The sequence below is a fragment of the Aestuariibaculum suncheonense genome, from assembly GCF_014596935.1.
GTDB classification, from domain to species: domain Bacteria; phylum Bacteroidota; class Bacteroidia; order Flavobacteriales; family Flavobacteriaceae; genus Aestuariibaculum; species Aestuariibaculum suncheonense.
The window spans coordinates 1-57671 of sequence record NZ_JACVXC010000003.1 but is presented as its reverse complement, the minus strand read 5'-3'; the positions used below and the strand labels follow the sequence as shown (position 1 = coordinate 57671).

Here is a 57671-nt window from a genome sequence, read left to right as displayed (position 1 = left end):
ATTGTATACATTTGTAAACAGGGTTATGTAGTTATTTAAGACTTATTACGCCTAAAAACTCAAGTTGTTTAACTGAGAAATAAAAATACATATTAAAAGTTTACTTTTCAGCAATATAAGATATTTTTATTAAAGTAATACTTTATATTATTTTACAATTTCTCAGCTTTTTTTGTACACAAATGTATACTATAAATAAATTTTTATTACATTTGTAACACAGTATACATTTGTGAAATTTACAATGATAAACACAGAAGAATTCACCCTACGGTTAGAGAGAGTCATCAATTTTTATGGCGAATCAGCCTCTTCCTTTGCAGAAAAGATTGGAGTGCAACGCTCTAGCATCTCCCATATTTTATCTGGTCGAAATAAACCCAGTTTAGAATTTGTCCTTAAAATACTTTCTGCTTATCCTGAAGTTGAGTTGTATTGGTTGTTAAATGGCAAAGGCAGTTTTCCTGCGAAAAAGGAAACTAAACCATCTCCTTTGGAAAAAACACCTGTAGAAAGTCAACCGGAGGTAAATGCACCTCCAATTCCTAAAGCGCCCGTAAATCTCACAGAGGAAAAAATATTTTCTGAAAATACAAATAACAAAACTATAGAGCGTATTGTTGTTTTTTATTCAGACGGTACTTTTAAGAACTATCATAATTAAAATTAAGATTGTTTAGTACCTTTGCTTCAAATTTTAAAAACCTTATAATTCGTTCAGATGAAATTTTTGTACGCTCTAACCTTTTTAAGCTTGTTTAGCTGTTTTGAAACCACACGTAATTGCAGCGATTATAAAACCGGAGCATATTATAGTGAAGTCTCTATTAATGGAGAATTATTTAAATCGACATTTAGGCGTACCGAAAATCTTCAGGTGGAAACTTATAATAATAAGGTGGATTCTTCGTCTTTACGATGGATTAATGATTGTGAAGTTATTTTTAAAACCATCAATCCGAAAAACATGGCTGAACGAAAAGATATTCATTTAAAAATCTTAACGACCACCGACACTTCATATACTTACGAATACTCGTATGTTGGCGAAACCAAAAAACAAAAAGGAATCGCCTACCGTGTAAACTAAATAGACTCAGTCTAGGAATATGAGTATTAAAGGAAAATGAAGTTTAATTTCGAAATGTTAAAACTTCATTATCGAACAACATTAATTAATCGAATGGATACAAAAACGACTCGACAACATTAAATTCTATTTGTTGATCTTCATTTATATAGTAGGTCAAAAACATTTCACCCCAATACTTGCCATCGGTAAAATCGGCAATAATCCATTTATGATTTAATAACTTTATAGTGTTAATCATCATGCGTTTTCCTTCGCTTGCAGCATAAGGTACAATTGGGTGTTCATCTCTAGTTTCATTCAGTTTATATAATTCATCTTTTATAACCGGAATCAATTCACTAACGTTATATCCTTGATTTTCAAAATAACTAATAGCATCTTCATTTCTTTTTAAATTGAAATGTGATAAATCTGTTATTTCATGCTGCATATTCACTAAGGAATCTTTGTATTGCTGCAACTGTTCCTTATAATCGCCTATGTTTTTATTCATATCTTCAAACACACGTTTCGAGTTAACAAACTGAAATAGCACCAATAACATGGTAAACACAAACAAATACATGAAAATTCTTTGCTTCATCTTTTATTTTTTAAATGGTAATTTGTAATTCATCATACGCCAAAAATACGTTTTCTGGCAATGCTTTTTCTACTTCTTCGTGAAAACCTAACAAATGACTAATATGAGTTAAATATGCTTTTTCCGGATTTACCTTTTTAATAAAGTCTAGAGCTTCATCTAAATTAAAATGCGAATAGTGTGGCTCGTGACGTAACGCATTCACCACTAAAACTTTTACGTTTTTAATTTTTTCTACCTCCTTGTCTTTAATCGTTTTCATGTCGGTTAAGTATGCAAAATCCCCAAACCTAAATCCGAATACCTGTAAATCACCATGTTTCCCGTTTATAGGGATAACTTCTAAATTCTTTAACTGAAACGGTTTGTTTTTAATTCGGTTTGCGATAACCCCAGGTGCTCCTGGGTATTTGTTTTTGGTAGCGAAAATATAATCATACTTCTTCACTAAAGACTTTAAAACACGCTTATGGGCATAAATGGGAATGTCGCCTTGCCTGAAATAAAACGGACGAATATCATCAAGCCCGGCCACATGATCGGCATGTTCGTGTGTGAATACAATACCATCTATTCTTTTACAACCAGATCGAAGCATTTGGTATCTAAAATCTGGCCCGCAATCTACAGCATAAGTATAATTATCCCATTCTACTAAAACAGAAACTCTTAATCGTTTGTCTTTGGGGTTTTTACTTAAACAAACAGGGTGGTCACTTCCTATAATAGGAACTCCCTGAGATGTGCCGGTACCGAGAAAAGTTACTTCCAATAGATTCTTAAGTTTATCACAAAAATAAGAATGTTTTTTTGTTTCACTCACTTATTTAATATCTTTACTCCTTTATAGAAATTAACCTAAAAACCTATGGAAATAAGCATAAAAGGTGATAGAGAATTTGATGATATTCCTTCGTTAAAAACTAAAGCGCTTCGAATTAACTTAAACGAAAATATTTACGGGACGTTCGCCGAAATTGGTGCCGGACAAGAAACATGTAGACATTTTTTTAGAGCTGGGGGTGCTTCTGGAACAATAGCAAAGGCAATGTCGGCTTACGATAAAGATTTTAGTGACGCTATATATGGTGCAGAAGATGATGGACGTTATGTAACCGAAGCACGTTTAAGAAAAATGTTGACCCATGAGATGAATCTTATGGAGAATCGTTTAACGCGTGAAAAAAATCCGAATAAAATATTCTTTACCTATGCTAATACAGTAGCAACTATCGATTTTGCGAAACAATTTAAAGGCCACGGTTGGGTGGGCATTAAATACCAGGTTGAGGCTGGAGGCGATTATAACGAAATTATTTTACATCTTCGTTTTAAAGAAAACGACGCCAGACTGCAGCAAGAGACGCTTGGTGTTTTAGGAACTAACTTAATTTACGGTGCTTTTTATAAATATAACGAGCCTAAAAAATTACTTCGTTATTTATATGATCATTTAGATAAAGACCGTTTAGAAATTGACACCATAAACTTTTCTGGTCCAGTTTTTAAGAATGTAGACAACCGTTTAATGAGTTTACAACTGGTTAAAAACGGGATGACCGATGCCGTAATGTTTGGGCCTGACGGAACTAACGTTTTACCTGCAAAAGTATTCTACAAGAAAAATATATTAGCACTTCGTGGAAGTTTCAGACCGGTAACTAAGGTAAACATGGAGATGTATGAGAAATCATATGAGATGTTTATCAAAGAAAATAAAGTTGATAAAGAAAAAACCGAAGTTGTTTTCGAAATTACCTTATCTAACTTACGAGCTGAAGGAGAAATTGATGAACAGGATTTTATCGATAGAGCAGATTTACTTTGTGCCCTAGGACATTCGGTAATGATTTCAAATTTCCAGGAGTACTACAAAGTTGTTGAATATTTCTCTAACTATACCAAATCCAGAATGGGATTAGCAATGGGCGTTAGCAACCTAGTCGATATTTTTGACGAGAAATATTACAGACATTTAAGTGGTGGTATACTTGAGGCTTTTGGTAAATTATTCTTCAAGGATTTAAAAGTATATTTATATCCTATGCACGATCAAGAAACCGGAGAATTAATTACCAGTGAAAACTTAAAAGTGTATCCTCGTATGAAAGAATTATATAAGTTCTTTAAATACAACGGTAAAGTAATAGATATTGAGGAATACGACCCAACCATCATGAATATTTTCTCCAGAGAAATTTTAAATATGATTGCAAGCGGAGAAAGCGGTTGGGAAGATATGGTACCTGATGGAACTGCAGAATTAATCAAAGATTACAGATTATTTGGCTACTCTAGAAAACCACTAACCTTAATCAGAAAAAGAAAGTAATTTTTCATATATAGAAATAAAAAAAAGCAGCTTAAATAGCTGCTTTTTTTATGGAATATTTTAATCTAAGCCTCTAAAATTTGAGCAGCGTGGTCTTTCGTTTTTACTTTATCTATCACACGTTCTACCACTCCGTTTTCATCAATAATAAAGGTCATGCGATGAATACCGTCATACTCGCGCCCCATAAATTTCTTTGGGCCCCATACACCAAAAGTATTAATTACTGTTTTATCTTCATCTGCTAATAACGGAAAAGGAAATTCATATTTATCTTTAAAATTACTTTGGCGCTTAGCACTATCGGCACTTACTCCTAATAGTTCGTATCCTTTATCTTTTAAGACTTCATAGTTATCTCTAAGATTACAGGCTTCAGCCGTACAACCCGGTGTACTTGCTTTTGGGTAAAAAAATACGATTAGTTTTTTTCCTTTATAATCATTTAATGTAATAGTGTTTCCTTGTTCGTCTGTTGAAGAAAAATTAGGAACAACATCACCTACTTTTAATGTATTCATCTATATAATTTTTACAATTTAAATCCATTTACAAAGCGTAATACAATAGATATATTAACTTTGCTTTTCTACAAAATTATGCAATTTATGACCAAGGAACAAAAGATTGAATTTGTAATAACAACCCTAAAAGAATTATATCCAACCATTCCAGTGCCTTTAGATCACAAAGATCCTTACACCTTATTAATAGCCGTACTGATGTCTGCACAAAGTACCGATGTTCGCGTGAATCAAATTACTCCTCTGCTATTTGAAAAAGCTGATAATCCTTATGATATGGTGAAATTAACGGTTGATGAAATTCGTGAAATCATTAAACCTGTTGGTCTGTCTCCTATGAAAAGTAAAGGGATTCATGGTTTATCTAAAATCCTGATTGAAAAGCATAATGGTGAAGTGCCTCAGAATTTTGAAGATTTAGAAGAATTACCAGCTGTTGGGCATAAAACCGCCGGTGTTGTATTGTCACAGGCTTTTGGAATTCCTGCATTTCCGGTGGATACACATATTCACAGATTAATGTATCGTTGGAATTTAAGCAACGGTAAAAGTGTTGTTCAAACCGAGAAAGATGCTAAACGTTTATTTCCTATGGAATTGTGGAATGACTTACATCTTCAAATTATATGGTACGGACGCGAATATTCACCTGCCCGAGGCTGGGATTTAGATAAAGACATTATTACCAAAACTATAGGAAGAAAGTCTGTGATAGACGATTATTATAAATCAAAAAAGTCCTAATTTTCATTAGGACTTTCCAACTTAATTCAGAAGCGCTTCAAACTTCTTTTTATTACAATTTATAACACTTAAAGCCTTTGAATAATCAAGAAGAAATCTTATCGTTTCTTCTCTTGGTTCCATTACATTCGATTTTTTAATAGAATTTTCAGAGTAAAGTTTTGCCATTATATTAATTTAAGGATGAATACAAATTATTAACGTGGCAAAAATCAGTTTATTGCATTAATTCGTTAAAATAATATTATGCTTGTCAATTATTTTTCTTAGGTTAATTAAAGCATAACGCATACGCCCTAAAGCTGTATTAATACTTACACCTGTTTTATCTGAAATTTCTTTAAAGCTTAAATCATCGTAAATACGCATTAACAATACTTGTTTCTGATCATCTGGAAGTTCTTCAACCAAACGTCTTACATCATTTTCAACTTGTTCTTTAATAATGCTTTTTTCAGCATTTAGGCTATTATCACCTAATACAGAAAAAATATTAAATTCATCTGTATTGTCGAATTTTGGCATACGATTGTTTTTTCTGAAGTAGTCAATTACTAGATTATGTGAAATACGCATTACCCAAGGCAGAAATTTACCTTCTTCGTTGTAAGCGCCACGTTTTAAAGTACGTATCACTTTAATAAACGTATCCTGAAAAATATCTTCAGCTACATCTCTGTCGTAAACTTTGGAGAAAATAAAACTGTAAATTTTTTGTTTGTGCCTGTTTATAAGAATTTCCAGAGCACTTTCGTCACCTTTAATGTAATTACTTACTAAGATAGAATCCTGTATATTATCGTATTGCATAATCATTACTTTTTAAGCCAGAAGAGAACTTCCAAGCTTTTGGGGTTATAAATTTTAAAGTAATGTTATACTATAGGCGCGATTGTGTTAGTTTGTATAATTGATTAATAGACTCAAATATAACAACAATCATTCCTAAAACAAAAATATTGCGACTTTTTTTATTCTTAAGTCGATAATTTGCATCACTTTTATCTTAAAAAATTGATATTCAACTAAATTTGAAGTGAAAATGTTGAGATAATTTCATTTAAAGAATAATATAATTAACAGAATAAATACTTTAGTATCTTTGCGATATCATTCCTTTTAAGACTTATGAATACCACTATTTCTGAAGTAAATCCGAAAGAAAATATCATCATAAAAGGTGCAAAATTGCACAATTTAAAAAACATAGATGTTGTTATACCGCGAAACAAACTGGTGGTTATCACAGGTTTATCAGGTTCAGGAAAGTCTAGCTTAGCTTTCGATACGCTATACGCTGAAGGGCAACGTCGCTATGTTGAAAGTTTATCGAGTTATGCACGTCAATTTTTAGGGCGTTTGAACAAACCTAAAGTCGATTATATCAAAGGAATTGCCCCGGCTATTGCCATCGAACAAAAGGTAAATTCAACCAATCCTCGATCGACCGTAGGAACCAGTACCGAAATTTATGACTATTTAAAGTTGTTATTTGCCCGTATTGGTAAGACCTACTCGCCTATTTCAGGTTTGGAAGTTAAAAAAGACACGGTAACTGATGTTCTGGAGTATTTAAAAACGTTTCCTGAACGTGAAAAACTATTGCTGCTTTCGCCAATTCATTTAGAAGAAGGTCGAGCAATGAATGACAAGATTAACACGCTTGCCCAACAAGGTTATGCAAGAATAAAAGTTAACAGCAATATTATTCGCATTGATGAAGCTGAATACTTGACTGAAAAAGATGATGTTCTATTGGTTGTCGATCGTATTGTTATAAAAAATGAAGAAGACTTCTATAATCGTTTAGCAGACTCTATTCAAACGGCGTTTTTTGAAGGTAAAGGCGAATGTTTTATTGAGACCTTATCAGATAATGACTTGCGACATTTCTCCAATAAATTTGAATTGGACGGCATGAGCTTTTTAGAGCCAAATGTGCATCTGTTTAGTTTCAATAACCCTTACGGCGCTTGTCCTAAATGTGAAGGTTACGGTGATATTATTGGTATTGACGAAGATTTAGTAATACCTAATACTGCTTTATCCATTTATGAAAATGCTATTTTTCCTTGGCGTGGCGAAAGTATGAGTTGGTACAGAGACCAATTGGTAAATAACTCTCATAAATTCGATTTCCCTATCCATAAACCTTATTTTCAATTAAATGATGAGCAAAAACAGCTCATCTGGGATGGCAATAAATATTTCGAGGGCTTAAATTCCTTTTTTGCTGAATTAGAAGCTAAAGCTTATAAAATACAAAATCGTGTGATGCTGTCACGCTACCGCGGAAAAACCAAATGTAAAGCCTGTAATGGTAAGCGTTTACGTGTTGAAGCGAATTATATAAAAATTGCTGAAGCCACCATTACCGACTTGGTAGAGATGCCTTTGGATCGATTGACTGTGTTTTTCAAAAATCTTGAATTAAACGAACATGACACTAAAATTGCTGATCGCCTTTTAAAAGAAATCAATAATCGCTTAACATTTTTATCGAATGTAGGTTTAGATTATTTAACACTTAATCGTAAATCTAATACCTTATCTGGAGGAGAAAGTCAACGTATTAATCTAGCCACTTCATTAGGTAGCAGCCTTGTAGGCTCGATGTATATTTTAGATGAACCAAGTATTGGTTTGCATCCTAAAGATACCGAAAGATTAATATTAGTCTTAAAGCAATTACGTGATTTAGGCAACACTGTAATTGTTGTAGAACACGACGAAGATATTATGAAAGCAGCAGACACCATTATTGATATCGGTCCCGAAGCCGGAACGTTTGGTGGTGAGGTTGTGGCTTGCGGAACTTATTCTGAATTACTTGATTCAAAATCGTTAACAGCTCAGTATTTAAATGAATCATTGAAAATTGAAATTCCAGAAAAACGTCGTGCTTCTAAATATTACGTAGACATTTTAGGAGCTCGCGAAAACAATTTAAAGAACATTGATGTGCGTTTTCCTTTAGGTATGCTGACTGTAGTAACCGGAGTTTCGGGAAGTGGAAAAAGCACACTAGTGAAAAAGATTTTATTCCCTGCTCTACAGAAAAAACTAACCGATTTCAGTGATAAAGCAGGTCAGTTTACCGATTTAGACGGGAATTTTAGCAACATAAAGCATATTGAATTTGTAGATCAAAACCCTATTGGGCGTTCATCCAGATCCAATCCGGTTACCTATATCAAAGCTTATGATGACATTAGAGCTTTGTACTCTAAACAAAAATTAAGCAAACTTAGAAATTATCAGGCAAAACATTTTTCATTTAATGTAGATGGCGGACGTTGTGAGACTTGTAAAGGCGAAGGTGAAGTAACCATTGAAATGCAATTCATGGCCGATGTGCACTTGGAATGTGAAACCTGTAAAGGAAAACGATTTAAAAAAGAAGTTTTAGAAGTACAATTCGCTAATAAAAATATCGACGACATTTTAAATCTGACCATCGATGATGCAATCACCTTTTTTGAAGCTAACGATGAAACTAAGATCAAAAACAAACTACAACCACTTCAGGATGTAGGTCTTGGCTATGTTACTTTAGGACAAAGTTCCTCGACGCTTTCCGGCGGTGAAGCGCAACGCATTAAGTTAGCTTCTTTTTTAGGCAAAGGCAATAGTAAGGAAAAAGCTCTTTTTATTTTCGATGAGCCAACTACAGGATTACATTTTCATGACATTAAAAAGCTTCTTAAATCATTTAATGCTTTGATTGAAATAGGACACTCTATTATTGTTGTAGAACATAATATTGAACTTATAAAATGTGCCGATCACATTATCGATTTAGGGCCGAATGGCGGTGAACATGGGGGCAATTTAGTAGCAACGGGAACACCTGAAGATATTGTAAAAACGGATTCTTTAATAGGAAAATACTTAAAAGACAAACTCTAGCAAAAATCTCAAATTAAGCAATAAAAGACTTAAGTTTTCTTAGGTCTTTTTTATTCTAATAAAATAAAAAGGCAACTATAAACATCACCGCACTTGCAGCTGGAATAACCATAATAAGAAAAGAAAATACCGTAATAATACTTTTAAACAAACTTTTCAATTTACTCTGCTTATAAAACTGTAAAACAGCTATATAGAAATAAATAAAAACCAAAATAGTAACTAACGAATTTAGCCAGGATTGAGGTTTCCAAATCAAATCTACCAAAACCAAAAAGCTAAACGTCATAAATACAAAAGCAAAGAAATACAAGCTAAATACTAAATGGAATGAAAATGGCGTGCGTTTGTAATAAAGTAATTTTAAAATCAAAGCAAAAATAGGCAACAGAAAAAACATAGCTATAGGAATACTATCGTAAAATGCTTGTAAAATGGAGCCGCCATTACGTTGCTCGTAAAACTTCAAAATTTGCGTGTAAAACCTACGTTTAAAAAATCCTGCATCACTATCCATCCCCATCACTTTGTAAATCGCTTCTTTGGGAGCGTCTATTGCTATTAACGAATCTACTGCTCTTTCATTAAAAGAGAAATCATCTTTAATAATATAATCAGCAGTAGTTACATTTTTTAAAGAATCTATTTTCTGGGTTTTCAAACTATCATGATCAACAACAGGAATCTCTGCTTTTTTTAAAACATTATTTACCGTTTTAACCTGATCGCGACTTATAAAGGAAAATAAAAAGAAAAACACCACCGAAATAAACAAATACATTTGAGCAGGATGCAGGTAAAGTAATCGTCTGCCTTCCACAAATCGATTAGCCAGGTATCCCGGCTTAAACATTAATGGAATGAAGCTTTTAAAAAAGCGGGCATCAACCGAAAAATAGTTACTTATTGTATTTTGGAACAACACTGAAACAGTAAGTTCATCATTTGATTTCTGTCCGCAATACGGACAAAAATTAAAACCTTGCTCAAATTTATTTTCACAATTTTTACAAGTTTCCAGAGATTTTTTCATCTGATAAAGGTTGGTTATCATAAAAATAATAAAAATCTAGATACCCTAAAAAACCAAATACTACTGATAAACAATTACTTACATTTTTGGCACGCAAATTGTAAAATAGATAATCGAAGCGGAAACCGAAAAGCTAATGAGTAGGTACAATCTGAAAAATGAATGATTATGAAAACACTAGTACTTTTATTTGCAGGCATACTGCTTAACATGAATAGTGTAATGGCTTTAGATTTAAATTTAACAACAAATACCCCTAAACACTATCGTTATGTACAACCTATTACTTTTGTAGAACACGGTATCGAATTCTCGGTATTTCCTGATGGAAATTTTGATTATGAATTCCTTTATACTGAAGACTATTATAATTTTAATACCCGAAGAAGTTCTATTAATGCATCTTATAGCGGACCAAGAGTGAATATTAACTATACTTCAACTTCGCCAAACAGAAATTATATCTCAAGAGATAGAAATGGCATGATTCGTGTTGTAGGAAATGTACCAATTAATTACGACCGTACAGGAAATGTAACTCAAATAGGCTCTGTTTTTATTGGTTACGGCCGAGGAAGAAACAACACACTAAACCAAGTTGGCGGATTAATAGTTAATTACAACAACTGGGGACAAATTGTTTCTACAAGAGGATATATAAATATAGATAATCGTCATGCAGATTATTGTGATGTTCAAAACGATTCATGGAATAACAACATGCATTTCGATAACGATGATAAATATTACTATTACAAGAAAAATGGTAAAGTAAAGAAAATGAAAAAGAGAAATTAGATTTTTATTAGTTAGTTAAAGATTCCCGGACTCGGTTTTCCACGAGCTCGGGATTTTTTTATCTGTTTCCATAAAAATCTGAATTTAATTATTTTAGCATATCCGGAGTCAGAACGGTTCTAAAACCAATGTGATCTGAACTTGAATTAGGCTCCATTCCCATTTTTGCTGAAATCCTGAAGCTCGCACAATACGAAGCGTTACACAAAAATGAACCGCCTTTTATAACATGTTCTTCAATATAAGGTTTACCTATGCTATAACCTTTATCTGCTCCTATGGGGTTAGTTAACACCTCATTAGGATCGATTTGAGTATAATAGTTTTCGTTAAATAAATCGCTAGTCAATTCCCAAACATTCCCCAACATATCATAAATCCCAACGGTATTTGCTGGATAGGATTTAACTGGTGCAATCAATTCAAAACCATCTTTCGATTCATTTTTAACAGGAAAAACACCTTGCCAGGTATTCGCTTTTTCGTTTAACACCTCCTGATTATTACCCCAAGTGTAAATATTTTCTCTATGCGTTCCTTGTGCTGCCGATTCCCATTCTGCTTCGGTTGGTAACCTGCGTCCAGCCCATTTACAATACGCCAAGGCATCTTCTAATGCGATATGTACCACCGGAAAATTATCCTTGCCTTCAATTGAACTATTCGGTCCTTCAGGATGTTTCCAATCAGCCCCCACTTGCCAGCGCCACCATTGTTCGTAGTTTCGCATATTAGCGACCTGTTTTACATCCTTATTAAAGATTAAACTTCCAGGTTTCAATACCGAATCATGTGGTTTTGGTGTACCCTCTGGAAGTTCTTTTTTTAAATCTTCCCAGTCAATCGGTCGTTCAGCTACAGTAACATAATTGGTAGCTTCTACAAAAGCCTTAAATTGCTTATTAGTAACTTCGGTAGCATCTATAAAAAAACCATCGACAGACACTGTATGTCCTGGCTTTTCTCTAGGTAACGCTAATTTATCATTTTGTTTTGCGCCTTGCGTAAACGTTTTTGCTTCTACCCACACCATACCCGCTGGTGTTTTTAAGCCTTCTGGAACACCTGTGGAATTTAATTGAGATGTACCTTTTGAAATAGATGTGATTTGTTTATTTTCATTTTTGCAATTAAACAGTGCAGCTGCAGAAAAGATAAAAATGTACTTATATGTATTAAAATTTATTTTCATTAATAGAAACTTTTAACGTTTTGAAAATGAATCCAGGTGAAACATCTCTTAATTACAGAGACAAATATAACAATTGCCGTTAATCAATCTTTAAGTTTTCAAATATACAATTCTCAATTAATTGAGGCATGTTTTGTTGTCTATGCTTTTCACATCATTTCATCAGTAAATTTCTGAGATGGTCTCTTTTTAGTTTATTTTGAAACATAATATAAATACTATGTATGAAATCGCGTCAGATATTAGGATATAATAATTTTGTTTTAAATCGATTAACCACACAAAAAATCATAAATTAGTAGTACTATAGTTTAGATTAAACACTTGCCAAACAATTAAAATGGCCTAATTATGTCTAAAAAGCAACTTAACGAATTAGCTGCAACGGCTATTTGTGGTAACGATATTAGTTCTTCTTGTTTGTATGTTTCAGCCCTATCTATCGTGTATGCAGGGCAATATGCATGGATTTCACTACTTCTGGTTTCGGCTGTTTTATTTTTATATCGAAAAATTTATGGTGAAGTTGTTGGAGCTTTACCTTTAAATGGGGGTGCTTACAATGCTTTATTAAACACCACTAAAAAATCGACAGCCTCTTTTGCAGCAACCTTAACGGTGTTATCCTATATGGCTACAGCTGTGATTTCATCGACCGAAGCTATTAAATATGCTCATAGTTTATGGAGTGACATTCCTATTGTATACGCTACTATCATTTTACTATTTGTGTTTATGGGACTGGTAATTTTAGGTATTGGAGAATCGTCTAAAGTGGCTGTTTTTATCTTCATCTTTCATTTAAGCTCCCTAGTAGTCCTATGTTTATTCAGTTTGTATTTCTTATTTACTAATGGATTTGACGTGCTTATTGAAAATTTTAAGGCTCCGGTAAAAGGCAGTATAGCAACCGCATTATTCTTTGGATTTTCTGCAGCCATGTTGGGAATTAGTGGTTTTGAAAGTTCAGCGAACTATGTTGAAGAACAAAAAAAAGGTGTTTTTAGAAAGACCTTAAAAAATATGTGGATTATCGTTACGGTATTCAATCCCTTATTGGCATTTTTAGCTTTATCAATCATTCCATTAGCAACTATTAGCCATAAGGAAGACACTTTACTGTCTTTTATGGGGCATTTAACCGGAGGCAACTGGTTATTATATCTGGTATCTATCGATGCGGCTTTAGTATTAAGTGGGGCTGTACTTACGTCTTATGTTGGTGTTGGCGGACTGGTTGAACGCATGGCACTTGATAGAATTCTTCCTAAAGTGCTTCTTACAAAGAATAAACGCGGAAGTTCATATCTTATTTTTATAGCTTTCTTTTTATTATCTACCTCGATCCTAATGATTACTCAGGGTGATTTAGAATCTCTGGCAGGCATTTATACCATAGCTTTTTTGTGTGTGATGATTTTATTCAGTTTTGGCAATATGCTTTTAAAAATAAACCGGAGAAATTTACCTCGACCAGAAGTTGCTGGCTGGGTACAATTGCTCATTGCTATTGCAGGTGTAGGTATTGCATTAATAGGAAATATTATTTTGAACCCTGAAGATTTAAATGTGTTTTTAGAATATTTTATTCCAGCCATGTTAGTTATTGGGTTTATGCTTTATCGTATCGCGATATTAAAAGCGGTTCTGTTTTTCTTAGACTATATCACCCCTGAAAAGAAAACCATTTTTAAATATCTCAATGTGAAAATTAAACACGCTATTCATCGTATCAACTCACAACGCTTTGTGTTTTTCACCAATCACGATGATGTTGCCACGCTCAACAAAGTCCTGCAATACATTGAAAGCAATGAAAATACAAGACGTTTAAAAATTGTATCTGTTTTAGGAAACAAAACTCATGGTTCAGAAAAGTTAAAAATAGATGTGGAAGTTTTAGACCGTGCTTACCCAGACATTGATATTGAATTTATTGAAGAACCCGGTACTTTTGGTCCTGAGAAAATTAAAGAACTTTCAGAACGCTGGCGTATACCTATTAATTTTATGTTTATTGGTTCACCAGGTGATAAATTCCCTTATCGTATTGAAGAATTAGGCGATGTTAGACTCATTATTTAATGAGTTAAATCTATACGATGTTCCCAATCCCAGGTTTTGTTCTCGTATCGGGAAACTAAAACAAGCTGACTGACTTCAAAGTATTTTGTATAGTTTTTTGACCTAAAAAACTCGTAACTATTCTGAAGCATTTCACTTGTTCTTGTTTTAGAAATTGTGATATGAGGTGTCGTACAAGGATTTAAAGATTTTAAAGTTCTATGTACATCTCTAATCCAAATAATTTTAATTTCGTTCATAAGCTTATTAAAATCTTCGGAGCACACAATACTTAATACCTAAGCTTTAGAAGAGGTGAACGTGTCAAAACCCTGTATTTTCATTTGAAATACTTTAAACAAAGAAAGCGCACTTAAATACTTTATTAAATATGTTTCATAAGCCGTATCCATTTTGAAAAAGCCCAAAGTGACATGCGGCTTTGATTTGGAATACGGTTCATCTCCAAAGGTCTCGATAAATGTCTTTTTAAAAGCCAAAACCTCGTCATAAACCGGCGATGGCGGTACAATTCTTAGATTATATGTCTTTATATCCAACCCGTAACAACTCTTTTATTTCTCTAATAAATTATCTAATTTCCAATGCTTTTCTTTTATTAAACTTAAAGCAAATGCCGCTGCCGAAGCTGTAAATACTGAAAAGTCTAAAGCGCCCTTTATTCCAGTAGAAAAGGTCATCGATAATCCAAACACCAATAGTAAAAGACCACTAAGTTTAGCAACCCACTCCGTTTTAAATCCAATGATCAAACACATTGCAAAAAGAAGTTCTGCTGCTGTCGCTATAACGCCAACACTATTGATTACGGATTCCGGAAACCAAGGGTTTATAATTTGTGTGTAATTAATAAAGTTATTCCAATTTCCCCAAACCGATACTTCCGATGGCCATAACCCAAATCGATCGGCCACTGCCGAAAGAAAAGCCGTTGAAATCGCCAAACGAAGACATATTTTCACAAGCATGTTTTTCATTTTGCCTGAAGGTAACTATTTATTTTCAACCTTTAACGGGATATGCACATTAAACGATTCGCCTTTTTGTGTGGGGCTAACGTTAATCAAAGCACAGGCGGCATACAACACTTTAGGGTTTCCTTTGCCATCAATTAAAAGCTGCGGACGCTCTAATCGATTGACATGAAGGGTATCTCCAGATTTGAGAACGACTTCTTTTTTAAGGAAAAAGGATTGTTCGGGTTTTGTCCATTTTATACCATCAATAGATTCTAATATAGCTAAACCCGGTTGGCCTGTGGTAATTTTTCCTGTGAAATCTTTTAACACGACATAGAACTTTTTACGTGTATTATGATACCAAACATAAGGATCTTCTCCACTGGCAATTGTACCGTCTTCATTTCTAATATCAAATACGAAATTATCGGTTGGTGTAAAAGGCCCTGTTGGGCTATCGCCGATAGCAACACCATGTACACCACGCCATCCTGGATTATAAAAGTTTCCTTTAAAATACAAAAGATACTTTCCATCAGAAGGACGTTGCACTACTGACGGATTAACCACAATGATATTATCTGGCTTTGGTTCTGTACCTTCAGGTGAAGGATTAACGATATGGTCAGGCTTCACTCTTGTTCTTGCTTCTAAAAGCGGGGTGTCGAATCGTTTGTATTTTCCATTCATTAAATCTTCAAAACTATCGAATTCAATAACGCCAATACATTGACTCTGCTGTACTCTATTGCGTTTATTTAAGGCTTCACCTTTACTTCCTGCAGGTTGAATCCCCGGATCTTTCCCCGCACCATAATACAGGTAATATTTATTATTGAATTTCTTAAGATGAGGATTATGAACCATTTGTGCATCCCAAGCCGTGGAGTCACCTTCTAAAACTCGTCCTTTTAAAATAATTTTCTGAAACTTAAAATCTCTATCCGGATAATCTGAAACCGCATAGGCAATTTTAGATTTAAGTACCCATGAATCTGAAAATTGCGGAATAGAATCGCCGCATTCCCAGGTAGAATACAACATATGGTATTTGTTATCATCACCTTTTACCACACTGCCTCCCCAAACAAATCGGTCAGGATCGTTTAATACTGAAGGTCCTACAATCAGATTGCTTTCTACTTGACCATCAATAGGTAAAGCTTTAACGGTTAACGGTTGCTGATGCTTAGTTGCACAACTATATAAAGTTAATCCCAGACATAAATTAAATAACAGCTTCATATATTTTAAATCTTAAAAGAAAGTTTAGGGTTTAAAGTACATTAATAAATAATATGTATCACAAAATACTATTAGCGTTTTATTACTTTGGAAAGTTTTCGATAGACAACAGAATATCTTCCGTCAATAGCAGTTTTATTATCATATAGAATCGGGCTATTTGTGTTTGGAATCGTTATTCCATTCGCTTTTTGCGACTTCATAACACAAGCAAACTTCATATTCAGGATAAGCTTTTAATTCCGGATGCTTAAACTCAGCTATTTTTTTCATGCCGATTTTCTTCATGACCTGTTCTGAATTTACATTTTGTTTTGTACAGGTGGCGATAATGCGATCTAAGTCTAAATCGTCAAACGCAAATTTCAAACATCGTTTTGCTCCTTCAGTAGCATAGCCTCTGCCCCATGCGCTTTTTTTTAAGCGCCAACCAATATCTACAGCCGGCGTAAAATTAGATTCGAAAATTTTATTTGCCAAGCCTATAAACCCAATAAACTCTCCCGTTTCCAATATTTCTACGGCAAAATAATTAAAGCCATGTGTTATAAAATGATTTTGTAATCGTTCAATAAACGCTGATGTCTCATTGGTTGTTAAGGTTTTTGGAAAATGCTTCATAACCTCTTTATCGGCATTCATTTTCGCAAATTCATTAAGATCAGATGTCATCCAGTTTCGGAATCCTAACCGTCGTGATGTAAAAATATAATCTGTATACATGTTTTATTTAGTTGGTTTTATTGGTATGATTATTATGTGTGGACAATGAAAAATAGCTTTTCAGGTGTTTGTTTTAACTCAATTTATCAGGTCTTTAATCCTGGGATTAAATAGGTCTAAGCATCCATATATTACAAGACGTATGCCCGGATTCTCCCATGGGATTTTCTAAAGTTTCAAACCCAAATTTCCCATACATGCGTACTGCTGTAGCAAAATGAGGCAAACTTTCCAGATAAATGGCAGTATATCCTAAATCTTTAGCAGACGTGATGTTTTGCTCCATCAGTTTAGTACCTACACCTTTTCCTCTTGCTGATGGCGCCAAATAAAATTTTACAAGTTCGACATATCCCTGAGGCAAACCTTCGGTAGGATAAATACCGCAACACCCCAATAATTCATTCTGATCCTCAGCAACCCATAAAACAGAGTTCTCTTTTTCAAATAAAGTATATAAATCATCAGTTGTTGGATCAGAATACACCGTGCCGCATTTAGGCGCGTCATGCTCATCAAAAGTATTCTTGATAATACGAGCTAAAATCTCATTGTCTGAAGGTTCTATTTTTCTAATTATCATAGTGTAGGTTATTGTAATCTTTTAAATATGCTCTTCTTTTTTAATGCTATACAGCAATAAATTCTCATCGTCTCCCGGAATATTTATAATTTTCTCGAAACGTAATCCTAATTTCTCTAAAAGTCTTTGGGAAGAGGTGTTTTCTTTAATTGTTATGGCATGAATTTCTGTTAATCCAAACTCTTCAAAGGCCAATTGTTTTACTTTATTAGCGGCTTCAAATGCATAACCTTGCTTTTCATATTCTGGTAAAAATGCAAATCCAATATCGATACCTTCTAGTCCTTCTCGATCGTACAATCCGCAGCTTCCTATTTTGAATTTATCAGTTTTTCTAATCAAAGTATAATTCCCAAACCCCAAGCGCTCCAACTGAGATGACATTCTGTTTTTAATGTAAGTTTGTGCGTCTTCAAATGTTTTAACTTGCCTGTCACCGATATATTCTAACCACTTTGGCGTATTTAACAATGCTAAAACAAATTCACTATCATCTTCGTCGGTTGGTTTAAGAACAAGGCGTTCGGTTTCGTAAGTTTTATATTGACTCATGAATATCTTTAACATTAATTGCACTGACTTGCCTAAATAAATTTGTTGAACTATTTACAAACTGTTGAATACAGAAATTTCAATTTTGTTTTAAATGTAAGAAATAAATTTAATTGCTTTTGCAGGGCATAGCATCTATAAATAGCAAACGCCCATAAAGGGCGTTTTATCATTCTAAATTCTATTTACTATGTAATTATTTTTTGTTCAACTCATCATGCATTTCCTGTTTTATAGCCTCATAACGACCTTTCAATTCTTCTGATATTTTCCCTGGCATCGCATTTAATTTTTTAAGTTTTAAAGATAGGTAAATACTAAAAGCTCCACCCGCGATAAGTGTTAAACCAATACAGAAAATAATGGTCATTCCGGCAAATACAGGATTCCAAAGTAATAGAAGCGAGAATAAAATCCCCAAAACACTTATAATCATCAAATTCCCCCAATCTAAAACACCGTAATGTTTCAGTTCCAAGGCATAACTTACTCCCATCATAGAACGGAACAATATTAAAAACCCAATATAAAACGACAATGTAGTTAAGGATATTTCGGGCTTACTCATCAGCAAGATGCCTATCAAAAGAGTCATGATTCCAAAGGCTAAATTCCATCCCCAATTATCCATTTCTTCTTTGTTAGCAATGGCAAATGCAATTTCACTAATACCAGACAACATAAATGAAATACTAAATACGAACGCTAGAGCGAGAAACGTTTCCACCGGAGACACTAATGTGTAAATACCCAAACCAACAAAGAGTAAACCTACTATAAGAGGAATATACCAATGTTTAATAGAGTTCCTGATAGTCTTTAAAAATTGTGCTTTCATGCTTTATACAGTTTGATTAATTCTTCAATACAATTCTAAATCTCGCTTTACCTTCTTCCAAATGCGTTATAGCTTCATTAACATCGCTCATCGCAAACTCTTCAACTTCTGGGTAGATTTGATGACGCACACAAAAATCAAGCATGGTTTTAGTCAAGGATGGGCTGCCAATCGGACTTCCTCCAACTGATTTTTCACCCATAATTAAACTAAAAGCAGGAATAGCCATTGGTTCTAAAACTGCTCCAACGGTATGGAAACGTCCTTTAGGTGCTAAGGCGGTTAAATATGAATTCCAATCCAATGATACATTGGTAGTATTTAATATAAAATTAAGCTGTCCTGCAATACTTTCCAGTTCTTCAGGCGCTCTAGAATTTATCACTTTGTTTGCCCCCATATTTAAAATTTCCTGTTTCTTAGCCGGGTTTGAACTGAAGGCAACGACCTCACACCCCCAGTGCTTTAAAAACTTAATCGCCATATGTCCAAGACCACCAATACCTATAACTCCAACTTTGTCGGTAGGTTTAACGCCCGCTAATATAATCGGGTTAAAAACAGTAATACCTCCGCATAACAAAGGACCTGCTTTACTCATATCAATACCGTCTGGAAGCGGAATCGCCCATGACCAATGCCCACGAACCTTATCGGCAAATCCACCGTTTCTACCAACAATGGTCGCTTCACTTTTTGCGCATAAATGATGTGATCCATCCATACACTGTTCACAACTCATACAAGAGGATGACATCCACCCTAATCCAACCCGATCGCCTACTTTTACTTTTTTTACCGCATCACCAGCGGCAAGAACTTCCCCTACGATTTCGTGTCCTGGAACGAATGGGTATTGCGACATGCCCCACTCATTATTAATCATACTCAAATCGGAATGACAAATTCCACAATAATACACTTTAATGTCGACCTCTTCAGAACCTAATGGACCTAATTCGTATGAATAAGGTGTAAGTTTTGATTTTTGCGCCGTAGCTGCATATCCATTTACTTTCATGAGTTTAGTTATTTGTTAATTGTAAAAAAGCAACCAAACTAAAACCTAAGTCTCGGTTTGGATGTTGTTCTCTTTAAATTTACAAATTATCTCACTTAAACACCTTAAACAGTTGATTTTATTTTAAGTACGATCTCATATTTGTTTTAACGGTGAGTTTTTTTTAATTATAAGTAATGAATAAAAAGCATCATACATATATTTCTCCAAAAACAAGTTATATCTCTATATCATTAAACTCCATCCTTTGGATTATGCCATGCTTCCAATACTTTAAAAATGTCCGGGACTTATTTAAAGTACTTTCCATACTTGTATAGATATGTACTTGTCATTAACTTCTGGTTTACAAACATATATTGCGTTATTAAGCCATGCATATTTTGAATCTGTAGGTGCTTCAAATTTTGGCGTGGCTCTAAAATAGTATGCCTCCCCTTTTTTGGATTCTTTTGAAGGCTCTATTATTAATCCTGTATTTTGCACATGAATCAACACCCCATCATTCGTTTTTATGTTATAAACCGCATTTAATTCGGTACGATTAAGTGCTTTGTTGCTATATTGATAGTCGGCTCCGCCAGCTAAAACTACGCCTTTAATATCAGGACCTTTAAAGGTGCCTCCAGTAATAGGAATGATAATTTTATCTCCATTAGGAGTAGCACCTAATAAAATGGGAGTATCAATAGTTACTCGCAATTCACAAACAAATTCTAAGTCTGGCGGTATAAATTCTAAGGTTGGCGAACTGATAATTTCAGAATTAAATCCTTTGGCTTTCATGGTCCATTCAGGATATTTTGATAAAGCACTATTCAGAAAAATAGCCGAGTTATCCTTGTTTTTAAATTGCCAGTCGAGCCAATCCAATGTCATTTCAGCAAAGGAACCACCATATTCTTTAGAGAAAGTAGCCCCATGGCCGGCTGTAGTATGATCGGCAAAAACAACGGGAACATGTTCAATTCGAGAGTAATCTAAAATGGCGTTATCATAAGCAATATCAGATTTTCCACCTATCATATAAATAATTGGTGCATGTAGATTTTGTAATGATTCTGAACTCGCCCCGGCCATGGTCATGTTACCCATACCTGCATTCAACATCAAATAAGTCTTAATTCGTGGATCATTAGCTATTCGGAGTGTTTGTGCGCCACCGCATGAATGCCCGCCAGCAGCAATTTTGTTTAGATCTACATTATTATAATAGGCATTATCTGGCTTTTCTGCCTGTTGCTCTATCCAGTTCAAAGCGTTCAGAAGTTCATTATCTGCAGTAGACTTGTGCTCCCGTTCTTCAACTGTCATCTGTAGAGCTCCAATAGCAATAATGATATAGCCATGAGATGCAAGTTCTGATAGAAACCGCTCTTGATGTATTGAAGAATTCATACAGCCACCATTCGCCCATACCAATATGGGTAATTGACCTTGTTGTTTTACGGCTTTCTGTATATTCTCAGGTCTATATAGAACAAAATCTGGAAGAGATTCTTCGGTAACTGCAATAGAAGAGTAATTGCCACGACCTCCATTATCGATTATTTTGGTTTTAATGACCTGTGCGTAACTCAGTGTAATGGCAAAAACCGACATCAAAATAGCAGTATACACCTTCTTCATCTTATTTTCATATGATTTATAATTTCGTTTTTTCAGATGCTCCAATGCAGCTATTGAGTTATATTCTTTTCAGCAGTTTACATATAATATCGACATGTTTTCTGTTATTTGAATTTATCATTTTCATACGCACTATGCTTATAATATCTTGTACTTAATGTTCGTTCTCAATATATTTCACCAAACCATCCAATATTTCATCGTCTTCATCCAGAAGATGATCTTTGATGTACATATCGGGTATTACACCTTCTGCCTTCTTACTTCCATTTACTCGTACTATGTATCCTTTAGAAAGTTTAACCTCAATAGCTGTATGAGGCAAAACATAGCTATACTGACTGGCATATAGGCTGGGGAAATCTCCTGTCTCTTCTCCTACTATAGTGGCAAATTTGTAATCCTGAATTTGAGCAGCTGTCACTGCAGATTGGGAATGCGATTGCCTATTTACTAAGACATACACCTTTCCTGAATACCTTTTATCGGCAGGTTGTGGATTGTACAGAGGAAATTCATATGGATAAGTACTGCCATCTTCATGCGTTAATACCTTTTGCCAATATACGCTAGTGGTATCATAATTTTTACGCACGTGCTTTTTCAGAATAGCACTTGTTTTTAGTGTGAATTCGGAATTCCAGCGGAAAGGTCGGTCAGCAATGTAAGAAACCAGATAGTCACTAAAGGTATCGTCGCCTCCAAGGTTGTTTCTAAAATCAATGATAAGAGCAGGAAGACCCTTCGTTTTTATTTCCACAAATGAGGAGTCTATAAAACTCCTGTACTTTTGTTCGTCTCCACCAAAGTTTCCCGGCTTTAAATAAGCGGCTTGATTGAGAAACTTTAACTCTCGTTTGTCAGAGTATACTTCATTTCTTTTCATTTCATAATCTTCCAATACGCGGATTGAATGGATGATATGTGTCTCAATGTCACCTTTTTTATTTATTTCAACTTCAAAGTTTTTCTGCTCACCAAAAGCCTGCCAATAGAGTCTTGGAAACGACATAAGCTCCAGCTTTGCAAGTTTAAAGTACCTTCGTTCAGCCGATAGTAAGGGATATATTTTCTGGAGTACTTCATCCATGGGTAGATTATTAATGCTCTTGACTTCGGCGCCTGGTGCCAAAGCATGATTTTGAGACCAGTTTTTTCTGACTAATACTTTCCCGTGCTCAAACGCAAGTTCTAAAGGAAAAACAGTACCACCTGAATAGGCGTAGTTAATGTAAACAGAACCGGGAAAGGAGATTTCGGTATGACCATTATTTGCCTTAGAAATTACCGCCTGAAACAAGGAAGTTATTTCAAGGGTCGAGAGGCTATCTTTAGTAATCGAAGATTTTACATCTTCAAAATTTTTGTTGAATGCCTCTTTAGTTATGTAAGCATATAAATTATAGTGTGCTTCTTCTAAAGACTCCCGCAAAAAATGTAAGTCTTGAATAACCTGTTGCTGAGCTATTTTTTTTTGTCCAAAATTTGGAAGTGCTGATAAAAGCGTCAAAATAATTACATATCCTTTTTTCATGAATAAACCGTTTTTAATATTAAGCAAAATAGATTCCCGGCCAAATCATTTTAAACAACCTCCTTTTCAAAGGCTATAAAGTGTGTTGTGTGTTCATTGTACAAGGGAATTATTTTAACTTCACAATTATAGAGTGTACGATCTTTTTTGTAATTAACAATAATTTCTTTAAATGGCTTATTGCTCGCGATTTTTGATCGTATTCTGCTTTTGGTGTCTAACGATGTTTTTGGTCCCTGCAAAAAATCAGGTGTTTTGTTTATCGCAAATTTTTTTGAATACCCTGTCATAGAAGAGAAACCATCGTTTACCCAAATAATGTTTTGATCTTTATCGGTAATAATCAATGCTTCGTAATTGTTTTCAGAAAAAACCTCACTAAGGTCGTTCTTCCAATTGAACTTTTTAGCCAAAGAACGAACGTGCTCCAATTCCATTTCCTTTTTAGCTTCAATGATTCTCCTTTGAAAACCTTCCATAAAAATATCCCAGCTTAATAAAGGCATAGTTTTACATGCTGGTGTTTCTAAATGATGGTTCATTTGTTCGTATTCTTCATTTTTAAGACTGGATAAATAGATGTCCAGACACATCATATCAGCAAGGTTATTTTTCATAATTATGTTTCTAAATAGTATGGTCTTTGGTTTAATGTATAAGCAACAACAAATTTAGTATTTCCGCATCGACAGCTATAACTTATATCATATTTTGGTATTTCGTTATTTTGTCACATTGGTAATATCCTTGAAATAGATAGCATTACCACCACCTGACGCCAAATGTACAGTAAGCTCGCTTTCTGAATTAACACGTTCTTTACGTATATTATATGCCTCTTTATTATTCATAAAATGCGATTCTTGGGCATCTTCATATATTGTAGCTTCATATCTTTTTCCGTTTGATAGAAAACTCAAATCCATTGTTAATGAACGTGAATCTCTGTTGGTTAAGGATCCTACAAACCAATCCTCTCCAGATTTGCGTGCAACACATACAAATTCATCCAGTTTGGCATCCAGCACTTGAAAGCTATCAAACTGCGCCGGCATAGATCGTACACATTCGAATAAGTCTTCTTTCTTTGTATACTCCTCAGGACTATCGGGCAACACCATCCAGCCGGAGTAATTGGTTATTAACTTGGCAACCTCTGCAACTACTGTTCCCGGTATTTCATGAAAGACTCTTACCCGAGAATGCGCATGGTTTAAATCGAACCAACCGTTTGTGGCATCTATCGGTCCAGCAATCATATTAATTAACACCTGATTAACAGCTGTCTCCGGGAAGTAGGAGCGCATACCATCGGCCTGGGCATGGCAAAACTCTTTTGTAACCAGGTTTGGATACGTCCTGCGGTCTCCACTTGGCGGAATAGGATAGTCATGAAAGTTCACCATCAGTTTATGTTTTGCACATAACTCAACCACTCTTCGGGTCTGTTTTACTTTGTCCTCCGGGCTGCCTGTCATAAATCCGTATTTTACACCAATTGCTCCCCAATCTGAAAATTGTTTCAAGACCCTTTCCAGTCCAAACCTTTTAGCACCCACATCATTCAAATACAGAATGATTCCAACATGTTTCGCTGAAGCATATTCCATGCATTCTTCTATATTGATACCTTCTCGAGCAGATGTTGGATCAGAGTTTTCGTTAAACTCTTCACCATACCAGTCTGCATCAATCAACAGATATTGAATGCTGTTTTCAGCAGCAAAATCAATTAGCCTTTTATGAGACTCGGTATTTAATCCATATTCGTAGCTGTCTTGTGTTTTATACCCCCATACACGCCAATCCCATAATGATTTACCGGGTTTAATCCACGAGGGATCGTCTATCTTACAAGGTTCATTTAAGTTTACAAGCAAGTCTGATTCAACCAGGTCTCCAGCATGATCACCTAACATAAAAGTCCTCCATGATGTCTTAAATGCTATGTTTCGCTTAGAGTAGCTAGTGTTAAATGAAAATGAATGATGGTCTGAAGAGGCATTGACTGTAAATGGTGCGAATTCAACAATTTCTGCCTCATGGATAGCCATAAAGCGTTTTGGACCAAATTGCATGACAACCGGCGGCGTAATCGCTTCCATTTTCTGTTCCGATCTTACAACAGGCCCCAGATTATGATGCTCTCCATTGGTTGCCCAATAGGTAAAATCACTGTTAAACCTAATGTCTGTTACTTCTTTGCTTATTAATAAACTATCGCGAACCGCTTCTATAGGAAAGTTGTATCGATATGCAAAGCCATCGTTATAAACTCTGAAAATAATATTATAGAATTGTTGCGGATCATGAAGCTGCTCAACCTTGATGTTGTATTCATTATAATAATTGCGCACAGTCAATTGCTTCCCGTTTATAGTTGTCCATGTCTCATCAAACCCCTTTTCAGAAAAACCGGAAAGAGAAACATTTTCAGTGAAATCGGTATCCTTAACCTCTAAGCCCAATGCAGAAGGCTTAATAAGCGTATCTCCTTTATGGATAACCAAAAAGCTACACGACGTATTTTGGTTCGAAACATAAATACCGAGGGTTTTATCGGGAGAAAACAGTTGAAAATTATCCTTGTTCGAACAGGACATTACACTTAATAATAAAAATGTAAGTGCATAAATTTTAAAGGTCATTTTTATTTATTTTGTTATTACTACGTATCAATTCTATTAATATGAATACCACTTGTTTTATAATTTAAAAACATATCATTTATCAGTCACTTCATAATTAGAACAAATAAAACATGTTTGTAATTATGTGTAAAATACACACGTAAATATACATTAAATAGCATAACAAACATACCTTTTCTTACAGCTATTGAAACGCTATCCCCTACCTCTAACCTCCAAAAACAACAAACGCCCTTAACAAGGACGTTTGGATATCAAAATGTATAGGCTTGTACAAAAGTTAATCATAGTGTATGCTGTTTTCTACATTTCATATAATTCAATTGGCAATTTATCTGGGTCCTCAAAAAAGGTAAATCGCTTTTGTGTGAGCTCATCTGTTCGTATTGGCTCAGTCTTAATGTTGTTGTTGTTCAGTCTTTCTATTACGCTGTCTAAATTTGACACCTCAAAGGCTAAATGTCTCAGGCCGCAAGCCTCAGGTCTTGAAATTCTTTGAGGCGGATTAGGAAACGAAAACAATTCAATAACATAAACACCATTTAATGCTAAATCAAGTTTGTAAGACTGTCTTTCTTCTCTATTGGTTTCTCTGATAATTTGCAATCCTAAAATTTCGGTATAGAAATGTTTTGACTTTTGATAATCAGAACAAATAATAGCAATATGATGCACTCTTTTTAACATAATTCTTATTAAATAAAAATGAGGCAACATAATCTGTTACCTCAAATGGACGTAAATTATTTACAGCTTTTTAAGCTCTTTAAGCACTGCTTCGCCAACATTATGAGCTGATTGTGGATTCTGCCCTGTTACCACTCTTTGATCAACTGTGACATGGGGTTGCCATAATCCAGATTTTTCAAATTTTGCACCACGCTCAATAAGTTTTGTCTCCAAACTAAAAGGAACCACATTTTCCAATTTCACCGCAATTTCTTCTTCGTTGGTAAAGGCATTGATTTTTTTGCCGTCAACCAGGTACTTTCCATTGCTAAGTTTGATATTCACCAGACCAGCAGGTCCATGACAAACAGCGCTTACAATACCATTGTTTTCATAAATCTTCTGCGCAATAACAGCAAGTTCTGCATTATCTGCAAAATCCCACATTGTGCCGTGCCCTCCTGCATACAAAATAGCTGCATAGTCTGAAGGATTAACTTCAGAAGGTTTCATGCTGTTCTGAATTTTAGCCTGATAGTTTTCATCTGCCAAAAACCTTTGATTAATAGGGTCTTCGTTATTGGCTCCATAGTATGGCGGATTACCCCCTTTTGGACTTACAAAGTCAATTTCATAACCTGCATTATCCAGAACAGCCCAAGGATGAGTGACTTCTCCTAAATAATACCCTGTTGATTCGCCTGTTTCACCTAATTTGTCGTGGCTTGTAACCACAAATAAAATTTTCTTACTCATTTCTTTTGAATTTAAAGTTTGTGCATTTACTTGATTTAATCCAAGAAAAATGGTACAACCTGCAATTACCATAATTCCTGACAAGATATTTTTTAATACGTTGTTCACTACTAACATTTTTTAAAAAATTGATAATGCAAATTTCAGAATATGACTCATCTTGACACAGGAAGTAAATCACATGTTTCATGTGATGTATATCACACTACGAAGAAAATCGGCTAAGGGTCTCTCTCGATACACCCAGGTAAGAAGCTATTAAGGTTTTCGGCACCCTTTGGAAAAGTTTAGGATATTGCTGAAGGAGTTGTTCATAGCGTTCTTTTGCATTGCTATTGAGCAAAGAAAGTATTCTTCGCTGCAATGCCACATAACCTGAACTCGATTTTTTTCTGAAAAAATGTTCTATTTTATGCATGTCGGCACAAAGTTTTTCTCTATTATGTAAGGATAAACAAAGCACCTCTGTCGCCTCAATGCAATCAATATTTAGTGTTGCTTTACTTTCGTTAAAGTATGCTTGATAATCAGTAATCCACCAATCTTCCATGCCAAACTGCATGATGTGCTCTTTGCCATCCTGATTCACATAGTATGCTTTCAAAAGACCTTTGATTACAAAGTGGTCGTTATGAACAATATCGCCTTCTTGAATTAGAAATTGATGTTTTTTTAATTTTTTTATTGTAAAGTGTGACAGAATATAATCAAATTCCTTGTCTGTTAAGGGCGTAATTTTTTCTAATTGCTGTCTAAGTATTTCACTCATATTATTTTATAGTCTTTCTCTTTAAAATGCTACACAACTGGTTATATAATTATAAATATACCCATTATCGCTTAAACATTCCGGATAGAACAAACAAGATCTGTTTGAATCATATATTAATACATATTCCGAATAAATACACATAAAACAGAATTGCAAACTCAACTTGTCCTAAAGATATTAAAACAATATCTCCCATTCTTTAACCTACAAAAACAACAAACGCCATTAACATAGGAATTTGTTTATCAAGCTTTTATAGGATTATGGACTTGGCGATGGTTGCCATTTTTGAACTCAGTTGTTTTTTAAATTCTGCTTTTTGTAATTCTTTATCATTTTCCCGAAATTTTTATCCTTTTTTCGTTTTTCAGCAACAGTCGTTTCAAAATGCTCTTTCTCCCGTTCCATTTTTAAATAGTTTTCGTAGGATGACCTATCTATTTCCCCATCTTCAACGGCAGAAATAACCGCACAGTCAATTTCTATCGTGTGTGTACAGTCTTTAAACCTGCATTTTCTTGATAAGTTCATTATTGTGTCAAATGTATTTTTCAATCCACTCTCTGAATCTGTAATACCAACTTCCCTCATTCCTGGATTGTCAATGAGAATCCCACCATTTTCCAAAATCAACAATTCACGATGGCTTGTAACGTGTCTGCCTTTGTTTGTACTTGTACTGATTGTATCCGTTTTCATCACTGATTTGCGAGAAAGATTGTTTGAGAGGGTAGATTTTCCTACTCCCGATGATCCTAACAGGCAGTAAGTCTCTCCTTTTTTGATATACTCATTGACTTTCTCAATTCCTTCCATATTTTCATTACTCATGGTAATAACAGGAACTTGCTTTATTCGTTGTTGGACTTTAGTAACCAATTCTTTAAGTTCTGCTTCACCTATCAGATCAATTTTATTAAGAATAATAACGGGGGCTACATTCGATGTGTAACAAATTGTCAGATACCGTTCTATTCGGCTGATGTTAAAATCTCGGTCAACGGCTTGTACAATAAAGGCACAATCAATATTTGTCGCTATAATTTGTTTTTCTCCATGCTTTCCAACAGCCTGCCTTTCTATAACGGTTTTTCTTGGAAAAATAGCGTGAATAAGTGCATTGTTGTCATTGTACTCTGAAATAGCAACCCAATCGCCAACAGCAGGGAAATCAGTACGGTCTTTGGCCGTAAATCTCAGGTTTCCAATAATCTCGCTACCGTATTCTTTTTCATCTGTTTTGACGATGTATCTTTCCTTATGTTCAGAAATAACACGCCCTACAGCGAATGAATCGAGGTTTTTCTCTTTTCGGTAGTTTTCTAATTCAGAATTATATCCTAAATCTTCAAGTGTCATTTTGATTATTGGTATTAAGCACAACGGTCTCTTTACTTTATTAACAAGCATAAACTGCTTATAAATTTACTAAATAAAAGCATTAGGTAAGCTAAGAAATCAGCCATTGCTTTTAACCTTAAAAAGCACCTGAAATTTATAGAAAAACACAGTAAAAGCGGGGCAGCACGTCTACGCTTTGCTTTTTACCAATTTAGGGCTGTTATAAACATGATTACAAGACCTAATAATCAGTTTGAATTTAGATTATAATCACATTCCAAAACAACAAACGCCCTTAAAATGGGCGCTTATGTATCATGCTTTTACAACATTATGGGCTTGTGCCACGGCTACCAATGTTGGTTGCAGTTTTTATTCGTGTTTTTTTTCTAGTTTTTTATTTTCAATAAATGAGATTTTTGGAATAACTTTTTTTGTTTCATTTTCATAAATTATTCTTTCTAACCAAATTTCTCCTTTTGTGCTTAATCGATAATCATATTCAGCTCTTCTGGGGTTATAGTAATCTTCAGGACCGTAACCTTCTCCGTAATAGTTTTCGTTTACATTCACTAACCAAAACTTGTTCTTATCCGTATAATACATTATAATTATACTTTTTAAACTGTCACTGAGTTTGTAGGTCATTATACTATCTGAGTATTTATCAGTTAGTTTTCGAAGTTTAAGATTATTTTTCGGAGCATTTTCAATAAAGTAATGTTTAAAAATAGATCTTGATGATGTTACCTTTTCAGTGTTAGGATAGTGTTTGAACTCTTTCAAAAGTGGTTTTTCGTTGCAGCTTGTGCAAAAGGTGATTAATAAAAATATTGAAAGTATTGAAGTTCTCATATTACTATTTCGCAGTCAGTGTTCAATTGCTTACAACGGTTAAGTATAAGAATAGTGCGTAGTTTGAGTGCGAGGATTTTCCGAAGGAAAATCAGATGCAAGCAAGCAAAGCAACTAACATAGGTTTAGTATAAAACTAGCAATTTTTTATACACGGTGTTAGGCAACGTATTTTATTTTAATATTGATTTCTGTTTTGAAAATTCAGATTCCAACACCTTAAATATCGGAATTGTCCTTTCAAAACATAATTCATTCACTTCTTTAAAATCAGATTTTGTCTTTTTTATAAAATTCGTTAAAGTTTGTTGTCTTATGAATTTAAATTTCTCTTGTTCCTCTGGACTTGCTTTCATAAAATAATGTTCCACTATTGTTGGGTTATAAAACTTTTCGAGTCTAAATAACTCCTCATTGATATAAGAATGTCTATGAATAATAGCATTTCTGTCACCTGTGAAATCGATTAGGATTTTTTTGAAATTTTTAAAATGTTCAGGAATATTCGTTTTTAAAACTTTTGAGTTGTTTAGAACTAACCTCTCTTTTACGTCTTTTTCATTTATTCCCAAGTTGAAAATTGCATTAATCATTTGTAGCATCCTATCAGAAACAGATGTTATTCTAATGATATAATTTTCGACATTATAAACTAAATGTTTTCCTCTACCAATTTCATCTTTCTTGTTATATCTGTAATTAGAAAGGAATTCGATTGAGTTTTGAAGTTGGTCATATAAAGTCATTAAGTGAATTGTGCAGAAAAAACTATCATTCAAGTAATTCAATAAATCAAAATTTTTGTCATTTTTCCTATCTCTATTTTCAAACTCCATATTTTCTAATAGAATAGTCTTTAAAAAGGGTTGTTCTAATAATTTATCAAAATTGGTCATTGATTGGTTTATATGTTGCCTAACTGGTTGTATACTTATAAAACATATTGTTTATCGCTTTCTTATTCCAGATAAACCAAATAAAACATGTTTTAACTAATAATTAAATACGCTGCTAAAAATACATAAAACCTTACAAAAACAATCTATGTTTTAAGAAAAAACATCACAAATCTTACAGTCATTATACAGGTTTCCTTCGACACATGTTCGACATTTCTTCGGGGATTCTTCGGTAAAACCCTTATTTTACGGAGAAAACCCGAACAATTCCCGAAGGAAACTCGAACCAAACCCCTATAAAGCACTAAAAACATAATTAAAATCTTACAATAAATATAAACACGTAAGCTTTTTATTATTATCTTTATCCGTATTAACCCCTTAATACTCAAAACCATGGCAACCTATCAACAAGGCATCTTAGGTGACTTTTCCGGAAAAGTAGGTCCTGTTATTGGAGCGCGCTGGCGCGGTAAGGCTGTACTGCGTTCCATACCCAGCAAATCACAAAAGCCACCTTCGCCGGCGCAACAATTACAGCGCGATAAATTCAAATACATTCATAACTTTTTAGCTCCCATAAAACCCTTGCTGGCAAATACTTTTGGCACAGCAACAGGCAGCAGGTCCTGTTATAATCAGGCCATATCTTACCATTTAAAGGAAGCTGTTAGGCATCATGGCAATGCCTTTGAAATGCTCTACACTAAAGTTTTAATAAGCATGGGGCCTTTGTGTGGTTTAGAACAACCTGTGGTGACGCATCCCGAAAACGGACGTCTCTTCATGGCGTGGACAGATAACAGTAATCAGAGCATGGCCTATGCTACCGACGCGCTGCTGGTAGTAGCCTACGCTCCTGCCATCAAACAATTTGCCTGTTTTACAGCTTCGGCTTACCGTGAAGATGCCTCATGTGTACTGGATTTTGAACCGGTATTTCACGGCCTTGAGGTGCAACTATGGGCTGGTTTTACACATAGCCAGACCCAGCAAAGTGCTACAAGTCGCTATTTAGGGTGCTACATGGTTTAATTTCTGGTTTTATGCCCAAATCTATAATTTAATGAGAATACCAGTTTACCACTGGTTTTTTCATCAACGGGCAGATAATAATCCTCCTCAAAAATATACATGATATTTATACCAAATTGTTTTGTGATTAAAGCTTCCGCCGAAATGTAACCGGTGTCTAAATTTGATATATACCCATAACGCAGGCTATAATCGTCGCTTATTCCAAAACCCGTGCCTATACTCGCTCTGGAGTACAGGGTTGGAAATGCTGAGGGATACAAAAATCCGTAATTATAATCCAGATCAACATACTTTCTGGGGCCTACACGGGCATAAAACTCAGGCAAAAAGACATAGGTTTTTTGAGCGTCTTTAATATTGCTCTCATCAATCACTTCATCTTTATTCATGCGCAGATTCCCTAGCTGAAACCCTACGCCTCCACCCAGCCACTTGCTGTCGACTTTAAAATAAGGATTCACTGCAAAAACAAAATCCGACTCATCCACATGTAACGTCAGGTTGCTGCTTTTTATGCTTCCTGCCGAAACATTGGCTCCGTAAGTGAGTTTGCTTTTCTCTTTTTCGGTAATAAACGAATACCCGCCCCCTACAATACTATACGTTTGTTTAAAATACTCCGTATCATAGGTGGTGCCGCACTCTCCGGACTGCGGATTATATCGTACTTCATTACTGAAATCGCCAAACGAACCGCCAACATCGATACGATGGTATTGCTTAACGACCGGTTTTTCATTTGGAATGGTTTGTGCCAGCACATAAAACGGCGTGAGTAAAACCATAGTGGTTAGCCATCGATAAGGTTTTAAGCGTTTATCGGAATACAGGTAATAAGCCGACAACCCGATGGCCGGGAAAAACTTAATCCATACGACCATACTTTCGTAGGTAGAAAACACGTTTCTGAAGGTATACAAACAAAGCGATATGAGCAGAATGTATAAAAAATCGGCGTGAAGAAATGGTGAGTTCTGACGCCCTTTTACGAGTTCTATTTTCAAATATCTGTCGTAAATCACTAAAGCTATCGCTGCCAAAACCCCGTAACACAACATGCTCCACTGATAGCCTCGCAATCCCATGATATATACCGTGTTAAACTGAGAGCCTTCGGCATCTCTTAAAAACTCGATACCAAAACGCATTACGAAAAACAGCACCAACGCCGAAAGAATGGCGCTAAAATTTTTATGCCAGTGTTTATGGGTTTTATAAACGAGGTATCCTATCAGGAACAAAGCCAGAGTTTCATATAACTGAACTGGATGCACTGGTAAAGACATCGCCATATCGGACTGTACAACACTCGCTGACCACTGATTAAAATGCGCATGGGTTCCTACCGGATACCGAACGCCCCAAACGGCCTGCGTAGGCACCCCGTAACAGCATCCATTAAACAAACAGCCCAATTTTATAATACCCAGAGCTATTGGCCCTATCCAGGCGTATAAATCAAGCATAGGACGGTTAAACCCGAAAACACGTTGTGATATAACCAAACCCAGCAAGCCAAACAACAGTCCGCCAACGGAGGAACGATTATTAAATACCGTAGCTTCAGACTGTATCACCGTAAGCCAGTCTTCAACCGGAATGGTAAACAATCGCGAGCCTAAAACGGTAAATAAGGAAATGGTGGTTAGCATAAGTAATACCGATCGCAGGTGGTAACCACGCTTCAGGCTTTTGTAAATCACCATGATATAGATGAACAGAAAAGCCAACAGGTAAAACAATTTGAAATAAAACCGAGGATGTTCAATAGATAGGTCCATATTTAATAAAATAATTAAATAGGCCATTTCAATACTGCAAACGATTAAAATGAAAAGCGAATAGGTAGTTGGTTAAAACCGGCTATTAAATGTAGTAAATTAAAATGATATAACCTGCTGAAATTATGAAAAATAACAGCTGTTATCAGAAGTATAAATCAAAAAAAACAGGCCGCCTGAGGTTGCCTGTTTGTCGTTCGATTAACAACGTAAAAATTACTGATCTAAAATATCAACACCTCTTTTAAGTGTAATATCTTTATTTGCTACCAGCATGCCGTCTTTCATTTCTAAACGTAACATACTTTTAACCGCTTCTGCTCTGCAGGACAAGGTTAACTCTGGAATTAAAGGATCGTCGTTAAAGAAAAACGACGATAACCCCTGTTCCGGTTTACCAGGCACTTTAACAATTCTGTGGATTTGTTTTAGCTCCTTTTCCCCTAGATATTTACCCGGCATGAAGGTGTAAAAGGTATATTTCCCATCGGCATCGGTTTTAATCCAGGCTCGATGGTGCACATAACGTTTGCGGTTACTGTCGCGTTTCATCTCGTAGTTACCGTCTTCATCGGGTTGAAAAATAAATAGAACCACATCTTTAGCAGGTGTTTTACCATCACTTTCGTAAATGGTCCCGGAGATTTTAAGCTTGTTTGGTTTGTCAGCAAAATCCGGAATGGTATCGGTGTTATTCAGTTGGTAATCCGATAATAAATATATAGGGCTACTTTTTTTGTAATTAGGAGGCATATCGTCTAAAATACTGGCAGACTCCTGAGCCTGGCTCATATTGCCAACAACCAGTAAACAAGCAATGCTTAATGAAGATAAAAGGGCTTTCATAGTACGGCTTAAATTTTAATGAGATTAAAACTAAAGATTTAAACCTATTTACAATAAAATAATATATGAATGCTGTATTTAAACGATAAACGGTTGAAAATCCTCTGAAATCAAAGTAAAAAAAAAGACTCCAAAAGGAGTCTCTGTATTTTAATCTTCGTCTTTTTTAGCTTTTACGTTTCCGGTGTACATAATGGTTGTTCGGGTGTTTCCGTTTAAAGTCATAGAACTTTTCATGTTGGGATATAAATCGATGCTAACATCGAAATTTTCATTATTACTTGTAGCATCAAATCTAATCGTATACCCACTGTGCTTGTTAGCTTTAACCTCATAGTCTTTAACCAGGCCTTTAAACTCTATGCCATTATCGGTGCCACCATAAGCAGCCCCCATACGGCGTTCGCCATAATACGGCAAATAGGAAGTGATGCTATCGCCTTCCAGTTTTAAGAAATTAGGGTTTCCTATTAAATTTATGCTTCCGCCTCCATTTCCGGTGCCTCGCATTAAAGGCGAATTTAACACCTGAGACATAGCGGCTGACACCTGAGGATAGGCCCATTCAGACTCAATATAAAAGGATTTGCTGTCTACCAGCTTTTTTAAGGCCTCAATTTCGGCAGGGGTCGATGTTGTCTGGGTACTTCCACAGGACAAAACAGTAAGTGTAATCAGGCTAAGAACGATTGTAAGCGCTTTCATAAGGTATTCTTCATTTATTTGTAAACCCTAAATTACGAAAAAAAAAGAATTTTCGCTAATATGTTTTGCCTGTAGCAATTTTTGCTACTCATTATATTTGCAGTACATTAGCAATGCCATGCATTATAAAATCAAAACTTTACAACAGCAATATCAGGGCTATGCACAAACGCCGCTCTTGTGGACTAAACAAGATATATTCGGCTTAAAACAACTGGACATAAACCTGGATTGCCAATTACCCTTTACCGAAACCGTATCCGATGGACTACGATTAGGGAAACGTGTAGAGCGTTTTGTGAGTCATGAGCTGCGCCATACCCCACAACTTGAGCTTCTGGCTGAAAACATACAGATTCAGCAGGATAAATTAACGCTTGGCGAGTTGGATGTGTTACTCCTACATAATAATCGGCCCATACATCTGGAAATCGTTTATAAGTTTTACTTATACGACGCAAGTGTTGGGACACATGAACTGGAACACTGGATAGGCCCTAACCGTAGTGATACTCTGGTAAAAAAGCTGGATAAGCTTAAAAACAAACAACTGCCTCTTTTGTTTAATACTTACACACAGCCCATCCTAAAGGATTTACAGTTGTCTACCGAGCATATTCAGCAACGGGTATGGTTTAAAGCGCAGCTTTTCAAACCATTTCAAGTTGAAGACCTCTCCTTTCAATTGCTCAATAAAACCTGTTTAAAAGGGTTTTATATTCATTTTGAAGAACTTAAAGTATTAAGTGATTCAAAGTTTTTTATACCAAACAAAATCAACTGGTTACAAAATACTCAAACACATGTAGATTGGTTGAATTATGACGCGTTTCACCAAAAGGTTCAGGAATTAACAAACCATAAAACATCTCCTCTGTGCTGGATTAAATATCCTAATGGAAGGCTTCAAAAGTTTTTTGTGGTTTGGTGGTATTCGGGTTCGCGTAAAAACCCCTAAAATATTACCTTTGCGGCCATGTGGATGTATCTTGGGCTGCTGGCAGCTTTATTTTTAGGCTTACATAATTTATGTAAAAAACATGCCGTACAAGGCAATGAAGTATTTCCGGTACTTTTTGGTACCATACTTGCAGGGTTTTTATTGCTATTACCCTGCTATGTGCTCTCTAATATTCAACCGGATCTGGCAAAAGGAATCGGGTTGTATATTGCAGAAATTCCTTTAGCTAAACATGGCTTTATTTTTATTAAATCGGCTATCATGGCGGCATCATGGATTTTAGCGTATCAGGCATTAAAGCATTTACCCATTACCATAGTAACACCTATTCGATCAGCAGGGCCATTTTTCACTTTTATAGGCGCTATTTTAATCTATAGAGAACAACCTACTTTCCCGCAATGGATTGGGTTCTTTTTAATCATCCTTTCGGTAATGCTATATTCTAAAATCGGCAAAAAAGAAGGCATTCATTTTAAAAGCAACAAATGGATTTTTGCCATCATAGGTGCGACTTTTTTAGGCTCGTCTGCCGGACTATACGATAAGTTCTTAATTCAGAATCTCAGTTTAGAACCACAAACCTTACAGTTCTGGTTTTGCCTGTACACCGCGTTAATCTTACTGGTAGTGCTGTGCTTTACCTTTTTCCCGAATACTGAAAAGCGCCAGGCTTTTAAATTCAGATGGACCATACCCGCTGTGGGCATACTGCTGCAGCTGGCCGATTATTTTTCTTTTAAAGCACTACAAGACCCGGATGCGTTAATCATGCTGTTATCAGCCATAAAACGCAGTCAGATTTTAATCGCCGTGGTGATTGGCGGATTCCTTTTTAAAGAGCAAAACAAACGCAAAAAGCTTGTTCCGTTACTGGGTATTATGCTTGGGGTAGCCTTAATCCTCTATACGAAATAAGCGATTTTAAATTCGTTAGTACATGAATTAATGACTGATGCTGTTTTTTCTGCTTTTTTGTCCGAAATGATAGCCTATACCGATACCTAATCCGAAGGTAACAACCAGTATAGTTGATGAGGTGATAACTAAAGATACCATAATTCAAAAAATTAAAAGTTAGTAGGTTAAGTCTTTTGTTCAATAGCAAAAACAAAAGGGTGTAGATATTAGCAATTTACTCTGCAATAGTATTATGTTTTTGGTAATTAATATAGAAAAACCTTACTAAAATCAGATTCTCTTGATATATATCAAGATTCTATTGCATTAGCTAAATCCAGTTCATGTGCCTTTAAAAACCGGCTAAAAGTTTCCGGCCTCATACTTAACATATTAGCTAAAAACTTATGAGGCGCGCGGTTTAGCAGAAAAATATTTCCATTAGACACAAAATAATCGAAACGTCCTTTAGCTGAAGGAATACGGGAAATTAAGGTTCGGTTTTCCGCTTGAATATAGTACTCAACCAGCAATACGTTAAACAATTGTACCATTTCTGGAAACAAAGCCAAAGCTTTTTGAAAATCTTCAAAGCCAATATATTCCACATAGGTATCCTCTACCGCCTGAATATTTTCGGCAGCCGGAACATGTTTAAAAAATCCGGTAATGGAAGTCACCAGTTCGTTATCGATACTTAGCCAGGTGGTAATTTCGTTGTTTTCAATACTGTGATACCCCCTAATCATGCCTTTTTTAATAAAATACAGCTTATCGCATATGTCGCCACTGGTATTTAAAAGAGCGCCTTTTTTATAATAGGCATGTTTTACACAATTCTGGTAAAAGCTTTTAAACTCATTAGATAACGGGCATATTTTTTCAAGAAAATATAGAGAGAAAGATATTTTTTTGCCATTCATAGTTCAAGGATATACTTCAAGCTTAAAAGTATACAAAAGACCAATAAAAGCAATAACAATTTTAAAATCTATAGTGATTTTAAATTAGCTAAATATGTGACTTATTTTAGAAAATCTGAAAAGCTTAGACTAAGAACAACTACCTATATAACGCCTGAGGCATGAATCAAGCGATATAACTTGTTAAGGCTAAACTTATTTCAAAATATTATGAATGCTTTGCATCCAGTCATCTATTTGAGTGTGATTGGTGTTAATCGCTATATTACTATTACCATAGGGACCGTACTTTTCCTCGTCAGTCACAGAGAAAAACCCAACCGTTGGCGTCATGGAAGCCGCAGCCAAGTGCATTACCCCGTTATCGGCCGCAATAAATATAGCTGTATTATGAAGTACCCCGCCCATTTCTCGAATATCTTTGCTGTAAAAATTAGGAGCTTTAAAGTTTACACGCGAAATATTTTCAATAGGCAGCATTTCGATAATATTATACTCCGGGAATTCTTGTAATAGACGCTCGTAAAAAGCACCCCACCATTCGTAAGAGTAACATTTAGCCCCTGTAGCATTAGTATAGATGCATATGGTTGGCTTATCGTTTTTAATAATACCATCTAAAATGGCTTTACCTTGGGCTATTTCAGCATCACTTAGTTTAATATTTAGAGTTGGCAAAGGGCGTTCTGGAGTCTCTACCCCTAGAGTTTTTAAAAAGTAACGCAGGTTGTAAATGGTGTATTTTGAAATGTGTCGATGATCGGGATGCGCCTTTTTAATGGCTTCGTTAACATCACCAAACACTTTAAACTTCGCACGAGATAATTGAGTAAGCAAACGCCCTGAAGAAGAATCTTTATCACCATTAATCACTAAATCGTACGACTTGTTTTTAATTGATGCCCAGCTTTTGGCGTACTTAAATAAGTTATTAAAAGGCTTTCTTGGTAGTTGAATGATTTTATTAACCTCTGTATAATTTTCAAATACCGGAAATGCCACACCGCCCTTTACAAACAGGTCAATTTTACAGTTAGGAAAGGTTTCAATAACCTCCTGAACAATTGAGGTTAACAAGATTTGATTTCCTAATCTGTGATTAGGTCTAATGATTAAAACCCGCTTAATATCTTCCGGCTTTAGCGAACCATATTCCGGTTCTTTATAAGAACTTCCTACATTTTTAGTAATGCTGTGCATTACACTTCTTCTAACGTTATTTACAGCGATTTTAAAAGACATGCGTTACCCGGTTTTATTAAAAGGCGAACAAAAGTACCAATTTGAAAGCTATCGAACAAGTATAAATCACCCAATACATGCCTAGTTATTGTATTTAGACTTATACCAGACATTTAACACCAGACCGCCAATAATTAAAGCAATTCCCAAAAGGTTCCATACGGTATAAACTTCCTGAAACAACATAACTCCTAAAGTTGCCGTAAACACCACTTCAATATATTTTAAAGGCGCCACAATGTTGGTTGAAGCAGCCTGAAAGGCTTTAGTCATGTAAATCTGCCCGATATAGCCAAAAATCCCTAAGGATAATAAAAAAGGCCATTCGGCAGGTTTAGGGGTTACCCAGCTATTGATGGACAATACCCCACCTAAAATCATAGCCGTGACCATAAAATAATTTACAATCACTGCCGGATGTTCGCGTTTTCCTATTTTGCTTATAATAACATACACCAAACCACTTAACACGGCTGCGATAATCACTAAAAGCAATCCGTAACTATTCATATGCTTATCGAACCCCTTTAAAACAATAACCCCAAAAAACGACACTAAAAAGAATAGCCATTGTAAAGGCTTTACTTTCTCGCGAAGTATAAATACAGCTAAGATAGCGGCAAAAATCGGGGCTGTATAACGTAAAGATACAGCTGAACCTATAGACAGGTATTTAACAGACATAAAAAACAACAGCATGGATGACGCTCCTGCCAGAGAGCGCAGAATAAGGAGACCATTATGCTTACCTATAATAGGAATTTTATTTTTCAACAGAAACCCAAAGGTAAAAAACAAAGATCCTAAGGATCTGAAGAATACTATTTGATAACTACTAACCTCTTCAAGGTACTTTACCGTGGCATTCATACAAGCAAACCCCAGGGTGCTCAATACCATATATTTTAAGGCCTTTTTAACGTCCAAACGGTCTGAGTTTTATTTTTCGCTTTGTTGTAATGAAATATACGCCTGTAAGCAAGATGGCGGCGGCTATAATAGTTTGAGCACTTATTGCTTCGTCTAATACAAGCCATCCCAGAAATATAGCGATGATAGGATTCACATATGCCGAAGTCGACACCTTTTCAGGCGACACCTCTTTTAATAAATAATTAAACGCTGTAAAGGCTACAACACTGCCAAATACCGCCAGTAAGAGCATAGACCACATGACCGCTGTACTCCATTCAACGGGCGATACCCAGGTTTCCCCTAAAATTAAACTGGTAATAGCCAGCATCACCCCGGAAGCTATCATCTGATAGGCTGTACTTACAAAATAATTACTTGGTAAATCGGCTTTTGAAACAAATATACTTCCATATGACCAGCTTAACACACAGGTTAAAATCATAAACATACCCAGTAATGTACCTTCCTGAGTAACTAGTTCGTTCTGGCTTACCAGAATGTACATACCAATTACTCCTAATACAACACCAATAATAGAATTCGTCTGCATTTTCTTGCCATCTATAAGCTTCAACAGAAACAAAATAAACAAGGGCTGTGTGGAAGCTTCTAAAGCACCAAAGCCACTATCGACATACTTTAACGCCCAGACAAACACCCCGTTTCCGTATACCAGAAACAGGAATCCGGAAATGATGCAATTAACCAACTGCCTTCTGCTGATGGCGAGCGATAATTTCATGAATTTTGAAATGGCAAAAATGATGATTCCTGCCAGAGTAAATCGAAAAGAGGCCAGAAAAAACGGTGATAATTCGGTAACAGCTATCTTATTTAACAAGTATGTAGATCCCCAGATAACATAAATAGCAAAAAATGCTAGAATAATTAAAATGGTTTTACGAGGTATACTCATAAATAAATAATTAGCGCTTATAGCAAATTATAGTTTTTTAACTCGTACAGCGTTCATGCCTTTGGGTCCGCGTTCCAGCTCGTAAGTCACCTTGTCATTTTCGGCAATAGGCTCTAACAAACCACTAACGTGAACGAAATATTTTTCCTGATTAATACTATCTAAAATAAATCCGAAACCTTTAGAGGTATCGAAAAAAGACACTTTACCTTCTTTCGCAGCTGGCTCCTCCTCTTCGCGTTCTTCCTTTTTAGGAATACCCACTTCAATGCTTTCCAGGTCTACCTGCTCTTTTAACTGCGGATCCGGCGGTGTATCGGTTAAGTTACCGTTATGGTCTACATAAGCAAACTGAATTCCTTTTGGATTCTCTTTTGCTTCAGCCTTACGGGCTTCTTTCTTTTTTTGCTTTTCCTCGCGTTTCTTTAAACGCTTCTTTTCTTTTTCAATTTTATTATAAGTTACCTGAGATTTTGCCATAAATAATTCTTTTTGAGTTAATACTGAATGCTACAGTGAATTTTTATGAAAAACCTAAACCAAGACTACTGAAAAAGATGGAAAATTTAAATAAAAATTGCCTAACACGCTTATACTGCGTAAAGGTACATTTATTTTTTTATCGGTTTAAAATTTATTGACAGATTATTTTAATCTTCCGGTGGATATCCATGAATATCTTCAAACACAGTATCGAAATTATTACGTAAATACGAGTTTAATTTCTTGCGGTAATCATCCTTTAGCCACTCTACGAAGTTATAGGTACTCTTACTGATACACTTGGTGTAACGCTGAATTCTGAAATCGATATCATCACCCAGCATTTTAGCTAATCCTAAAGCATCGTAAACATCTTCACTGTTTTCAACACAAATGCGCGCATGTTGCTCGATAGAACGCTCCAAGACCACTTTTGATGACTCCCCGCTTCTAATCGAGTCCACATAGGTTTTTTGAATATCAAAATACACTTCCTGTGACTTTCCAAACTCTTTACGTAAATCGTCCGGCATTTCGTAGCGGAAATTGCTTTCTAATTCTTCATCACTAATGATAGAATCTAAGTAATAGTTTGGCGATTTAAAGATGCGTTGCCAATCTAAATTATCACCCCAAGGTCCGAAACGGTAGAAGTTGTTCCCTAAGTCGATAACGGTAAATTTATTTTTATTTTTGAAAATACGAGATCCACGACCAATCATCTGATAATATAAGGTTAACGATTTAGTGGCGCGGTTAAGAATGATACTCTCTACCGACGGCTCATCGAAACCAGTGGTTAAAATACTCACCGATGTTAAAATGGCATCTGGTGTATTTTTAAACCACTTCAGGATTTGCGCACGCTCTTTCTTGGTATTGGTATTATCTAGGTGTGCAATCGGGTATCCTGCTCTTTTAAAGGTATCGTAAACGTGTAATGATGTGTTAATACCGTTGTTGAAAATTAAGGTCTTCTTACCCTTTGAACGCTCTTCGTAAGCCTGAAGCAACTTCGACAACATATCGTCTGCCGTATATAAATCTTCAGACGATTTTACGGTATAATCTCCATTTGCTCCTACCACTAACGAGGTTAAACCAACATTATAGGTGTACATATCGGCACGCGCCAAAAATCCGTTCTCTATTAACGACTCTATACTTTCACCAACAATTAACTCATCGTAATTATCGGTCATAGGCAATTCAATACTCGAACTTAACGGTGTCGCTGTTACTCCTAATATAAATGCCTGACTAAAGAATTTGAATAACTTGGTGAATGAGTTGTAATGCGCCTCATCAATAATAACTAAACCAATATCGGAAATATCCAGTTTGTTATCATTTAAACGGTTGTTTAAGGTCTCAACCATCGCTACAAAGCAGCTGTAATTGGCCTGATCGCTTAAATCGGCTTTACTGTCTACCACTTTATTCTCTACAGCAAACTCGGTAAGCATTCTGGACGTTTGTCTGCAAAGCTCGATACGGTGCGTCATAATCAGCACCTTTTTGTTGTGATTTTTTAAATACTGTCTTACAATTTCAGAGAAAATAACAGTCTTACCTCCCCCTGTAGGTAGTTGGTATAACAGGTGATAATCGTCACGTGACTCATCAAAAGCCTTAAAAATTTTATTAATGGCTCCCTTCTGATAACTATATAAATCTTTCCCTGCTTTACGCTCTTCTTGTTCTAGTTCTGCTTTCGATGTAATAGACATGTATTTAACTTTTAGGCGTGCAAAAATAACATCTTTGCAGGGTTTATGACGAATAAATGGTGTAAAAATTTTGAAGTTTTTATTCATTCTAATCTTCAATAAGATAGGTTAAATATTCTCCTATTAAAAAAAAGAGATTTATATTTACCGCCAGACTAAACCCTATTTATTCATGCAGATTAACGACAAAAGCCAGACTAAAGCCTATTCCGCGAACGAACAGCGTTACGACACTATGACCTACAATCGTAGCGGACGTAGCGGGGTGTTATTACCAGCATTATCTTTAGGATTGTGGCATAATTTCGGATTTGTTGATAATATTCAAAACGGACGAGAGATATTACGAACAGCCTTCGATTTAGGAATTACACATTTCGATTTAGCGAATAATTACGGACCGCCTTACGGATCGGCGGAAGAAAACTTCGGAACGATCTTTAAAAAAGACTTTAAACCTTACAGAGATGAGTTATTTATCGCCTCGAAAGCGGGTTACGATATGTGGCCCGGACCTTACGGTAACTGGGGTTCAAGAAAATATTTAATTTCAAGTTTAGATCAAAGTCTGAAACGCATGAATCTGGACTATGTGGATATTTTTTATCACCACAGACCAGACCCGAAAACCCCTTTAGAGGAAACCATGGGGGCTTTAGCTGATATTGTTCGTCTTGGTAAAGCGTTATACGTAGGGATTTCTAATTACAAACCTAAAGAAACAGCGGAAGCGGCTAAGCTTCTAAAAGATTTAAATGTACCGTTTGTTTTACATCAGGCACGCTATTCGATGTTTGATCGTTGGGTGGAAGATGGCTTGTTAGAGACTTTAGAAACTAACGGTGTGGGGTGTATCGCTTTTTCTCCTTTGGCACAAGGCATGCTTACTGATAAATATTTAAAGGGCATCCCTGAAGGATCGAGAGCTTCAAAAAACTTAACGTATTTAGATACCGATGCCGTAAATAATAATATTAAAAAGGTTCAGGCTTTAAATGCCATAGCTGAATCTCGTAACCAGAAGCTATCGCAAATGGCCTTGGCATGGATTTTACGTCAGCCACAGGTCGCTTCGGTATTAATTGGTGCCAGCTCGGCAAATCAGTTAAAGGAAAATGTAAAAGCTTTGGACTATTTAGAATTTAGTAAAGAAGAACTTGAAGCGATTGAACAAATCATTAAATAACCTTATTCCTTTACGATAATAATGCTGGCTTTAACGCCTGTTGCCAGATTCCATCGGTTACCGGAAATTAAGTTGTCTTGGTCGTCCACCACTCTAAATTCGGCTGTGTTGGGGCCGGATTCCCCTTGGTTTAAAGCTACGAAGTCTATTTTATTTAATCCAGGTCTTAAATCGATTTTAACACCTTGGTACCCGCCATTTAAGTACACCCGAGCTTTAATAACATCATCGTTAACGCGCACCTGAATGATATCCCCATCCACTGCACCGTGATCGCGATACACAACATTCACAAACTTGGCGTTGCTTTTAAAATCACCGAAATACTGATCGGTTTTACTCCCATTTAACTGTTCCACTTCTTGTGGTGTTAATTTTAAATCGGCTATATTTTTATCGATTTGCTTTTGGTATAACTCTCCGGGATTTCCGAATTCTTCTTCAAATAATGAAAACGACTTTTTAGGCGTATTTAAGCCCGTAGCAGAGATATCAGGAACATTTAATTTCCCGAAAACCACCGGATCATCCTTCTTTTCTGCTGGTAATATAGTTTTAGATTCTGTTTCTTTTTTGGTTTCAACGGCTGGAATGGCCACAGAAGTCTTTTTATTATCCAGTTGAGCATGAACAGATAACGATAGAGAAAACATGATAATGTATAACGAAATAAACTTCATTGTAAATTAAAAAATTTGGGTTTGCCTAAACGTATCAGCTTAATAATATTTCAAATATATTTCTTTAAAATTTAAACTAAAGGATTAAGCACATTATTTTGCATTGATTTAACAAAAACCGTTCCTAAAACTCCGACAACCTACTGAAAATTTAGCTAAAACACATTTCTAATCGCTAAATAACTCACTATCCAAAACTTATGGTATTGTTTTTGTGAGGGAATTACCATATAACCTCTAAACATATTCCTATGAGACTTTCAAAACAACACCCAGAAGTGAATGCCGGCTCTATGGCAGATATCGCTTTTTTACTACTGATTTTCTTTTTAGTTACTGCAACCATCTCTTCTGATGAAGGCATTAACCGAAAACTACCTGCCAAATGTCCGCCCGGTGTGGATTGCGAGAGTGTGATACCTGAACGCAATCTATTTCGTATCGCTATCAACAACAAAGATGAAATTATGGTTGAAGATAAGATTATACCTCTAGATGCCTTAAAAGACTTAACCAAAGCCTTTATTGATAATAATGGTAGTAGCAACTGCGCTTATTGCCGGGGAAGCAAAGATGAGTCCGGTTCTGACCATCCTTCAAAAGCCATCATATCCTTACAGACTCATCCTCAAGCTACTTACAATCGCTTTATTCAGGTTCAGGATCGCCTGACGGCTGCTTATTACGAATTAAGAAATGATTATTGTGTTAATGTTTTAAAGAAAGCGCCTAACGATTTAACTCCTGAAGAACTCAAACAGGCTAAAGAAGCTTATCCGTTTATTATTTCGGAAGCCGAAACCAAATAAAAATTATTCATCCTTTTTAAGCTCGCCATAAGCTATGGTTACGGTTCGCCTGCCCCAGGCTTTGGCAGCTTTTACATCAACACCCATATATATATCAATTTTATTCTTCCATCGCGAAGGCATTCTGTCCTTTACATAGTACACGCCTTCCAGTCCTTTTATTTTTACCGGCGTGTTATATTTGAGTCCTTTAGCATAAAGATCACCAGAAACCGCAATTACTTTCAGTCCCGGCTTTAAACTATCACCAAAAGCCGTAATTCGGGGCTTAGAATTGGTTTGGGATGCTACAGAATTATAGGCTGTAGCGGTTACGTTCAGGTCATGCCACACATAATCCTCCTGCACATCGTAAGACACCAAAGTGAAACTAAATAATAGGGCGATACATAAAGAAATGGTTCTCAAAATTTCAACATTTTACTAAATATACGAAAAACAATGGCTTATGGATGCTTAAAAAAAAGAGAGCTTTGTAGCTCTCTTTTTTGTTTAGGAAATATCTATTTTCTTGACGGGCTTAATTTTAGCTTCCTCTTTTTTAGGCAGATGAATTTTTAATATACCATCATTATATTCAGCTTTTATATCTTCCGTATTCACAGAGTCTGGAATTGTAAAGGTTCTTTTAAAAGAAGAATAACCAAATTCTCTGCGTGTATAACGTTCGGTTTCGTTTTTATTTTCAACCTTAGACGCTACACCAATAGATAAAACATTATTATCTATGTTAATGTCGAAATCTGATTTTTTAAGTCCTGGCACAGCCATTTCTATAGTAAAATGGTCATCAGAATTCTTAACATTTACAGCAGGCAAAGACATGCCTGTGTTAAAATTAGGCATAAATTCAGTCCCAAATCGGTTGCCTAAAATATCATCAAACCAAGATGTTAAATTCGGTAATAAATTAAAGTTAGAGTCTGAAATTTTATTACCATTTTTAGTTGTTGGAATTAAAGTACTCATAACTATTCTGTTTTTTTATTGTTAAACATATCATTTCAATACATGGTTAAACAAAAAAAATACCAAGCTGTTTTACCTGAAAAAATTTCATAAAAACTGACAAATTTTCATTTTAACACTCTAAAAAGCAGTTGTTTACTAATAATCAATCAATTCTAAAAGCGCCGTTTCAAAACGAGATTTAGCCAGATACTGTGCTTCTAGAGCTTTATTAAAAGGAATAGGCGTATCTAAACTTGCAACGCGTTTCACGGGAGCATCTAAGGATTCAAAACAATGTTCTGCTATTAAAGCGGAAATATCACTGGCTATACCACCAAATAAGGAATCTTCCTGTAAAATAATGACACGACCTGTTTTTTTAACTGAATTGTAAATTGCTTCAGTATCTAAGGGACATAATGTTCTTAAATCAATTAGATCAGCTTCTATTTCAGGGTGCTTATCCAGAATCTCTAAAGCCCAGTGTATCGCTGCGCCATAGCTAATTATACTAACATGCATACCTGTTTTAATAGCTGAAGCCTTTCCAAATGGAATCGTATAATAGTCGGCAGGCACATCTTGCCTTATGGTGCGATACAAGCCCTTATGTTCAAAAAACAATACCGGATTCGGATCATTTATTGCATTATTCAGTAAGCCTTTGGCATCATAGGGAAAGGCGGGATACACCACTTTCAACCCAGGAGTCTTGGTAAACCAGGCTTCATTGGTTTGCGAATGAAACGGCCCGGCGCCAACACCGGCCCCGCAGGGCATGCGTAAAACCACATCGGCCACCTGCCCCCAGCGGTAATGACTTTTGGCCAGATAATTCACTACCGGATTGAACCCCGACGATACAAAGTCTGCGAATTGTAATTCCACAACACTCTTCATACCTGCTATTGAAAGTCCCATCGCTGTCTCTATAATCGCCGATTCGCAAATAGGCGTATTGCGAACCCGATCTTTACCGAAGGCCTCTACAAAACCTTCCGTAATTTTAAAGACCCCCCCATATTCCGCAATATCCTGTCCCATAATAATCAGATTATCATGTTGTTGCATGCTTTGTTTTAAACCTTCGGAAACTGCATCAATAAACCGAATTTCCTTAATTATAGATTTAGCATTAAACTCTTGGTAATCAAAATTTTGAAATACATCATTTAATTCATTAGTTAAACCAGAAACAATCTCATCTTCTTCAAAAGCTACTTGTAAATTATGTGTAATTTCGTCGGAGAACTCAGCTTTTATAGAGACTATTAATTCCTCATTTAAAATACCAGTGTCTTTTAGAAAGCGTTCATAATTTTCAACAGGATCTTTCATAGCCCATTCGTCCATAAGAGCTTGCGGAACATATTTTGTGCCACTCGCCTCTTCATGTCCACGCATTCTAAAGGTTTTAAATTCAATCAATACAGGTCGCGGCAGCTCCCGAACACTTTTTGCTATATCGGATACCTTTGTATAAACTTCAATAATATTATTTCCATCAATGATATGAGATTCCATACCGTATCCTTTGCCACGATCTGCAATATGCTCGCAATTGTACTGTTCGTTTGTTGGTGTAGATAATCCGTAACCATTATTCTCAACACAAAACAGCACGGGTAGTTGCCACACCGAAGCAATATTCAAAGCTTCGTGAAAATCACCTTCACTGGTTCCGCCTTCTCCTGTAAACACTGCTGTAACTTCTTTTTTGTGATTTAATCTGGAAGCTAAGGCAATTCCATCGGCTACCCCTAATTGCGGACCTAAATGTGAAATCATTCCAATAATTTTATACTCCTGTGTTCCGAAATGAAAAGACCTATCTCTGCCTTTGGTAAATCCGGAGGCTTTGCCCTGCCATTGCGCAAACAAGCGATATAACGGAATCTCCCGTGTGGTGAAAACCCCTAAATTTCTATGCATAGGCAAGATATACTCCTTTGCGTTTAAAGCCATGGTTACACCAACAGCAATAGCTTCCTGACCTATGCCCGAAAACCATTTACTTATTTTGCCCTGACGAAGCAAAAGCAGCATTTTTTCTTCAATAAGCCTGGGTTTTAAAAGTGCTTTGTATAGTTGTAACTGTAAATCCTTGTCTAGAAAGTTGACGTTAAATTCCATAAAATGAGGTATAAAATGGCGAAGTTTAGTTGATTGATTATAATCAAATATAGCATAAAATATGTGGATGATAAACAAAAGTTGATAGCCAAAACATTACAATGTTTTTGTACATTTGTATGAAGTCATATATAAACATTATCCCACATGAATATTATCCCAAGTGTAGATTTAGCCGATTTTACCTCTGGTGATCCTTCCAAAAAACAACAATTTGTAGATGCCATAGGTAAAGCCTACGAAGAGATTGGTTTCGTTGCTTTAAAAGGTCATTTTCTTGATGATAGGTTGGTTGAAAATTTATATCAGGAAGTTAAAAACTTTTTTAATTTACCTCTCGAAACCAAACAGAAATACGAAATTCCGGGCATTGGTGGTCAGCGAGGCTACGTCTCTTTTGGAAAAGAAAGCGCTAAAGGAAAAAAAGAAGGTGATTTAAAGGAATTCTGGCATTTTGGACAATATGTGGAAGATGATGACCAATTAAAAGCTGAATATCCAGACAACGTGATTGTTGAGGAATTACCGGATTTTAATAAAGTTGGTAAAGAAGCCTACCAAATGCTTGAAAAAACAGCCAAGTATGTATTGCGAGCGTTGGCATTACACCTAGGATTGGAAGAGACTTACTTTGATGCCTATATTCATAACGGGAACTCTATTTTACGTCCGATTCATTATCCACCAATTACAGAAGAGCCTAAAGAAGCTGTTCGTGCTGCGGCACATGGGGACATCAATTTAATCACCTTGTTAATGGGGGCTCAGGGCCGTGGATTACAAGTACAAAACCATAAGGGCGAATGGATTGACGCTATTGCCGAACCTGATGAATTGATGATTAATGTTGGAGACATGCTCTCTAGACACACGAATAACAAACTTAAATCAACCATACACCGCGTTGTAAATCCACCAAAAGAACTTTGGGGAACTTCGCGTTACTCCATACCATTTTTTATGCATCCTATCAGTAGTATGAAACTGGATGTTTTAGAAAGCTGCGTCGATGACAACAACCCCAAAGCCTTTGAAGATATTACTGCAGGCGAATTTTTAACAGAACGTTTAATAGAATTAGGACTTATTAAAAAATAATATTGAATGGATTTACAAGACCAGTTGAAAAATCTGTTTCCAGATCACGTTTCAGAAGAACCTACGCAAGAAACCAGTGAAGGCACAGCTATATGGATGCAAGACGATCCTTTAATTTGTAAATACGAAAAACGCAAAGGTAAACCTATAACCATTATTGAAGGGTATACCGGGGCTACAAGTGATTTCAAAATATTGGCTAAAGACATAAAAACGGCCTTGAGTGTTGGAGGTAGTTTTAAAGATGATAGAATCATTATTCAGGGAGACTATCGCGATAAAATCATGCAAATTCTAAAAGACAAAGGCTTTCTTGTGAAACGCGTTGGCGGGTAAAGCATGAGTGCGACTTCGCTACATATTACCAACGGAACCGTTTTAACCAATCGTTTAAATGAGCTAAATATAGAAGGCCAGAAACTGACCTGGCAGGAAATGTTATGCGAAGGGCCAACCATTGAACAAGTCTATTCTGAAGCGTTTTACGAGCTTAGAAAAGAGTTTTTTGATGAATTTTATCATATTGACTTAGAAACAGACAAAATAAAATCGGCTTTAGATATTTTGAACCATACTAAGGATTTTACAGAAATTATCCTTTGGTTTGAATACGATTTGTTTTGTCACATCAATATGGTGGCTGTCATCAGTTTAATTCAGCAAAAAAAAATAAAACTTCCTCTATATCTGGTTTGTAGCGGTCGTGTAAGACGCAGCAAAAACATGAAAGGTTTGAGCGAGTTAACCACAGGCCAACTGCTAAAACACTACAACGACAAGATTAAGCTTAACCATGATGATATCGACCTAGCCCGAAACATCTGGAGTATTTATTGTGGTAAAGACCACAACTTGTTAAAGCCTTATATTTTAAAAAATTCATCCTTCGAATATTTGAGCAGCTGTTTAAAAGCGCATTTAGAACGTTTTCCGGCAACCAAAGACGGCTTAAATAATCTGGAGCGTAATATTCTACAGATTGTAAGAGATGTAAATGTGAATTCCATAAATCACCTTTTAGGCTACGCTTTACATTTTCAAGGCTTTTATGGGTACAGCGATTTACAACTCATGAGAATTATTCAAAATCTGAAAGTTTATATTGATGAATCTGAAGATGGTTTAATTCTGAATCGTAAAGGTCACGAAGTCCTTCTGGGCACACACCGCTATTTATCAGAATTAGACAATAGAATGGTATTTGGCGGCGTAAAAAAATGTGATTTCCAATTTAACAGCACTATAAACCGACTTATAAAAAACGTTTAGTATGCGTATCAAAGCTTCAGAACTGATATTAAATCCTGATGGCAGCATCTACCACTTGAACCTAAAACCTGAACATGTGGCTAAAACCATTATTTTAGTTGGTGATCAGGATCGGGTAGAAAAAGTTTCGAAACACTTTGATTCGATTGAATTCACATCGCAAAAGCGCGAATTCAAAACCCATACCGGAAGCTTGAAAGGCAAACGAATTTCTGTCATTTCTACAGGTATTGGTCCTGATAATATTGATATTGTTCTAAATGAGTTAGATGCCTTGTTCAACATCGATTTGAACACACGTTTGCCTAAAAAGGAATTAACGGCGCTGCACATCATCCGAATCGGAACGTCTGGTGCTTTACAGGCATCTATTCCTGTGGATAGTTTTGTGCTGAGTTCTGCCGGACTTGATATTAACGGAATGCTTCATGCTTACCAAACAGAACATATTAGCCATCCGGATTACGAAAATGCTTTTATAAAACATACTCAATGGAACATTTATAGAGCGCGACCTATTCTTGTAAAAAACAGTCAAGAATTAGAAGATCTTCTGATGGAAGATCATATTTACAAAGGCATCACTTTAACTGCCGGCGGATTCTACGGACCACAAGGACGCGTTTTACGACTTCCGCTACAAGATCCCGATTTGAATCGTAAAATTGATAGTTTTAGTTTCGGAGGTTTAAAAGTGACCAATCTTGAAATGGAAACTTCTGCTATTTATGGCTTATCTAAACTTTTAGGGCATCATGCTGTGTCCTTAAATGCTATTATAGCGAATCGAGCAACCGGAGATTTTAGTAAAAACCCTTCCATAACTATTGAAAATCTTATAACTTATACACTTAATAAAATTTCAGCTTAAACACAAAGAACTCATGAAGCAAGTAACCATTGGCGGTGTGCCTGAACATTTTAATTTAGCCTGGTATTTAACCCTGAAACATGGTGAATACAAAGATCAGGGCATTAATCTGCGTTGGCACGATTATCCCGGAGGTACGGGTGCCATGTGTAAAGCTTTAAGAGCTAAAGACATCGATATTGCCATTATTCTAACTGAGGGCATTATTAAAGATATTATTGAAGGCAATCCGAGTAAAATTGTACAAACCTTTGTACAAACCCCTCTAAACTGGGGTATTCATGTGGCTCAGCACTCCCCTTACCAAACCATCGAAGATTTAAAAGGCACCAAAGCCGCTATTAGTCGCTATGGATCCGGATCGCATTTAATGGCTTATATTAACGCTGAAAATAATAACTGGGATTTAGAAAACGATTTAAACTTTGAAGAGATAAAAGATTTAGATGGAGCCATTCAAGGCCTTACCAATGGCACTGCGGATTATTTTATGTGGGAGAAATTCACAACAAAACCTATTGTGGACCGAGGTGTTTTTAGAAATATTGGCAACTGCCCGACACCCTGGCCTTGTTTTGTTATTGCCGTTCGTGAAGATTTTATAGCATCGCATAAGGAAGATTTAAAAATCATCTTAGATATTATAAACGCTACAACTGCTGAGTTTAAAAACATTCCTAATATTGATAAAACCATTGCCAATCGTTACGAACAGGAATTAAGCGATGTACAAGAGTGGCTGAGCATTACCGAATGGTCACAAAGTTTAATTGACAAGGATACAATAATGAATACTCAAAAGGAACTTCATGCCTTGAATATTATTCCTGAAATTGCAGATTATGAAAAGTTAACGTTTAAATTATAAAATTTCAATTCCTCACTACTAAAACACAAGCGTTTCTATTTTACTACACAAAACCTAACGCACACAAAAACAAGATGTTGTTTACATAAAACCGAGTTATTACAACTAAAATTCGTAACTTTAGGATACCAAGTAAACTCTCGTTGTAATGAATGCTATTATCCTCTCTAATTTTCATCCAATTTTGGTTGGGAAATTAATCAATCAAAATTTTATAAATCAGTATACAAAGTTTTTATATCACTTTTTTCAAAATACAAAAGCAAATAAAACAATAACTTTTAAAGACGTCTCTGATCATGTCGACAGATACGCTGTTTCTTCTGCCAATATAGAAAAGCGTCAGGTATTACTTTTTGACGAAATAGAGCATTTTATAGTGAACGAAATGGCAGACACAGACCCCTCCAAATACATTTTCCCAGTAGGTTTTGAGTTTTTATCAGATAGCCATTATGGCCCAAAAATTGAGATGCGTATGGATTGGTTCAAAAAAAAACTTGGCTACGTTTTTGATAAATTCTATGAGTACACATCCAGTAAGCCTGAAAACATTATTCATGTAACATGTTCAGGATATTCATCTCCCAGCTTAGCTCAAGAAGCTGTAATAAACCGAAATTGGAGCGATGTAAAGGTCACCCACTCTTATCACATGGGATGTTACGGAGCTTTTCCTGCAATAAGAACAGGTTCAGGATTATTGTCTTTGAGTGAAACTAAAGGCAGAGTAGATATTATTCATACAGAATTATTATCGGTTCATTTAAATTTAACAGAATTTTCAGCAGCGAATACTATGATTTGCTCTTTATTTTCTGATGGCTTTATTGGCTACTCTTTATACGACGAAAATAAATTTTATATGGAAGGCTTAAAAAGCAATAAAGCAGGATTGAAAATTCTAGCTTCTCATGAAGTAATTATACCAGACACTTTAGAGGATATGACCTGGGATTTAGGAGAATATAGTTTTTTAATGACCTTATCTAAACGAGTACCGGTTTTCATAAGAAAAAATATTAAAAATTTCATCGTAAACATGTGTGATAAAATAGGATTTGATTTTGAATTGGAAAAGGACTCCATTTATTATGCCATCCATCCTGGAGGCCCCAAAATTATTGATTATGTAGTGAATGAATTGAATATTGATAGTAGTAGAGCCTATTGGTCTTATGATGTATTAAAACATAAAGGAAACATGTCTTCTGCTACGGTACCTCATATATTTCAAAAAATTATAAACGATCCAGAAATTAAAGTTCACACAAAAGTTATTGCAATCGCATTTGGCCCAGGACTAACCGCAACAGGTTTATTACTTGAAAAGATTGCTTAACAAAAGTACTTTATAAATATATCCTTAGTAAAAAACTAAATCTCGATAAACCACACTTTTAATATTAGCGCTACTGCAAAATTAGATAACCAATAATAATCTCAACAATATTTATCTTCTGATAATCTATAAATTAAACAGTTAGACTAATATTAATAAATAACTCACTTTTTTTTTCATAAATTTAATAAAGCCAAAATTTCTTTATTTATGAAAAAAACTACTTTCTTCTTATGTTCATTTTTATTGCTAATAAGTTATAATTTATTGGCCCAAAATACTGCTGATGCTCCATGTGGAGTCAATGATTTCTTAACTGTAAACGAAATTACTTGTGTTGATCAAGTGTTTGCTTTCGACGACACCGAAACTGATGAAAATATATTTACCGACCCAAGTTGCAATTTTAGAAATAATCTAGAAGATAGATGGTTTAAATTCCAAATGCCTGTGGATGGTGCCGTAAGAATTAAAACATCTTTTGTTTCCGGGTCAAATGTAATTGATACAGCTATAGAAGTTTTTAAAGTGGCAGACACAAATGACCCCTGCAATAACTTAGAATCAATAGGTTGTGATAACGATGGTAATCCTGCTACAGACACCAATAACGAAAGTCATTCGCAAATAGATGTTGTCCAACCGGCCGGAAGCACCATTTATTTTAGAGTTTGGGAAAATGATACAGACGAAATTGGAAATTTTAATATTTGCCTATATAAAATTGATGCACCACTAGTAGCTGAGAATGATGAATGTGCAGACGTAATTGAAGCATTACCTCTAAACACAAACTGTAGTCAAACGTTAGGCACTAATTTCCAAGCTAGTATATCCTCAGAAGCGATTGGTGATGCTGGATGCGCCTCAATTGAAGGAAACGATGTGTGGTACAAAATAGACATACCATCTGATAAATTTTATAATGTTATTATAGAAACTTCTGAAGATTCGGGATCTCTTTTTACTGACACAGCTCTAGCTGTATATTCCGGAACTTGTAATGCCCTTACGAATATTGCATGTGATGATGATGGAGGAAATAGTTTATACTCAAAAATCACCCTAGATAACAGAAAAGATGAAACCCTTTATATTCGGGTTTATCCTCCTGTAGATCCTCTTGTTGGAACTTTCAATATTTGTGCTATAGTAACGGAAGCCTTAGGTGTTGAGGATTATATTCAGGAAAACAACTTTACCCTATACCCTAACCCTACTAAGGATATCGTTTATTTGAAATTTAATCAGCCTTCAATTAAGTCTGTCGGTACTCATATTTATGATATACAAGGCAAATTAATTCTTCAATCCACTAAAATCATCGAAAACAACCGTACACAACTCGATGTTTCTGCATTAAAAGCAGGAATGTATTACCTTAAAGTAAATCATGGGTCATACGAATCAATAAAAAAAATAGTAATTAAATAACTATGGATCTAATAAAGCAAAAAGACCTTTAAAAAGAATTGTTTTTACTTTTAAAGGTCTTTTTTGTATCTAAAATTTAACTACTCTCTTAATTATATATGCTTCGGTGTCTTTATCTGAAATTTTAATCATATAAATACCTTGCTGAAATCTTTCTAAATGTTTAATTTTTATAATTCCCGTTATGTTCTGGTTCTCTAAACTTAAAACACGTTTCCCTAATAAATCGTAGAGAGTTACTTTATATACCTTATTTATTAGTTGTTCTGAAAAATAAATATTTAACTCATTATAAAACGGATTAGGTAAAATTGAAATCTTTAACATAAAAGAATTATCAATAATCCCTAAAGTACCATCATCTGTTAAAGGATTACAGTCATCATCGACACCATTATTCAACTGCTCTTCGGATCCTGGGTTTACACTAAATTTAGCATCGTCGCAGTCGGTATTGTCACTAACATAACCGCTGGGGGCTGAGCAAGCCATAATACTATTTCCGGCATCACCATAACCATCACCATCATTATCTGCATAATACGTAATCATCACACCTTCATCCACTAATCCATCAGAATCATTATCAATACCATCGCAAATTTCGATAGCATCAGGGTTAACATCTCCATTGTTATCATTTAAATCTAAATTATTCGTTACAGTTCCTTGTGGCTGAAGACCTAAACACACTAGTATTGGGGTGGCACCACTATCCCCGTAACCATCTCCATCTAAATCCGGATAAAAACTAATAAGTAGTAACCCTTCATCGATTTCTCCGTCGCAATCATTATCTAAACCATCGCAAAGTTCCTCTGCTCCAGGGTGGATTTCTATATTGGTATCATCACAATCTCCATCATTCTCCGAATATCCATCGCCGTCATCATCCGTAGTTGCTGAACTATCCAGTGTACCAGGATTACAATCATCATCAATACCATTATCCATTTGTTCCATTGCTCCTGGATGGACATTAATATTCGTGTCATCGCAATCGGTGTTGTTATCGGAATAGCCAACAGGTGCTGAGGACTCACAAAGCATTGCTTCGGTTGTTGATCCATAGCCATCACCATCACTGTCGACATAGTATAATTTCGGTGTATGTACCAAAACATTATCATCATCACAATCGGTGTTGTCTGATACGTAGCCTTCAGGTGCCGAACAGGCCAGCATACCTGATTCTGCATCACCATAACCATCACCATCATTATCGGCATAATAGGTGTTCTTAACACCTTCATCAATCTCTCCGTCACAG

Annotated in this window: 58 protein-coding genes; 19 read left to right on the top strand and 39 right to left on the bottom strand. The window is 35.5% G+C overall.

Going from position 1 to position 57671, the window contains the following annotated elements:
• Positions 1-244: 244 nt before the first annotated feature.
• On the top strand, positions 245-664 hold the full coding sequence (locus ICJ84_RS08650; protein WP_188215996.1) for a helix-turn-helix domain-containing protein: 420 nt from the start codon (positions 245-247) through the stop codon (positions 662-664).
• 57 nt (positions 665-721) lie between these two features.
• Positions 722-1090, top strand: coding sequence for a DNA topoisomerase IV (locus tag ICJ84_RS08645; RefSeq protein ID WP_188215995.1), 369 nt, complete (start codon positions 722-724; stop codon positions 1088-1090).
• Between the two features lie 85 nt (positions 1091-1175).
• On the opposite strand, the gene ICJ84_RS08640 is transcribed toward ICJ84_RS08645, so the two are convergent.
• Positions 1176-1676, bottom strand: coding sequence for a hydrolase (locus ICJ84_RS08640; protein ID WP_188215994.1), 501 nt, complete (start codon positions 1674-1676; stop codon positions 1176-1178).
• A gap of 10 nt (positions 1677-1686) precedes the next feature.
• The gene (locus ICJ84_RS08635; protein WP_188215993.1) at positions 1687-2448 is read right to left on the bottom strand and encodes an MBL fold metallo-hydrolase; all 762 of its coding nucleotides are present in this window, start codon (positions 2446-2448) and stop codon (positions 1687-1689) included.
• 96 nt (positions 2449-2544) lie between these two features.
• Here ICJ84_RS08635 and ICJ84_RS08630 point away from each other — a divergent pair, with 96 nt between their 5' ends.
• Complete coding sequence (locus ICJ84_RS08630) at positions 2545-4008, top strand: TonB-dependent receptor (protein ID WP_188215992.1); 1464 nt, start codon at positions 2545-2547, stop codon at positions 4006-4008.
• Between the two features lie 65 nt (positions 4009-4073).
• Here the strand turns inward: ICJ84_RS08630 and bcp are convergent, their stop codons facing one another.
• Positions 4074-4529, bottom strand: a complete 456-nt coding sequence (gene bcp, locus ICJ84_RS08625; RefSeq protein ID WP_188215991.1) for a thioredoxin-dependent thiol peroxidase — start codon at positions 4527-4529, stop codon at positions 4074-4076.
• 87 nt (positions 4530-4616) lie between these two features.
• Here bcp and ICJ84_RS08620 point away from each other — a divergent pair, with 87 nt between their 5' ends.
• The gene (locus ICJ84_RS08620; RefSeq protein ID WP_188215990.1) at positions 4617-5276 is read left to right on the top strand and encodes an endonuclease III domain-containing protein; all 660 of its coding nucleotides are present in this window, start codon (positions 4617-4619) and stop codon (positions 5274-5276) included.
• 225 nt (positions 5277-5501) lie between these two features.
• Here the strand turns inward: ICJ84_RS08620 and ICJ84_RS08615 are convergent, their stop codons facing one another.
• Entirely contained in the window at positions 5502-6086 is a 585-nt protein-coding gene (locus ICJ84_RS08615) for an RNA polymerase sigma factor (RefSeq protein WP_188215989.1), read from the bottom strand.
• A 318-nt stretch (positions 6087-6404) separates the two neighbouring features.
• On the opposite strand from ICJ84_RS08615, the gene uvrA reads away from it, so the two are divergent.
• Positions 6405-9185 (top strand): excinuclease ABC subunit UvrA, encoded by a 2781-nt coding sequence (uvrA, locus tag ICJ84_RS08610; protein ID WP_188215988.1) that lies wholly within the window; start codon positions 6405-6407, stop codon positions 9183-9185.
• A gap of 55 nt (positions 9186-9240) precedes the next feature.
• On the opposite strand, the gene ICJ84_RS08605 is transcribed toward uvrA, so the two are convergent.
• Positions 9241-10218, bottom strand: a complete 978-nt coding sequence (locus tag ICJ84_RS08605) for a DUF3667 domain-containing protein (RefSeq protein WP_188215987.1) — start codon at positions 10216-10218, stop codon at positions 9241-9243.
• A gap of 168 nt (positions 10219-10386) precedes the next feature.
• Between ICJ84_RS08605 and ICJ84_RS08600 the strand changes: the two genes are divergently transcribed.
• Positions 10387-11016 (top strand): hypothetical protein, encoded by a 630-nt coding sequence (locus ICJ84_RS08600; RefSeq protein ID WP_188215986.1) that lies wholly within the window; start codon positions 10387-10389, stop codon positions 11014-11016.
• An 88-nt stretch (positions 11017-11104) separates the two neighbouring features.
• Here ICJ84_RS08600 and ICJ84_RS08595 read toward each other — a convergent pair whose 3' ends face one another.
• Positions 11105-12208, bottom strand: a complete 1104-nt coding sequence (locus ICJ84_RS08595; protein ID WP_188215985.1) for a formylglycine-generating enzyme family protein — start codon at positions 12206-12208, stop codon at positions 11105-11107.
• A gap of 351 nt (positions 12209-12559) precedes the next feature.
• On the opposite strand from ICJ84_RS08595, the gene ICJ84_RS08590 reads away from it, so the two are divergent.
• Complete coding sequence (locus ICJ84_RS08590) at positions 12560-14293, top strand: APC family permease (protein WP_188215984.1); 1734 nt, start codon at positions 12560-12562, stop codon at positions 14291-14293.
• Here ICJ84_RS08590 and ICJ84_RS08585 read toward each other — a convergent pair.
• The 19 genes from ICJ84_RS08585 to ICJ84_RS08495 all read right to left on the bottom strand — a co-directional run bounded on the left by ICJ84_RS08585 (position 14290) and on the right by ICJ84_RS08495 (position 31317).
• The gene (locus ICJ84_RS08585) at positions 14290-14532 is read right to left on the bottom strand and encodes a hypothetical protein (protein WP_188215983.1); all 243 of its coding nucleotides are present in this window, start codon (positions 14530-14532) and stop codon (positions 14290-14292) included. The genes ICJ84_RS08590 and ICJ84_RS08585 overlap by 4 nt on opposite strands.
• Before the next feature lie 39 nt (positions 14533-14571).
• Positions 14572-14832, bottom strand: a complete 261-nt coding sequence (locus tag ICJ84_RS08580) for a hypothetical protein (protein ID WP_188215982.1) — start codon at positions 14830-14832, stop codon at positions 14572-14574.
• A 15-nt stretch (positions 14833-14847) separates the two neighbouring features.
• Positions 14848-15261: a DoxX family protein gene (locus ICJ84_RS08575; protein ID WP_241748742.1), complete on the bottom strand. Its 414-nt coding sequence runs from the start codon at positions 15259-15261 to the stop codon at positions 14848-14850.
• Positions 15262-15285: 24 nt separating this feature from the next.
• Complete coding sequence (locus ICJ84_RS08570) at positions 15286-16497, bottom strand: glycoside hydrolase family protein (protein ID WP_188215980.1); 1212 nt, start codon at positions 16495-16497, stop codon at positions 15286-15288.
• A gap of 156 nt (positions 16498-16653) precedes the next feature.
• Entirely contained in the window at positions 16654-17220 is a 567-nt protein-coding gene (locus tag ICJ84_RS08565) for a GNAT family N-acetyltransferase (protein WP_188215979.1), read from the bottom strand.
• Positions 17221-17326: 106 nt separating this feature from the next.
• Entirely contained in the window at positions 17327-17803 is a 477-nt protein-coding gene (locus ICJ84_RS08560) for a GNAT family N-acetyltransferase (protein ID WP_188215978.1), read from the bottom strand.
• Between the two features lie 21 nt (positions 17804-17824).
• Positions 17825-18355: a GNAT family N-acetyltransferase gene (locus ICJ84_RS08555; protein WP_188215977.1), complete on the bottom strand. Its 531-nt coding sequence runs from the start codon at positions 18353-18355 to the stop codon at positions 17825-17827.
• 196 nt (positions 18356-18551) lie between these two features.
• On the bottom strand, positions 18552-19193 hold the full coding sequence (locus tag ICJ84_RS08550) for an HdeD family acid-resistance protein (protein WP_188215976.1): 642 nt from the start codon (positions 19191-19193) through the stop codon (positions 18552-18554).
• 16 nt (positions 19194-19209) lie between these two features.
• A complete protein-coding gene (gene ahr, locus ICJ84_RS08545) occupies positions 19210-20214 on the bottom strand; it encodes an NADPH-dependent aldehyde reductase Ahr (protein ID WP_188215975.1) in 1005 nt (334 codons plus the stop codon).
• Positions 20215-20508: 294 nt separating this feature from the next.
• Positions 20509-21843 (bottom strand): DUF3237 family protein, encoded by a 1335-nt coding sequence (locus ICJ84_RS08540; protein ID WP_188215974.1) that lies wholly within the window; start codon positions 21841-21843, stop codon positions 20509-20511.
• 154 nt (positions 21844-21997) lie between these two features.
• On the bottom strand, positions 21998-23275 hold the full coding sequence (locus ICJ84_RS08535; protein ID WP_241748727.1) for a S41 family peptidase: 1278 nt from the start codon (positions 23273-23275) through the stop codon (positions 21998-22000).
• Positions 23276-23427: 152 nt separating this feature from the next.
• On the bottom strand, positions 23428-23994 hold the full coding sequence (locus ICJ84_RS08530; RefSeq protein ID WP_188215972.1) for a PAS domain-containing protein: 567 nt from the start codon (positions 23992-23994) through the stop codon (positions 23428-23430).
• A 105-nt stretch (positions 23995-24099) separates the two neighbouring features.
• Positions 24100-26025, bottom strand: a complete 1926-nt coding sequence (locus ICJ84_RS08525; protein ID WP_188215971.1) for a glycoside hydrolase family 97 protein — start codon at positions 26023-26025, stop codon at positions 24100-24102.
• A 306-nt stretch (positions 26026-26331) separates the two neighbouring features.
• Positions 26332-26715, bottom strand: coding sequence for an SMU1112c/YaeR family gloxylase I-like metalloprotein (gene gloA2, locus ICJ84_RS08520; RefSeq protein ID WP_188215970.1), 384 nt, complete (start codon positions 26713-26715; stop codon positions 26332-26334).
• Positions 26716-26775: 60 nt separating this feature from the next.
• Positions 26776-27561, bottom strand: coding sequence for a type 1 glutamine amidotransferase domain-containing protein (locus ICJ84_RS08515; protein ID WP_394367621.1), 786 nt, complete (start codon positions 27559-27561; stop codon positions 26776-26778).
• A gap of 97 nt (positions 27562-27658) precedes the next feature.
• A complete protein-coding gene (locus tag ICJ84_RS08510; RefSeq protein WP_188215969.1) occupies positions 27659-28222 on the bottom strand; it encodes a Crp/Fnr family transcriptional regulator in 564 nt (187 codons plus the stop codon).
• 297 nt (positions 28223-28519) lie between these two features.
• Positions 28520-29584 (bottom strand): ribosome small subunit-dependent GTPase A, encoded by a 1065-nt coding sequence (rsgA, locus tag ICJ84_RS08505; protein WP_188215968.1) that lies wholly within the window; start codon positions 29582-29584, stop codon positions 28520-28522.
• 354 nt (positions 29585-29938) lie between these two features.
• Positions 29939-30421, bottom strand: a complete 483-nt coding sequence (locus ICJ84_RS08500) for a hypothetical protein (RefSeq protein WP_188215967.1) — start codon at positions 30419-30421, stop codon at positions 29939-29941.
• Between the two features lie 173 nt (positions 30422-30594).
• Positions 30595-31317, bottom strand: coding sequence for a Cthe_2314 family HEPN domain-containing protein (locus tag ICJ84_RS08495; protein ID WP_188215966.1), 723 nt, complete (start codon positions 31315-31317; stop codon positions 30595-30597).
• 399 nt (positions 31318-31716) lie between these two features.
• On the opposite strand from ICJ84_RS08495, the gene ICJ84_RS08490 reads away from it, so the two are divergent.
• Positions 31717-32355 carry a DUF6266 family protein gene (locus ICJ84_RS08490; protein ID WP_188215965.1) on the top strand — a complete coding sequence of 213 codons (639 nt, stop codon included), beginning with the start codon at positions 31717-31719 and terminating at the stop codon, positions 32353-32355.
• Here the strand turns inward: ICJ84_RS08490 and ICJ84_RS08485 are convergent.
• The 3 genes from ICJ84_RS08485 to ICJ84_RS08475 all read right to left on the bottom strand — a co-directional run bounded on the left by ICJ84_RS08485 (position 32352) and on the right by ICJ84_RS08475 (position 35690).
• Positions 32352-34139 (bottom strand): prolipoprotein diacylglyceryl transferase, encoded by a 1788-nt coding sequence (locus ICJ84_RS08485; protein ID WP_188215964.1) that lies wholly within the window; start codon positions 34137-34139, stop codon positions 32352-32354. The genes ICJ84_RS08490 and ICJ84_RS08485 overlap by 4 nt on opposite strands.
• Before the next feature lie 216 nt (positions 34140-34355).
• Complete coding sequence (locus ICJ84_RS08480) at positions 34356-34985, bottom strand: dioxygenase family protein (RefSeq protein WP_188215963.1); 630 nt, start codon at positions 34983-34985, stop codon at positions 34356-34358.
• A 150-nt stretch (positions 34986-35135) separates the two neighbouring features.
• A complete protein-coding gene (locus ICJ84_RS08475; RefSeq protein WP_188215962.1) occupies positions 35136-35690 on the bottom strand; it encodes a DUF4251 domain-containing protein in 555 nt (184 codons plus the stop codon).
• A 118-nt stretch (positions 35691-35808) separates the two neighbouring features.
• Here ICJ84_RS08475 and ICJ84_RS08470 point away from each other — a divergent pair, with 118 nt between their 5' ends.
• Together ICJ84_RS08470 and ICJ84_RS08465 are read left to right on the top strand one after the other, a co-directional pair.
• On the top strand, positions 35809-36648 hold the full coding sequence (locus ICJ84_RS08470) for a DUF1853 family protein (protein ID WP_188215961.1): 840 nt from the start codon (positions 35809-35811) through the stop codon (positions 36646-36648).
• A gap of 18 nt (positions 36649-36666) precedes the next feature.
• Positions 36667-37569 carry an EamA family transporter gene (locus ICJ84_RS08465; RefSeq protein ID WP_188215960.1) on the top strand — a complete coding sequence of 301 codons (903 nt, stop codon included), beginning with the start codon at positions 36667-36669 and terminating at the stop codon, positions 37567-37569.
• A gap of 293 nt (positions 37570-37862) precedes the next feature.
• Here ICJ84_RS08465 and ICJ84_RS08460 read toward each other — a convergent pair whose 3' ends face one another.
• The 6 genes from ICJ84_RS08460 to ICJ84_RS08435 form a co-directional block, all read right to left on the bottom strand.
• Complete coding sequence (locus ICJ84_RS08460) at positions 37863-38474, bottom strand: Crp/Fnr family transcriptional regulator (protein WP_188215959.1); 612 nt, start codon at positions 38472-38474, stop codon at positions 37863-37865.
• A gap of 195 nt (positions 38475-38669) precedes the next feature.
• Positions 38670-39716: a glycosyltransferase family 9 protein gene (locus ICJ84_RS08455; RefSeq protein ID WP_188215958.1), complete on the bottom strand. Its 1047-nt coding sequence runs from the start codon at positions 39714-39716 to the stop codon at positions 38670-38672.
• Between the two features lie 81 nt (positions 39717-39797).
• Positions 39798-40643 carry a DMT family transporter gene (locus ICJ84_RS08450; protein ID WP_188215957.1) on the bottom strand — a complete coding sequence of 282 codons (846 nt, stop codon included), beginning with the start codon at positions 40641-40643 and terminating at the stop codon, positions 39798-39800.
• A complete protein-coding gene (locus tag ICJ84_RS08445; protein WP_188215956.1) occupies positions 40633-41547 on the bottom strand; it encodes an EamA family transporter in 915 nt (304 codons plus the stop codon). The genes ICJ84_RS08450 and ICJ84_RS08445 overlap by 11 nt, the downstream gene beginning before the upstream one ends.
• 27 nt (positions 41548-41574) lie before the next feature.
• Complete coding sequence (locus ICJ84_RS08440; RefSeq protein WP_188215955.1) at positions 41575-42027, bottom strand: cold-shock protein; 453 nt, start codon at positions 42025-42027, stop codon at positions 41575-41577.
• A 170-nt stretch (positions 42028-42197) separates the two neighbouring features.
• Positions 42198-43760: a DEAD/DEAH box helicase gene (locus tag ICJ84_RS08435; protein WP_188215954.1), complete on the bottom strand. Its 1563-nt coding sequence runs from the start codon at positions 43758-43760 to the stop codon at positions 42198-42200.
• A gap of 172 nt (positions 43761-43932) precedes the next feature.
• Here ICJ84_RS08435 and mgrA point away from each other — a divergent pair, with 172 nt between their 5' ends.
• Complete coding sequence (mgrA, locus tag ICJ84_RS08430; RefSeq protein ID WP_188215953.1) at positions 43933-44946, top strand: L-glyceraldehyde 3-phosphate reductase; 1014 nt, start codon at positions 43933-43935, stop codon at positions 44944-44946.
• Between the two features lie 2 nt (positions 44947-44948).
• On the opposite strand, the gene ICJ84_RS08425 is transcribed toward mgrA, so the two are convergent.
• Positions 44949-45626, bottom strand: a complete 678-nt coding sequence (locus ICJ84_RS08425; protein ID WP_188215952.1) for a hypothetical protein — start codon at positions 45624-45626, stop codon at positions 44949-44951.
• A gap of 251 nt (positions 45627-45877) precedes the next feature.
• Between ICJ84_RS08425 and ICJ84_RS08420 the strand changes: the two genes are divergently transcribed.
• Positions 45878-46435 (top strand): ExbD/TolR family protein, encoded by a 558-nt coding sequence (locus ICJ84_RS08420; protein WP_188215951.1) that lies wholly within the window; start codon positions 45878-45880, stop codon positions 46433-46435.
• 3 nt (positions 46436-46438) lie between these two features.
• Here ICJ84_RS08420 and ICJ84_RS08415 read toward each other — a convergent pair whose 3' ends face one another.
• The 3 genes from ICJ84_RS08415 to ICJ84_RS08405 all read right to left on the bottom strand — a co-directional run bounded on the left by ICJ84_RS08415 (position 46439) and on the right by ICJ84_RS08405 (position 49519).
• The gene (locus tag ICJ84_RS08415; protein ID WP_317173663.1) at positions 46439-46843 is read right to left on the bottom strand and encodes a 3D domain-containing protein; all 405 of its coding nucleotides are present in this window, start codon (positions 46841-46843) and stop codon (positions 46439-46441) included.
• Positions 46844-46927: 84 nt separating this feature from the next.
• Entirely contained in the window at positions 46928-47404 is a 477-nt protein-coding gene (locus ICJ84_RS08410) for an Hsp20/alpha crystallin family protein (RefSeq protein ID WP_188215950.1), read from the bottom strand.
• A 138-nt stretch (positions 47405-47542) separates the two neighbouring features.
• Positions 47543-49519 (bottom strand): alpha-ketoacid dehydrogenase subunit alpha/beta, encoded by a 1977-nt coding sequence (locus tag ICJ84_RS08405; RefSeq protein ID WP_188215949.1) that lies wholly within the window; start codon positions 49517-49519, stop codon positions 47543-47545.
• A 147-nt stretch (positions 49520-49666) separates the two neighbouring features.
• On the opposite strand from ICJ84_RS08405, the gene ICJ84_RS08400 reads away from it, so the two are divergent.
• From ICJ84_RS08400 to ICJ84_RS08370, 7 genes are all read left to right on the top strand, one after another.
• The gene (locus tag ICJ84_RS08400) at positions 49667-50617 is read left to right on the top strand and encodes an isopenicillin N synthase family dioxygenase (protein ID WP_188215948.1); all 951 of its coding nucleotides are present in this window, start codon (positions 49667-49669) and stop codon (positions 50615-50617) included.
• 6 nt (positions 50618-50623) lie between these two features.
• Complete coding sequence (locus ICJ84_RS08395) at positions 50624-50953, top strand: translation initiation factor (RefSeq protein WP_188215947.1); 330 nt, start codon at positions 50624-50626, stop codon at positions 50951-50953.
• 3 nt (positions 50954-50956) lie between these two features.
• Positions 50957-51886, top strand: a complete 930-nt coding sequence (locus tag ICJ84_RS08390; RefSeq protein WP_188215946.1) for a DUF1835 domain-containing protein — start codon at positions 50957-50959, stop codon at positions 51884-51886.
• A gap of 1 nt (position 51887) precedes the next feature.
• On the top strand, positions 51888-52757 hold the full coding sequence (locus tag ICJ84_RS08385) for a nucleoside phosphorylase (RefSeq protein WP_188215945.1): 870 nt from the start codon (positions 51888-51890) through the stop codon (positions 52755-52757).
• Positions 52758-52770: 13 nt separating this feature from the next.
• Complete coding sequence (locus ICJ84_RS08380; protein WP_188215944.1) at positions 52771-53625, top strand: substrate-binding domain-containing protein; 855 nt, start codon at positions 52771-52773, stop codon at positions 53623-53625.
• A 148-nt stretch (positions 53626-53773) separates the two neighbouring features.
• Complete coding sequence (locus ICJ84_RS08375) at positions 53774-54967, top strand: 3-oxoacyl-[acyl-carrier-protein] synthase III C-terminal domain-containing protein (protein ID WP_188215943.1); 1194 nt, start codon at positions 53774-53776, stop codon at positions 54965-54967.
• Between the two features lie 210 nt (positions 54968-55177).
• Positions 55178-56401, top strand: a complete 1224-nt coding sequence (locus ICJ84_RS08370; protein WP_188215942.1) for a T9SS type A sorting domain-containing protein — start codon at positions 55178-55180, stop codon at positions 56399-56401.
• A gap of 69 nt (positions 56402-56470) precedes the next feature.
• Here ICJ84_RS08370 and ICJ84_RS08365 read toward each other — a convergent pair.
• Positions 56471-57671, bottom strand: a 1201-nt coding sequence (locus tag ICJ84_RS08365; RefSeq protein WP_188215941.1) for a MopE-related protein, incomplete at its 5' end; no start/stop codon positions are given.

Bases quoted from the DNA above. Each gene is read 5' to 3' on its own strand.
- ICJ84_RS08555 (WP_188215977.1), bottom strand. From the start codon at position 18,355: ATGAGTCAATATAAAACTTACGAAACCGAACGCCTTGTTCTTAAACCA.
- ICJ84_RS08600 (WP_188215986.1), top strand. From the start codon at position 10,387: ATGAAAACACTAGTACTTTTATTTGCAGGCATACTGCTTAACATGAAT.
- ICJ84_RS08540 (WP_188215974.1), bottom strand. From the start codon at position 21,843: ATGAAGAAGGTGTATACTGCTATTTTGATGTCGGTTTTTGCCATTACA.
- ICJ84_RS08370 (WP_188215942.1), top strand. From the start codon at position 55,178: ATGAAAAAAACTACTTTCTTCTTATGTTCATTTTTATTGCTAATAAGT.
- ICJ84_RS08530 (WP_188215972.1), bottom strand. From the start codon at position 23,994: ATGAAAAATAACCTTGCTGATATGATGTGTCTGGACATCTATTTATCC.
- ICJ84_RS08475 (WP_188215962.1), bottom strand. From the start codon at position 35,690: ATGAAAGCGCTTACAATCGTTCTTAGCCTGATTACACTTACTGTTTTG.
- ICJ84_RS08570 (WP_188215980.1), bottom strand. From the start codon at position 16,497: ATGAAGCTGTTATTTAATTTATGTCTGGGATTAACTTTATATAGTTGT.
- ICJ84_RS08605 (WP_188215987.1), bottom strand. From the start codon at position 10,218: ATGAAAAAATCTCTGGAAACTTGTAAAAATTGTGAAAATAAATTTGAG.
- ICJ84_RS08390 (WP_188215946.1), top strand. From the start codon at position 50,957: ATGAGTGCGACTTCGCTACATATTACCAACGGAACCGTTTTAACCAAT.
- ICJ84_RS08380 (WP_188215944.1), top strand. From the start codon at position 52,771: ATGAAGCAAGTAACCATTGGCGGTGTGCCTGAACATTTTAATTTAGCC.
- ICJ84_RS08650 (WP_188215996.1), top strand. From the start codon at position 245: ATGATAAACACAGAAGAATTCACCCTACGGTTAGAGAGAGTCATCAAT.
- ICJ84_RS08480 (WP_188215963.1), bottom strand. From the start codon at position 34,985: ATGAAAGCCCTTTTATCTTCATTAAGCATTGCTTGTTTACTGGTTGTT.
- ICJ84_RS08440 (WP_188215955.1), bottom strand. From the start codon at position 42,027: ATGGCAAAATCTCAGGTAACTTATAATAAAATTGAAAAAGAAAAGAAG.
- ICJ84_RS08575 (WP_241748742.1), bottom strand. From the start codon at position 15,261: ATGCTTGTGAAAATATGTCTTCGTTTGGCGATTTCAACGGCTTTTCTT.
- ICJ84_RS08485 (WP_188215964.1), bottom strand. From the start codon at position 34,139: ATGGACCTATCTATTGAACATCCTCGGTTTTATTTCAAATTGTTTTAC.
- ICJ84_RS08645 (WP_188215995.1), top strand. From the start codon at position 722: ATGAAATTTTTGTACGCTCTAACCTTTTTAAGCTTGTTTAGCTGTTTT.
- ICJ84_RS08400 (WP_188215948.1), top strand. From the start codon at position 49,667: ATGAATATTATCCCAAGTGTAGATTTAGCCGATTTTACCTCTGGTGAT.
- ICJ84_RS08495 (WP_188215966.1), bottom strand. From the start codon at position 31,317: ATGACCAATTTTGATAAATTATTAGAACAACCCTTTTTAAAGACTATT.
- ICJ84_RS08405 (WP_188215949.1), bottom strand. From the start codon at position 49,519: ATGGAATTTAACGTCAACTTTCTAGACAAGGATTTACAGTTACAACTA.
- ICJ84_RS08375 (WP_188215943.1), top strand. From the start codon at position 53,774: ATGAATGCTATTATCCTCTCTAATTTTCATCCAATTTTGGTTGGGAAA.
- ICJ84_RS08470 (WP_188215961.1), top strand. From the start codon at position 35,809: ATGCATTATAAAATCAAAACTTTACAACAGCAATATCAGGGCTATGCA.
- ICJ84_RS08445 (WP_188215956.1), bottom strand. From the start codon at position 41,547: ATGAGTATACCTCGTAAAACCATTTTAATTATTCTAGCATTTTTTGCT.
- ICJ84_RS08510 (WP_188215969.1), bottom strand. From the start codon at position 28,222: ATGAGTGAAATACTTAGACAGCAATTAGAAAAAATTACGCCCTTAACA.
- rsgA (WP_188215968.1), bottom strand. From the start codon at position 29,584: ATGACACTTGAAGATTTAGGATATAATTCTGAATTAGAAAACTACCGA.
- ICJ84_RS08640 (WP_188215994.1), bottom strand. From the start codon at position 1,676: ATGAAGCAAAGAATTTTCATGTATTTGTTTGTGTTTACCATGTTATTG.
- ICJ84_RS08620 (WP_188215990.1), top strand. From the start codon at position 4,617: ATGACCAAGGAACAAAAGATTGAATTTGTAATAACAACCCTAAAAGAA.
- ICJ84_RS08525 (WP_188215971.1), bottom strand. From the start codon at position 26,025: ATGACCTTTAAAATTTATGCACTTACATTTTTATTATTAAGTGTAATG.
- ICJ84_RS08590 (WP_188215984.1), top strand. From the start codon at position 12,560: ATGTCTAAAAAGCAACTTAACGAATTAGCTGCAACGGCTATTTGTGGT.
- mgrA (WP_188215953.1), top strand. From the start codon at position 43,933: ATGCAGATTAACGACAAAAGCCAGACTAAAGCCTATTCCGCGAACGAA.
- gloA2 (WP_188215970.1), bottom strand. From the start codon at position 26,715: ATGTTAAAAAGAGTGCATCATATTGCTATTATTTGTTCTGATTATCAA.
- ICJ84_RS08455 (WP_188215958.1), bottom strand. From the start codon at position 39,716: ATGTCTTTTAAAATCGCTGTAAATAACGTTAGAAGAAGTGTAATGCAC.
- ICJ84_RS08420 (WP_188215951.1), top strand. From the start codon at position 45,878: ATGAGACTTTCAAAACAACACCCAGAAGTGAATGCCGGCTCTATGGCA.
- ICJ84_RS08435 (WP_188215954.1), bottom strand. From the start codon at position 43,760: ATGTCTATTACATCGAAAGCAGAACTAGAACAAGAAGAGCGTAAAGCA.
- ICJ84_RS08395 (WP_188215947.1), top strand. From the start codon at position 50,624: ATGGATTTACAAGACCAGTTGAAAAATCTGTTTCCAGATCACGTTTCA.
- ICJ84_RS08560 (WP_188215978.1), bottom strand. From the start codon at position 17,803: ATGATAATTAGAAAAATAGAACCTTCAGACAATGAGATTTTAGCTCGT.
- ICJ84_RS08425 (WP_188215952.1), bottom strand. From the start codon at position 45,626: ATGAAGTTTATTTCGTTATACATTATCATGTTTTCTCTATCGTTATCT.
- ICJ84_RS08410 (WP_188215950.1), bottom strand. From the start codon at position 47,404: ATGAGTACTTTAATTCCAACAACTAAAAATGGTAATAAAATTTCAGAC.
- uvrA (WP_188215988.1), top strand. From the start codon at position 6,405: ATGAATACCACTATTTCTGAAGTAAATCCGAAAGAAAATATCATCATA.
- ICJ84_RS08490 (WP_188215965.1), top strand. From the start codon at position 31,717: ATGGCAACCTATCAACAAGGCATCTTAGGTGACTTTTCCGGAAAAGTA.
- bcp (WP_188215991.1), bottom strand. From the start codon at position 4,529: ATGAATACATTAAAAGTAGGTGATGTTGTTCCTAATTTTTCTTCAACA.
- ICJ84_RS08565 (WP_188215979.1), bottom strand. From the start codon at position 17,220: ATGTATACAGATTATATTTTTACATCACGACGGTTAGGATTCCGAAAC.
- ICJ84_RS08615 (WP_188215989.1), bottom strand. From the start codon at position 6,086: ATGCAATACGATAATATACAGGATTCTATCTTAGTAAGTAATTACATT.
- ICJ84_RS08550 (WP_188215976.1), bottom strand. From the start codon at position 19,193: ATGAAAGCACAATTTTTAAAGACTATCAGGAACTCTATTAAACATTGG.
- ICJ84_RS08630 (WP_188215992.1), top strand. From the start codon at position 2,545: ATGGAAATAAGCATAAAAGGTGATAGAGAATTTGATGATATTCCTTCG.
- ahr (WP_188215975.1), bottom strand. From the start codon at position 20,214: ATGAAAGTAAATGGATATGCAGCTACGGCGCAAAAATCAAAACTTACA.
- ICJ84_RS08585 (WP_188215983.1), bottom strand. From the start codon at position 14,532: ATGAACGAAATTAAAATTATTTGGATTAGAGATGTACATAGAACTTTA.
- ICJ84_RS08500 (WP_188215967.1), bottom strand. From the start codon at position 30,421: ATGAGAACTTCAATACTTTCAATATTTTTATTAATCACCTTTTGCACA.
- ICJ84_RS08460 (WP_188215959.1), bottom strand. From the start codon at position 38,474: ATGAATGGCAAAAAAATATCTTTCTCTCTATATTTTCTTGAAAAAATA.
- ICJ84_RS08595 (WP_188215985.1), bottom strand. From the start codon at position 12,208: ATGAAAATAAATTTTAATACATATAAGTACATTTTTATCTTTTCTGCA.
- ICJ84_RS08465 (WP_188215960.1), top strand. From the start codon at position 36,667: ATGTGGATGTATCTTGGGCTGCTGGCAGCTTTATTTTTAGGCTTACAT.
- ICJ84_RS08385 (WP_188215945.1), top strand. From the start codon at position 51,888: ATGCGTATCAAAGCTTCAGAACTGATATTAAATCCTGATGGCAGCATC.